The organism is Fibrobacter sp. UWR4 (assembly GCF_003149045.1).
In the GTDB taxonomy this organism is placed as follows: Bacteria; Fibrobacterota; Fibrobacteria; order Fibrobacterales; family Fibrobacteraceae; genus Fibrobacter.
The window spans coordinates 1-57,296 of sequence record NZ_QGDU01000007.1 but is presented as its reverse complement, the minus strand read 5'-3'; the positions used below and the strand labels follow the sequence as shown (position 1 = coordinate 57,296).

Below are 57,296 nucleotides of genomic sequence, written 5' to 3'. Positions count from 1 at the left end.
TTTTGTGTGTATATTTCACACGAAGTTTTACGATATCATGAATCAGTATCCGTCTTGGCATAGAAAGTCGCAGAAGGCCTACAAGGTCAACAGGGTGGTCATCATCCTGCAGATGCTTGCTTCCCTCGTGCTCAGCGGGGTGATTCTTTATGGTATCGCACGTCTTTATTAGTATCTAGAGGTTAGTGTATGCACTTTGCTTATCATTGTGGTCGCCGCCCCAAGAATGACGGCTTTGATAGCTCCGTTCCTTTTCCTAACGAGGAAGAAGAAGTAGAAGAAATCGAAGAAGAAGAAGAAGTGGACGAAGAAGTCGACTTCGACCACCAGTCTTTCAAAACAGGTGAGCGCCTCTGGTCCGACTATGCTGAGGACTTGGATTACGACCAGTGATCCTCGGTCGTAGCAAGTTTTTCCTGGCGCTAGCTCTCCTGGCGTCCTTATTTGTCGCATGTGCACCAAGGCAGAACGCCTTGGCGCATTCTTCGCATTCTCAGAGTTCCGAAACTGAACCCGCAGTAGTGGTTCAGCCTGTACTGGAAGATTCCGTAACTGTTTTGCAGGTAAAGGAATCCCCCGTAGATCCGGCCATCATTCTTGCGGAAGAGGATACCGCTTTCGTCCAGCCTTCCTGGAAGAGTTTCCGCTTTGCGGTCCAGGCCATGGAAGAAATGCAGTGGGTGGCCGCAAAACGTTACCTTGATCTAGCCCAACGTCAGATTGCGCAGGAAGCCAAGAAGGCTACCCCGGAGGATTCCCTCTATTTTGCGGAAATGCCCTTCATGCTGAAGTTGGCGGATGACGAAGTCCTGATCAACTGCCCCGAAGCCGCAAAGCTTGCTGCTGAATCCGCTTTGGAAGATGTGGAAACCATCGACGTGGACATGGCGGACGATACCGCACTCTTCCGTCTGGAAAAATTCCTGGATACGTTGGACGTCTCCCAGTTTACACTGCCGGTCGAATTCAATGATCGTGTGGTGCAAGAAATCTACTACCTGACGGGGAAGGCAAGAAACTTCATCGCCAGCTCCTTGAATCGCAAGACCGCCTTCGACTCCTTGATCTATGCAAAGATCGAAGAAGCCAAGATGCCTCGTGACCTGATCTATCTGTCCCTGGTGGAATCCGGCTTCAAGGTTCGTGCATACAGCCGCGCCAAGGCGTCCGGCCTGTGGCAGTTCATTCCGGAAACAGGTAAGCGTTATGGTGTGGATGTGGACTTCTGGCTGGACCAGCGCCGCAATCCCGAAATGGCCACGGAAGCTGCCCTCAAGTACCTGAAGGATCTGTATGGATACTTCGGCGACTGGCAGTTGGCTATGGCTGCCTACAACTGCGGCGAAGGACGCGTCCGTCGCTTGATTCGCGAACTGAAGGCTGACTCCACCCGCGACACGACTAAGGCCATTACTTACTGGGATCTGCAGCTCCCTTCCGAAACCATGCATTACGTGCCCCGTATCCTTGCGGCCATGGTCATCGGTCATTTCCCGGAACATTACGATATTGAAATCAAGCCCCAGAAGCTCTCTCCCTACGATACCGTAACGGTCTATGATTCCTTCGGTCTGGATGAAATCGCCAAGGCCATTAAGGTGAAGCCCGATACCCTGAGAAACTTGAATGCGGAACTGATCATGGGATTTACGCCGCCGAACCGAGAATCCTACGTCCTGCGAATTCCTGTAGGCAAGCGCGACCTGTTCGTCAAGAATTACGACAAGATCGAAAAGAACAACTTCTCCGGCTGGGTCCATCACAAGGTAAAGAAGGGCGAAAGCCTGGGTAAGATCGCTTCCCTCTATAAGGTGAAGGTGGCCGATATCCAGCAGGCAAACGACATGCGCAACATGAAGGTCCGCGCAGGTAAGACGTTGCTCATTCCTATTCGTATGGCTGGAGAGTCTTCCTCCGGCTCTAGCTCCAAGAAGGGCGGTAAGGCAAAGACTTACATTGTCAAGCTGGGGGACAACCTGGGTACTATCGCCCGCAAGTTCAATGTGGACCAGAACAACATCCGAATCTGGAACGATATGGATGCCGCTTCTGTCGTAGGCGTCGGGGATACCATCTATGTTTCCAAGCCTGACTTGAAGCCGTCTTCCGGAAAGGGCGAAAGACCTACGCCTCCTCTGAGCAAGAGCCGCAAGTATGTGGTTCAGTCCGGCGATAGCTACGGAACCATTTCCCAAATGTTCGGAGTCCCCGTGGGAACGATCCTCCTTGCAAACAAGGGCTTCACCAAGCGCCTTGCCGTAGGCGATTCCGTCTTTATTCCTAAGTACACCCGCAAGCTTCCGCAGGCTCCTGCACAGGCTGTAGTTGTACCCGAAGTTCCCCCTAAGTCCGAACCAGCCAAGCAGTCTTCCGGTAAGGTGGAGCCCGTTGCCAAGGGCGATTCCAAGGCTCCTGCCGTAAAGCCCGGGGAAAAGCTTTCCGTCTATACGGTGGAACCGGGGGACAACCTGGGTTACATCTCTATGTTGTTCGGAATGTCCGTTTCCCGCATTCAGGAATTGAATAATCTGGGCAAGTCTGTAGATATCCGTGTGGGCCAGAAGCTTTACGTGGTGGGAGACAAGAAGGATGTAAAGACCGATCCGAAGGCCGGTGCGAAGGCGGATCCCAAGAACGCGGACAAGAAGCCTGAACCGAAAAAGCCTGCAGAATCCTTCCGTCAGCACACGGTCAAGAGGGGCGAAAGCCTCTGGGATATTTCCAGGCAGTATCAGGTGACCATCGAGGAAATCGTCAAGTGGAATGAACTTCCCGATACGAAAATCCGCGAAGGCATGACCCTGAAAATCAAGAAATAGGAAATAAAAAAAATCCAGCTTCTGTAGCTGGATTTTTTTGTCCCGCGAGGAAGCGGAAACTTTAGCTAGAACAATGTGATACCAACGGAAATGAAGGGCTGGAAGTAGGTATCGAAGTCCAGCATGAATTCATCCCCATCCTTGGTCTCGGAAATCTTGCGTTCAAAGTAGGTGTGGAAGTATTCGTGGGAGTTACGTACACCGGCAGAAAGAGTTGCCTTGTGGAATGCCATGCGGATACCTGCGCCGTAGGCGTAGCCGTAAATGACAGGGGAGAGGAACTTGGTGTCGTCAGAGAGGAAGGTCTTTCCGAACAGGGCACCCGCAAATGCGTAAGGCTTCAGCATGAACTGGTAAGTGTAGCTGGTGACCAGGGGGAGTGCAAAGTCAAAGCCCAGCTGGAAAAGGGCTGTATGAACCTGGTGCCTGCCGTCAATATCCGTGGTATCCAGAGGGGAATCGAAGAAGTCTTCCTGGAATTCGGCCAGGTCGTCGTAGGCGGCGGTCCTGTTTCTGGGGTGATGGCTTACGCCGATGTACTGGTAGCCTGCCATGACGTAAAGATCGAACCATTCTGTTACGGGGAGGCTGCCGGATGCGCCGTAGATGTAGGAATTGTCGATGGATATCTTGTACTTCATGTCGTGAACTTTATAGCTGTAGTTCACGTTGCTCATCTTGATGTTGTTGAATTCCATGTAGGGACCGAAAGTGCCTCGGTCTTCGAATTCCTGAGAGCCATCATCGTGGGCGGCCATGGAATTGTCATACACGGCTCGATCGGCGAAGGAAAGGGCTGCGGTCATTAAAGTGATAAAAATGATACGTTTCATGAGCAAAAAGATAAATAATTCTATGTAAATCGTTTTTTTTCGTGAAAAAAAAGTAAAATTTGTGTATCTTTTGGTGCATAAAGCTTATTTCTCGCGGAGAAACTAAAATGAAGAAGAAATTTTTGACCCTTTTGGCTGCTGCTGGTTTGATGTTTTCTATGACCGCTTGTGATGACAAGCTGGACACCAGCGATCCGTCCTCTGTCCGTAAGTACCTGACCAAGCAGAAGATTGCCTTTACCCCGAACCAGTTTGTCGCATACGCAGCTGCAGGTGATACTGCCATGATGACCCTGTTCCTCCAGGGCACTTTTGAAATTGACGCACCCACCGAAAGCGGTAACAATGCGGTGGCAATTGCTGCAAACAAGGGCAACATGACTGTCCTGAACTACCTCTTTGACCACGGTGCAAAGGCCAACATCCGTAACAGCCGCGGCGAAGCCGTTCTTGATAACGCCGTTTCCATGGGCAACAAGGAAATTGTCGCCCGCATCATGGAACAGCTGAAGAAGGAAGGCGTTGATCCTCAGACTATGTCTACCGCAGTTCTTCTGGCTGCAAAGACTGGCAAGGCCGAAATGATCGAAGTCCTGGCAGACGGCGGTGCTCCTCTTGAAGTCCGCGCTGCAGATGGCTACATGCCGATCCACTGGGCTGCCAAGGAAGGTAACTACGATGCTCTCGTCGCCCTCATCAAGCGCGGTGTCGATGTTAACGTAAAGTGCGGCCAGGGCTACTCTGTTCTTGACTGGGCTACCAATGCCGGTTGGACCCGCTTGATCAAGGAAATCAAGAAGGCCGGCGGTAAGATTACCCCGAAATATTTGAAAGATTCCAAGGCAAAGTAGTTTCGTTTCGATACTCGTAAAAATTCAGGACGTCTCCCTTTGTGGAGACGTTTTTTTATTTCGTGAGAGGTCTTTTTGTTTATTGAAGTTTTTTTTTAAAAAAGCTCTTTTTTTGTGAAAAAAGCAAAGTTTTTGCGTTTGGTTCTTTGTATTTTTAGGTTATGAAATTCTCCCTATTGACGAAGATGTTCCTTTGCCTGTGCTTGACTGGCGTTTTTGCCAATGCACAGGAAACTGTGGAAAGTGTCCGTCGCCAGATCAAGGCGGTGGAGGCCGAAGCAGCCCGCGAAAAATCCATGCATGATACCGAAAAGAAGCGTCACGCTGAATTTATCGAAGTAGGCCGCAAGAAGGTTCAGGCATTGTCCTCCCAGAACAAGACCTTGAAGGCCGAAATCGACTCCTTGAAGGCGGAACTGAAGAATCTGGCTGATGCACGTCAGAAGGCTGCTGGCACGGTCCGCTACTTCGAAAACAGAAAGGCGAAGTATGGCGAGTCCCTGGCGAAGGTCATCGATTCTCTCGCTCCCATCTTTGAGTCCGACTTCCCGTATAGGAATGAGGAAGTGGTCAATAGCGTCAAGGAAATTGCCAACCAGCTTCATAAGAACCTGATTGAAGCTGACGACGGCTTGAACCGTACTCTCGAAATTTTCTATGACCGAATTCGTCTCGGTTACACCACCGAAGTGTGGAAGGGATTCCTCCAGGTGGGTAATCGCAATGTGGCAGGAACGTTCCTCCGTTACGGTGCTGTTGCTTCTATCTTCGTCAGCAACGACGGTAACGATGTTCTCTGGCTTTCCAAGAATGGCAACAGCTACACCTGGAACAATGTGTCCGACGACCTGGCCATGCGTACCGCCCTGAAGGACGTGATGAAGGTGGCCGAAGGAAAGACCGCTCCCAAGCTGGTGACCATTCCTGTGGTCGTTCTTCCCAAGGAGGCTAAGTAATGATGTTCCTTAACCTTCGTAAATTTATCGCCCCCATGGCTGTGGCAGCAGTTTTGTGTGCTGCTCCCTCTTTCGCGCAGAAGAATGGCGAAACCATCGATGCCGTCAAGAAGCGTGCCGAACTGAACAGCGCCAAGGCAGACCTGGAAGAAGCCCGCAAGAAACGTGACATGGCTGTTGCCGCCCGTTGGAAGGATCGCGAAACTGCAAATCAGGAACGCGAGATGTTCAACGAGAAGTACAATGAAAACAAGGAAAAGGTGGACGCCCTCATGAGTGAACGTGCCCGCCTTTTCGAGGACGTTCGTGTTGCCCGTGAAGACCTGGCGCAGGTAAAATTACAGGCGGAAAAGGCTCGTGCGGAATACTTGTCCTTGGCCGCAGGCCCGGAACGTCTGGAAACTCTGGCTAAGTTCCAGGAACAGGGCATTCCCTTCAAGGTTGCAGAACGTGTAGAATCCCAGAACCGAGTCAAGAAGGAAATGGGACTGTACCGCGATGACCCTGTCCGTATTGCGAAGTCCATCCTGAAAGTTGCCCAGGAGGAAATGGCCTTCACTCGTGAAATCCAGATGGAACGTGCGGAACTTGTCTTTGGCGATGTGGTTGCCGAAGGTTATCGCCTGCGTATGGGCGGCCTCTATGCCATGCAGATGGCTAACTCCGCCATGGATTCCCTGGGGAATCGTCCCAGCGCATTGATGCTTCCCGTATCTGGCGAAAAGAAGCGTGTCTTTAGCTGGCAGGAAAACTTGACTCCGGAAACCAAGACCGATGTTTCCAAGGTCTTTGACCATGCGGTGGATTCCGCCTATGTGAACGTCCCGGTGGATGTGCTCCTCAGTACGGAACTTTCCTCTGAACTTGCCAACCATCAGGAAACCACCTGGAAGGATGAACTGACCACCTTCTTCAAGAACGGTGGCATCCTCATGTATCCCATTGTGACCTTGTTTGGTCTGGGCCTTCTGATTGTGGTCTGGCGCCTGCTGTGGCTCCTGATCTTTGGCTTTGGCGGTTTCGGTGCACGCAGGACTTTGAAGGCTCTTGAAAAGGGTGACATCGAAAAGGCCCGTGTCGAAAGCAAGAAGGCTCATGGCAAGGTGGGGAAGGTCCTGAAGACGATCCTTACCAAGGAATATGGTGGCCGCGCCGCTGCTGAAAAGGCCCTGGAGGAAGTATTCTCTGCAGAAGTTCCCAAGATTGAATCCGGTCTGACCTGGGTTTCCGTCTTTGCGGCGACAGCTCCGCTTCTGGGCTTGCTGGGTACCGTGATGGGTATGATCGAGTTGTTCGACGTCATTACCATGCATGGCACTTCCGATCCCAAGCTCCTGGCCGGCGGTATTTCTATCGCTCTTGTGACTACGGAAGCGGGCCTTATTGTGGCTATTCCTCTCCAGCTGTTGCATACGTTCCTTGCAAACCGTGCGGATGCCCTTCGCGGTCGCATGGAAAAGGCTGGCCTTGCAGTTCTGAACGCATTGTGGATTAAGGAAAAGTAGCTTGATCGCTGGCGTGGATCAAAATTCCATTCTCGAAGCGGCCTTCGGCATCCTCTTTAGAGGCGGCTGGGTGCTTGCCCCGATCTTTGCATTGGGGTGGTTCGGCTGGTTTTTGATGATCGAACGTTATGGCTATTACTTTATGCTGCGTGGCAAGTCCGTATCCGGTTTCTGGAGTACCCTGAAAAAGAAGGGGGAGGACGAAGCCTTTAAGAAACTGTCCCGCCGTCGTTTCGGATATTTCTACGCGTTGGTCTGTGACGTTCGTAATTATAGGGATCAAGGTCCTGTTGCTGTGCGCAATGCCATGGAAGCCACTCGCCATCGTATTTCCTTAAATCTGTCCAGATCCTTAAAAACTATTTCCACTTGCGCCGCTCTTGCTCCCATGATGGGATTGCTGGGAACGGTTTCTGGCATGGTTCATACTTTCGAAACCATTCAGCTTTTTGGCTTTGGAAATCCTGTACTTTTGGCTGACGGTATTTCCGAAGCCTTGCTTACCACTCAGGCGGGCCTGTTGGTTGCTTTCCCCCTGATGCTGGCCTACAACTACCTGTCTAGCCGCGTGGAAATCGTGGAAGACGAGGCCTGGAGCGAAGCCCTGAAATTTGAATCTTATGTGTTTGATCCTGAACATCATTCAGAAACGTCTCTTCGTCATTCTGAACGAAGTGAAGAATCCAGTGAGGTAACAAAATGAGTTTTATCCGTAAACGTACTCGTGACGCCGGCGGCATCGACGTCTCTCCGATGCTGGACATGGTGTTCATCTTGCTGATCTTCTTTATCGTTACCTCCACCTTCACCCGCGAAACCGGTGTGGACGTGACGAAGCCCAAGGCTAGCTCCGCCAAGGAACTGGCCAAGGAAAGCATTCTGATTGGTGTGACCCGCCAGGGAACCATCCATATTAACGAAACCCAGGTGAACCTTTCCACCCTCAATACGGTGCTGCGCCAGATGATGGCCGAGGCTCCCGATCGTCCCGTGATTATTGTCAGCGATCGTGATGCTCCCAACGGTGTGGTGGTGGACATTCTGGATGAATGTAACATTGCAAAGGTCCGCAAGGTTTCCATCTCCGCAAACAAGGAAGAATAACCATTCATCGTCATCCTGAGCGAAGCGAAGGATCCAAGCAGTATTTAATTGAATATGAAGCACTTCTCTTTAACAGATTTCATCGCAAAGTACCTGCGCTATCCCATAGCGTTGGTGGTTTCCTTTGTGGTAAGTGCTGTATTCTTCCTGGCGATTCCGGTTCTGAACGTTCTGTTATTTGACAAGGGTGTAAAGACTGAAAAGGAACTGGAGGCGGTGACCGAAGTGGAAGTCCTTGTCAGCGAGAAAAAGCCCGAAGTCAAGCAGAAGGTGATTCGCACCATCGTGAACCCCAATCCCTTCAAGATTTCCTCCAACATGGGGGTGGGCCGTTCCCAGAATTTCCAGATGGACTTGTCCCTTGCCCGTGGTGCTGCTGGTGATGGCGTTGCCGTTGGTACAGGCGGTATGGAAAACGTGGTCTACGAAGCCGGTGAAGTGGATGAACAGGCTCAGGTTCTCCGTGAAATTCAGCCCAAGTTCCCGGAACGCGCAAAGCGTATGGGCATTAACGGCTACGTAAAGGTCCTGATTGTGATTGACGTTTATGGCGATGTGGCCCAGACTCAGATTCTGACACAGGAACCTGCTGGTTATGGCTTTGATACGGAAGTTCTGAATGCCGTACGTCAATGGAAGTTTAGTCCCGCTCAGCTGGGCGGATTCCCTGTAGCGCAGAAGGCTACAAAGGAGTTCCGCTTTGTTAAGTAGACTGCTTGCTGTTATTACTTTGGGTGCCGTCGCGTCCTTTGCAGCCGAAGATTATTTCTTCAAGGCCAACGAACTTTATGACCAGGGCAAGTTCAAGGAAGCGGTGCCCCTGTATCGTGCCGCCATTGACGAAGGTCGTTATGAACCTTTCGCCTGGTTCAATCTCGGGAATGCCATGGTCCAGCTGGATCGTAAACAGGTTGCCTTGGTGGCTTACAAGCGTACCGTGGAGCTGTTGCCGAATTTCGAGAAGGCCTGGATGCTTATGGGTGACATCTATTACCTGGCTGGGGATGCGGGGGAGGCCATTGCCGCCTACAACCGCGCCGTGGAACTGGGTGTAGAATCGGACCATGTCCATTTTGCTCTGGCGGAATGTTTCATGAAGGGTCGCGACTGGACTCTCGCACAGAAAAATTTTGAACGAGCCCTCCAGCTGAACCCGGACCGTATGGATGCCTGGTATGGCCTAGCCGAAGTCTACGAGAAGTTGGGCGATTATGAATACGCCATTAAGACTTTGCAGAACGCCTTGCAGATGACTGCGACAGCAGGCGCTGACGTTCACTTTACGCTGGCCTATTATTATCGCAGTATGGATTCCACCCGTCAGGCGCTGAACGAAATGGAAAACGGCCTGCTTATGGATCCCGAGAATGTTTCCGCCCGCCGCTACCTGGCTCAGATGTATGTCAAGCAGGAATCTCCCTGGATGGCGATTTTCACTCTGGAAGAAGGCTTGCGTCATCAGAAGGGTAAGGCTGATTTAAATCTTGATTTGGGTCAGATTTATTTTAACCAGAAACGTTACGACGAAGCCTTTGAATGCTACATGAAGGCCTGGCTTGCCGGAAATTCCCAGGGTCGCATCGGTGCCGAAAATGTAGGCCACGTCTTTACTAACGCGGGGGAGACCGAAAAGGCCGAAAGCCTTTACAAGCGCATCCGCGAGAAGAAATAGCCCCGTTGTGGATTTTCGATGCAAAACTGCCTAAAAACACAGCAAAAACTTACGAAATCTTTACAAAAACCCTTGTCCTTTGACAAGGATTTTCTAAATTTTTCAAAAAATTTTTTTTTCAGGGAATAAAAAATGAAAAAATTGCTTGGTTTGGCTCTCATCGGGCTGATGGCAGGAACTGCAGGCGCTGCAGATCGTGATACCACCATCGTTAAAGTTGTGAAGAAGGGAACTCCTGAACAAAAAACTTTGGATTATGGAGCAATCCAAGTTACCGGAAGCTTCTACCCAGCCGAGATTGATACTATTAAGAAAAGCTGTGATGTTACAGAAACTACTCGTTTGGGAAAAAAATATATTCCTGTGGTGGCGTAAATTCAACTGATGCTAATTATATTGACAAGTGGAGTTACAAAGACTCCATCCATGTGGAAATGGATATGGTGTCTGATGATGCTGTAGCAACCATTTATGCAGACTCCGCTTCTGCTGCAACTGATGGTGTGGATACCACAATTTATCGTGCCACAGTGAATATTCCCAATCCTGTTGTTGTTGCTGGTGTTGAGTATAAAAGAGCTAACAAGCGAGATAATAAGAGTATTGATAAACAGACGGTAGTTTTCCCGTTCGACATTCCGTCAACGTGCCTTGAAAACGGATCTTTGTATACTCTTGGTACTATTAAGCAGAATAATAATGGTTCCTGGGCTATTACTGCTGTGATGGACAATAGTTCTATTATTAAGGCTAATTCTCCTCGAATTCTTCTTTCTTCCAGTGGTGTTGTATCTTTTAAGACGGGTTCAGGCTGTTCTTACACCTTGCAGACTGGTGCATTTAACGTTGACTCCATTCAGGCTACAGGTTTTACAGGAAAGTGGTACCTTGGCGGTACTTATGAACTTAAGACCGGATTGGATAAAAAGAATATCTTCGGTTTTGCATCCAAGGCAAAAACCGTGCAGTACACGAATAAAGCTGGTGATATTCGAGACACTTCTGTAGCTTTGAGTCAGTTCGTTAAGGCCGGCTCTAAGGCTTCTGTTCCGCCTCTCCGTGCATTCTTGCAGTATAGTACCAGTGGCTTTACCGCAAAGGCTGCTGCCGGGGTAATTTCTTCTATTGGAGCAGAAGAACTTCCGTCTACCATTGACGTTATTTTCGAAGACGAAGATGGCAACACTCTGTCCATCGCACAGCTCAACACCCGCACTGGTGAAATCGTTGCCGATAAGGACGCTTGGTTCGACCTCAAGGGCCGCAAGCTGAACAAGAAGCCCACCGTCAAGGGTACCTACTACAACAACGGCCAGAAGGTCATCATCAAGTAAGGAGTATGAAAATGTTTAAGAAAGAATACGAAGCTCCGAAGATGGACATTGTTGATTTGAAGATGGAAGCTCCGCTGCTGGGCGGTTCCGGACCCGAAGGCGTTACCGAATACGATGACGAATTCGGCTGCAACTACAATCCCGATATGGACCGTAAGGCTTAATTCCCGATTGTCGAAACCTCGGAATTTTACAGAAAACACCGCCGAAAGCGGTGTTTTTTGCATACAATGTGATGAAGGACACTTTAATGAAAACTTATAAAAAACTATCTTTTACCCATAAAAATTTTACTAGGACTAGACAAAATATGAAAAAGATTTTTGCTCTTACCTTCGCCGCTGCAATGGGGTGTGCAACTCATGCTGTTGCTGCCTGTGAAACAGGTGATCATGGTGCAATCTCCATCAAGGTTATTGACGGTGTATGTACTGCTGTTATTTATGGTGATTCCGCCGCTTCTGAAGCTGCGAAGAAGAAGGGTGCATACAAAACATTGGAACCGTTCACTGCTACAGTTCAAAAGGTTGTTTATACAAGAACTAATGCAACAAAAAATAAGAACTGGACTATCGTGCTTCCGTTTGATGTTGGTACTAGTTGCTCTGTGTCTGGCGCAAACTTTTATGAGTTTGGAAATCCTGCGAGTAACAAGGATACTTACGTTGACTTAAGTTCTGGAGAATCTCCTGTTTGGACTGTTCGCGTTTCGAAAAACGCCTCTGTAAAGGACGGAGTGGTGAATAAGGCTCTGGTTGCAAATTCTCCTTATGCCTTTGAATTTGTGGGCGGACATTCCTTCACGATTTCTGGTTGCGATATTGCCATGGACGCAGCGAAGTTTTCTGCAAACGTTGTTACTGAAGACGCAAGCAATTGGCAAATTGTTGGTACCTACAGTCAAGTTGTGTGGAACGAAGGACATAAAGATCTGGGCTCTGTTTATGGCGTTGCCGCTAACGCTAAAGATGGTGTAAATGCGGGCTCTTTTGTGAAGGCTAAAGCTGGTGCAAGCATCGCTCCCATGCGAGCCTATTTGCAGTATAAACCTTCCATGGTAGCAGCTAAGGCTGCTGCTGGTGTAAAGTTTGCTTCTGCTGCAGATCTAGAATCTTTGCCAGAAACAATTTTGTTTGCCTTGGGTGAGGACGACGCTCCTACTGTAGAATTCCCGGAAGGCGAATGCTTTGATGGAAATACCGACATTATTGAATTCAAGACTGTGAACGGCAAGAAGACTGCTTGCATCGATGGCCAGTCTGAAGCTCGCTTGCAGACGCTCAGCATTCCTGAAGATGTTGTAGTTGATGATGTTGTGTATAACAGAAATTTTAAACTCCAAACAGCATCTACGATTATGCTTCCGTTCTCGATTCCCGTTAATAGCGTGAGTATAGCTGTATTTTACAAAATCATTGCGCTTGTAAAACATTGCGATCAATATTGTAATTGGATGTTGGATGTTGAAGGGATGAGAAATGCTGAAAATGGCTCAGAAACCGACTGGCTTATGGCAAATACCCCCTATATTATTTGGCCTGGTTCAGAACAATTGACTTTTAATACTCACTGGTGGGATGATGCCGCTGGAAAGCAAAACGAGTCTGTGACCCTTAATACGACTAATGGAAACAAGTCTACTGTTATTTCTGCAGTGATGAATAATAAGGGTGATCAAACAACGATGTTGTCTTCTTGGTCTTTTATGGGAACCTATGAAAGAATCGTATGGGATAACCCTTCTGGAATTTATGGTTTTGCTTCTGTTGCAAAGAAAGTTAATGATAAAGATGTTGCGGCGGGTGAGTTTGTAAAGGCAAAGAGCGGAGCAAACATCGCGCCAATGCGCGCATACTTGAAATACAATGGTATCAGTTCTTTAGCTAAGTCCATTGCTGGAACTTATCTTGAGGAAGATTTGCCGGAGACCATTACGATTCGATTCTTGGATGGTGATGGCAGTACCACAGCCATCGGCTCCATGAATACTCTCACTGGCGAAATCAAGATGGATGACAACGTTTGGTTCGACATGAAGGGCCGCAAGATGAACCACAAGCCCACCGTCAAGGGCACCTACTACAACAAGGGTCAAAAGGTTATTATTAAGTAAGGGGACTATGAAAATGATTAAGAAAGAATATGTCGCTCCGAAGATGGATATTGTTGATTTGAAGATGGAAGCCCCCCTGCTTGGCGCTTCTGACGGTCCCGAAGGCGTTACCGAATACGATGACGAATTCGGCTGCCTCTACAATCCTGAAATGGACCGCAAGGCTTAATTCCCGATTGTCGAAAATCTCGAATTTTACAGTAGTTTTACAGAATGACCCTTTACAGTTTTTCTGTAAAAGCTATTGTTCATCCCGAGCGTTACTAATAGTCTCCAGACACCTGAGTCAATCAGGTGTTTTTCTTTTTTTCAAAAAAATGGAGGCTACTATGTCCGAAGAGAAAATTGTATTCACTCCGCAAGAAGCGGAACTTGTGGAAAAACTTAAAAACAGGACCTACCTGGATCCCCGTTATGACGCCGCTTTTAAGGCTCTGCTTAATGATGAGGCTGCTCTTGTAAGCTTCTTGAACGGCGTCCTGCATCTGGCAGAAAAAGAACGGATTGTAAAAGTTGAAATTCGGAATCCGGAACTAAACATCCTGTTTCCGGAAACAAAGTCGTTTCGCTTTGATATTCGTGCCACCACGGAAAGCGGTTATGGCATCAATGTCGAAATGCAAAAGGTTTCGCCTACAAATTTTACGGAACGGATTTTGTTGCAGCATAGCGCGTTTGTGATTCAGTCAAAGTATGAATACGATAAAAAGTACAAGGAACTGTTCCCTTTGGAACCGACGGAGGAACAGAGGGCTGAACGCGAGGCTAGACGTTACGATTTCCCGCCGACCTACGCTATATGGGTCTGCGATTTCAAAATAGCGCGTCAAAAGGGATATCATGATGTATGGTCTATTTCTAATGGGGAAGGCTTGACAGTTACAGAGAAAATCAAGTATATTATGCTTGATTTATCGCAGTTCACAAAGTCAGAGGGTTCTCTTGAAAACGATGAGGACCGATGGCTTTACCTCATAAAGAATGCGGGGCAGGCGGAATCGTTGCCGAACTTTGACGATGAAGTCTTTGCGGACGCTTTACGAAGGATTTTTGTGGGTAACGCAAATAAGCAACTTCTAAAGGATCAGGTTAACAATATGATGACCGATGACGAACATTTGGATTTTATCGCTTATCATACCGTAGAAGCGAAGAGGAAAGGTCATGCGGAAGGCCATGCGGAAGGTCTTGCTGAGGGCCGCGCAGAAGGCCGTGCGGAAGGTCGTGCGGAAGGTCGTGCGGAAGGTCTTGCTGAGGGCTGCTCCTCTACGTTGGATGCTGTTCGAGAAGCGGGTGCTTCTGATGAACTCATGACTCGTATTAAAGAAATTCTAGCTGGAAAAGAAAAGTTGGTTTAGGCGTTATGTGTAGTTCCCTGTATAAAGTTGGTGGTCACGTTTTCTCTGTGATCTTTGAAGACGAGGCTTTGTCCGCGGAATTGCTTCCGCTGATGGGGAACTACATGCCGTTTCAGGTTGCCTCTGCTGGCAATTCTGAAAACATATTCGATTTGAAAGTTGTCGCAGATACTGCAGGTTCTGTAGGTGGCCTTTCCCTTTTGGATTACGAGATTGATATCCGTCAGGAAGAAGAAGGACAGTCCATCGATTGCGGGCATACTGTTGATGGTTGTTCTGTCTTTATATTCAAGTTTGGCGACAAACTGTCTGGGATGTTAATTTGTTCTGAAGACTATCGCCGGGCGGAACTGCGTCTCGCTCCTACATTCCGTAAGGCCGGCTTGGATAACGCCCTCATGGTGCTTTACGCCTTGGCTACGGCCCGCATGAATACGGTGCTGTTCCATGCCGCGGTGGTAAGCAAGGATGGCAAGGGCTATATGTTCCTGGGCAAGAGCGGCACTGGCAAGAGCACTCACGCTCGCCTGTGGCTCAAGAATATTGCCGAAACGGAACTGGTGAACGACGACAATCCCGTGGTCCGCATCCGTACCGATGGCGCCTGGGTCTACGGCTCACCCTGGAGTGGAAAGACTCCCTGCTACAAGAATTTGACGATGCCTCTGGGCGGTGTTGTCCTGCTGAGTCAGGCTCCTTACAATAAAATCGTGCGCTTGAGAGGCTTACAGGCTTATGCCGCCATCGTCCCCAGTATTTCCGGCAAACGCTGGGATACCTCTATTGCCGATGGTCTTCATGAAACGGAAAATAGGATGGCTCAGATCGTTCCTTCCTATTACCTGGAATGCCTGCCCGACGCCGCTGCCGCAGAACTCTGCTGCAAGACAATTAAGGTGTAAAGCCCGATAAAACTTTGCTACATTTGCATGCATGGCAAAGAAGAAAAATTCCTGGAAATCCCCGGCTCTGGCTCAGTCCAACCGCAGTAAAGAAGATCGTCTCCGCGAAACATTGACTCAGGTGGTAAACGGCCAAAGCCGCTTGCTGAATCGTCCTGATGATCTGTACGAGGCAATCGCCAACGGTATTGACGATATTGAAAAGTTGACCGACCCGAAATTGCAGCTGGAACTTTTGGCATGGACCCTCCGTACCGACTTTCTGACTTTCAAGGCGGAAGACGAGGAAGAACAGGAATATTGGTCCGGCCTCTATTATGACGCAGGTACTTTCTTCGTCGAAATTGCCAAGCAGTTTGAAGACAAGGATTACGTGGCCGACTTGATTCATGACCTGGCGGTGCGCCATGTGGGTGGGGATGGTCGATCCGTGGTGTTCCTGAGCGTCGAGGAGGTGATGCCGCAGGAACGTGCCGCCCGTTTGTTGAATGAACTTCTGGAAGAGGAAGACCAGTTCGCAGATGAAAACCGCGAAGATGTCCTGGATGCCATTTGCGATATGGCCGACGCCATCAACGACGGGAATAATTACGCCAAGGCCTCTCTCCTGAAGGATCCGGACAAGAGCAATACGACTCTCCTGGATATTGCCAACACCTATTTGACTTCTGGTAACTTAGCCCTCGCAAAGCAGTGGCTGAACGACGTGAAAAATCCTGGTTGTGAGGATGAGGAAGCTTACCTGGATTTGCAGGCTGCCATTGCTGACCGTGAAGGCCGCAAGATGGACTGCATGAAGATCGCTCGCGAACTTTACGAGAAGTTCCCCAAGGTCATGAACCTGGGGCGTCTCTGCTCCCTGCTGCCGGAATACGACGTGAACCTCCTGATGGAAGAACACGAAAAATTCCGCTGTGGCGCTTCCGCAGATCTGGAATTCATGCAGTTGCTTGCTGCCATGAAGCGTTACGAACAGCTGTCCGCTTACGTCAAACGTTTTGAAGAAGACCTTGCCGGTATGGACGCCGATGAACTTACGGAACTCGCTGACGCTGTTGAAAAGGACTGCCAGAAGGATCTTGCAAGCCACATCCGCGACTGGATCGTGGAAGAGCCGGAAGAAGCCGAACCCTTTGATGATAAGGACTAACGTCCTTCAATATTATTCTAAAAACATTTCCTGTGGAATGGCGCCTTCTATGACGAGGAGGCGTCTTTTCATTTCTAGACCAAGACCGAATCCCACCAGGTCGCCCGCCTTGCCAATCACGCGATGGCAGGGGAGGATAAAGGGAATGGGGTTGACGTGGAGTGCTCCGCCAACAGCACGGACTGCCTTGGGGTTTCCTACCATTTCGGCGATGTCCTTATAGGAGCGTGTTTCGCCAAAGGGAATTTCCTTAAGGGACTCCCAGACTTTTACCTGAAATTCTGTTCCGTATAGTTTGTATGGAATCTTGAATTCCTTGCGTTTTCCCAGGAGGTATTCGTTCAGCTGCTGGACCACTTTTTTATAAGCGCGATTTACTGATGGTTGCAGTTCTGCATCTAGGTCGGCGAAAGCGTAGGTGCAAGCCTGTAGCGAACTTGGCTTTATGGTTTTAGCCTCTTTTTCATTGGAGTAGTTCAGACTGCACAACTTGGATTTCTCGAATACAAAAGTCCATTCCCCCCAGAGGTTTCGGTGGCGAACGGTCGTAAACTTTTCATCTGTGAAATCCATGTCTTGAATATACATAAAAAAGGTGCGTTCACTCTAACATGGGGAAAATTGGCGGTGGAAATCTTTTGTTGAAAAAAGGCGACATATGTGCTTATTTTGCCTGGTTTTTACATGTAAATTAAAAGAAAGGCGGTGGAATGTGCGAGTATTTTCGCTTGTCCACCGCCTTTTTTCGTGCTGCTTAATTCAAAACTTTAGCGCAACGGAAATTCCTTGAAATCCCTCACGCCAAATTCCTGGCGGAGGTAGTCCCAGCGAACCAGGCGGTTCTTCCAGTAGTACTTGCGGTACAGGCGGCGAGCCACGCGGCTTGTGAGTTCGTAAGGAATGGTGTGGTGGTCGTCGGCTACGCTTTCCATGGAAATGCGGAAATCCAGTTCGCCGTTCACCACGTCAACAGTTTCGCCCACCTGAACGTCGGGAATATGGCTCACGTCCACCATGGTGGCGTCCATGCAGACGCGTCCCAGAATGGGGCAGAGCTGACCGCGGATAAAGACGAAGCCCTTGTTGTATTCGCCGCGGAGGTAACCGTCGCCGTAACCGATAGCGATGGTTGCAATGCGGGTGGGCTGCTGTGCCATCCAGTAGCCGCCGTAGCTAACGGTTTCGCCGGGCTTTACGTCGTGAATGTGGCGGATGGTGGACTTGATCTTCATGACAGGCTTGATGGGCCACGGAGATGGAATGGCTCCCATGGGGTTGTATCCATAGAGGGCGAGGCCCGGACGCACCATGTCGAAATGGCTTTCGGGATGGGTCAGGGTGCCTGCGGAACTGGAACAATGGCAGATTTCCGGACGGAGTCCTTCCGCTTCCAGCACGTCAACCAAACGTGCGAAACGCTGGATCTGGATTTCGGTCTTGGGATTGCCCGGCATGTCGGCGGTAGCCAAGTGAGTGAACATGCCTTCGAACTTCAAGTTCTTCAAGCTGAGTGCCGCGCGAATATTGTTGAAGTCTTCCGCATCAAAGCCGTAACGGTTCATGCCGGAATCGATCTTCAGGTGAGCCTTGCAAGTGCAGTTGTTGTCGCGGAGGAACTGGTCGAATGCCATTGCGGTGCGGATGTCGGTAATGGCTGCGGTCAGCTGGAATTCAACGAAGTAGGCGAAGTCTGCAGGAGTGCAGGGGCCGAGCACCAGGATGGGCAAGTCCATGCCATACTGCCGCAGGATCATGCCTTCGCTAATGTGGGCGACGCCCAGATAGTCTGCACCGCCGAACTTTGCGGCAAAGGAGCAGGCCAGGCTGCCGTGTCCGTAGGAGTCAGCCTTTACGGGCAAGAGAATCTTGGTATTGGCCGGAATCTGACTACGGATAAACTGAATGTTATTACAAAGGGCGTCGAGGTTGATTTCAATCCAGTTGGGGCGCGCAATTCTATTAAGATCGGGAGGGGTGTTTAAAAGCTTCATGATGCGTGAAATATAAAATCGTGGTTCATCCGTGGCAATTAAACAAGCCCGTTTTACTCTAATTTGGAATGGAATTTCGGGCTGTTTTGTAAATCGGATCCATTGATTATAAGCGGTAAACTGCCTGCGTCCCTAGTAACTACGGGCTTTGTCTAAAATGGACGGAGTTTACATTCCAACCGTTAAAGATTTGTTTACTTGTAATGACGATTTTTTTGGCTCTATTCGTTGTAGTTTATGGTTGTACAGGAACGTCATGCGAAGACGGAATAAGTTTGTTCGAAATGACGTGGGTGTTTGGTAGTCTCTTTTACATTGTTGTTTCCTTTTTTGTTGTAAGGCTTTCTCTGTAAAGTCCTGTCCAACGATTGTCCTTTAGCCATAGGCCTTAAAAGCCTTTGTGCTTAAACGCTCTTCTCTAGAGTGGTGTCTCCCTGTTGTCTAAAAATTTTTCCCCATAAACAAAACAACATCTTTCCGCAAGGAAAGGAGGATAAAATCATGAAAAACGTAAAGATCAAAATGGATCCGTTTGTGGCATCCCTACTTCCGGATTCCGATAAGAAAATGGGTGCAATTGCCAGTGCGTCCATGGTAGTGGCGTTGGCGCTGTGTCTTTTGGCGACAACGTATGAACAAATGGTGGATGATGTCATTTTCCTGGAACGAAAGGACGATGAACTGATTGCCACGATTAACGTCATTGAAAAGAAGGAGGAAAAGAAGGAACTTCCCAAGAAAGAAACGAAAACAAAAAAGGAAATCCAGCGTAAGCGCCAAGGCGGTGGCGGAAAACCCAAGGGACAGGGTAGGCCCAATGCCGTTGAGGCGCGTAGTGTGCTGAAGATGCTTACTGCAATGACGAAGAGCGCTTCTAATAGCTCCTATGATCTGATTAAGCAAAAGTTTGCGAAGGATATAGACAAAGTAATTAAAAGTAGCAGCGGTCTTCAACTTACGGGTAAAACACACTTTGGCGATCGCCGTGGAACTGTAACAGGTGGTATCAATGAAGGCTACGCCTCTGGCGGTAGCGGCGGAATTGATGGACTTTTTACAGGCCTGCAGGGCGGTTCTGTCGGGGCGCTATCAACCAAGTCCTTGAAGGGAAATTTGAGACCTCCTTCTGCAAAGGAAATCGATATGGGGGCAGGTACGTCTTCCCGTTCGGCTTCCGATGTGATGAAGGTCATCCGTAAACGAACTCCGGGCTTGCGCCATGTGTACAATAAGTATCTGAAGATGAAACCGGGCTTTGCGGGCAAGGTGACGTTCAAGTTCATCATTGCCCCGGGTGGTGAAATTATCGGAATCAATATCATTTCGTCCACCACCGGCTACAGCGAATTCGATAACGAAATCAAGAATTCCATTAGCCGCTGGACCTTTGGTACGGTGAAGTCCGGTAATACCACGGTAACGGTTCCCTTCACGTTCTCTGAATAGCGTGTATTTTACTTGGTATATGGTTTGATAATTTTTTAACCGGTAGTGGACGCACTATCGGTTTTTTATATTTATGGTCATGAAAGACCCTAGAATTACAAAGCTTGCTGAAAATTTGATCAATAACGCCATTGCCCTGAAGGCTGGCGAAAATATCCTGATTGAAACCACCGACACTCCCGATGAACTTTCCACGGAATTGGTGAAGGCTGTGGTGAAGGCTGGTGGTAACGCCTTCGTTCATAATTACAGCGGACGTATTCGTCGCGAAATGATCATGACCGCTTCTGAAGAACAGATGAAGCTGGCTGCAGACCTGGCTATGGATGAAATGCAGAAAATGCAGTGCTATATCTCCATCCGTGCCGCCGAAAACGCCATGGAAAACTGCGATATTCCTGGCCCCCAGATGAGAAAGTACCGCCTTGCGAACCAGGCCGTGCTGGATTACCGCGTAAATAAGACCCGCTGGTGCGTCCTTCGCTGGCCCAACCCGTCTATGGCTCAGGCCGCCAAGATGAGTACCGAAGCTTTTGAAGACTTCTATTTTGAAGCCTGCCTGGCTGATTATCCCCGAATGGCAAAGGCTGCCCAGAACCTGGTGGACATGATGAACCGTACGGATAAGGTGCGTCTGGTTTCCAAGGGCACGGATTTGACCTTCAGCATCAAGGATATTCCGGCAGTACCTTGCTGTGGCAACATGAATATTCCCGATGGGGAAGTCTATACTGCACCCGTCCGCAATAGCGTTAACGGCGTGATTCAGTATAATACACCCTCTCTCTATGACGGTAAGCAGTTCGGTAACGTCCGTCTGGAATTTAAGGACGGCGCCATCGTGAAGGCTTCCTGCGAAACAGGCGATAACGAAGCCTTGAATGCCCTGTTCAATACGGATGAAGGCGCCCGTTATGTGGGTGAATTCGCCATCGGCTTCAATCCTTACGTGAACTCCGCCATGTGCGATATCCTGTTCGACGAAAAGATCGCAGGCTCCATTCACTTCACTCCGGGCCGTTGCTACGAAGACGCTCCTAATGGTAACGTTAGTGCCATCCATTGGGACCTGGTTCTTATTATGCGTCCCGAATATGGTGGCGGCGAAATCTGGTTTGACGACAAGTTGATCCGTAAGGATGGCATTTTTGTGGTGGATGAACTGAAATGCCTGAACCCTGATCAATTGGCCTAGTTAATTTTTGTATTTTGACGAAGATGTTTAGATTTTTCCAGATATTCTTTTTTGCGCTCCTGGCCAGCATTTGGATGGTGGCCTGCTCCGACGATGCGGAAGGGGTGGAGTACAAGTTCGATCGTGAAACTTCCGAAATGAGTGTCCTCCGTCAGTGTGCGGATGGTGCCGACAGCGGGGCTTACTGCTTCCAGCTGCGTTTCCGCATTCCTATCGAAACCGAACATCTGGATTCCTTCTACATCTGGGTGGACTCCACGGTGGTGGGGGATACTGCCAAGGCTGTTTCCAACTCCAAGTTGTCTAAGGCGACGGCCGTCTTCCCCTATAAGGGCGGTGACGCTAAGTTCGATACCATCGACTTGACTTCCTACATCCAGGAATATGTGGAAGAAGGTCGTGATAGTCTGATGGTGGGTCTTTTCTGCGGATATTCCGATGATAAGGATCCGGGTTCTGTCCAGCGTGTCTATCTCCACTTTGGAGATGATATTGATCCGTCCCTGGTGAATTTCTCAGAAGATTCCACCTGGACCACCGGAGCCCAGTTCGAATGGTATCGTCCCTCGGATCAGACGGATTATTACAAGCCTAACATCCTGAATGGTCCCATTGCCGGTTATAACATCATCATTCGTGCGGAAAATGCCGACGAGGATATCCGTGACCTGAAGGTGACCGTCATTTCTTCTGCCGGTACGGATTCCACAGGCGATAAGCTGTACAAGCGTCATGCCCGTATCAATGCCAACTCCGATTCCATGTGGGTCGCTTCTTTTGAACATGGGGACAATCGTAAGAATGAACTTCGCCTTCTGATTTACGATGGTCTGGGTATCGATACCGCAGATAACGAGCAGAACCGTTTCCGCTTGATTATTGAAGGCCTTAAGGCGGAAAGTGCCTATACCAGAGGTCTGGTGGCTTATGACTCCGCCGGAAACTACTCTGGCGTGGAAGGTGCCGCATCTGACCTGTTTAATACTACGGACTCTATCGCGCCCTTGATGCCTACTGCCGTTTTCACCATGAAGGATACCTTGTATTCTGAAATGACCCGCCTGGATAGCAACAATCGTGTTCTGATCTACTGGAGCAGAAGTGTTGATCCTGTAGATGTAAAACATGGAATCAAGGAAGACTCCGTCCTGATTTTCCCGAATAACTGTTACTATCTGGGATGTTACGATACGGTTGCCAGCTATGTAATTGACTATTATGATGCCGCTAAAAAGGATTGGAAACCTTATTCCTATGCAGGTGGGGCCGGTCGTCATTCCACACTCTTTGCGATGGAAGGGGATTCCATGGTGGTGGATCCTGATGGCAAATTCGTAACGGACACGATCCGTTGGGTGGCTCCCGGTGATACCTTGATTATTCGAATTCGCTCCAAGGATCCCTCTGGCTATTACTCCAAGGCTCTTGTGGATACCATCGTGGTTTCTCCTGGTGAACTGGCCTCCCAGGTGGAATGTCCTGCTGGCTTTATTGCCGTAAAGACGGATTCCTCCGTATTCTGCATGGAAAAGTATGAACACCAGGACGAAGACGGAAACTTCGTGACGAATGTCCTGCATTCCGAGGCGAAAGCTGCCTGCGAGGCGATTTCCGCCAGCGGATTTACGGTGAGCCTTTGTGGCGAAAAGGACTGGCAGGATGTCTGCCTCTCTGGCGGCACCTATTCTTATGGTGTGGTGGTGGATGATTCCCTCAGTGCGGAAGAATATCTTTACTCCTATTGTAACGTAAGATCGGGCGTATCGACCATGGCTGAAGATCTTGCTCTCCGTAATCCCCGTTGTGTAAGCCCTATGGGTGTGCATGACTTCCCTGGCCAGTTGCAGGAATGGGTCTTGGGACGTTCCGAAGATACCCTTGCTGTTATTAGGGGCGGCAGTTATATGATCTTTGGTGGTCTGGATCGCGAAGCCCAGGCCCTGTGTACAACCCGCAGCTTCCCGTACTTTACAAGGCCGGCCTATACGCAGGATACGATCTACCTGTATCGCGAAGGTACCCGTGTGGATACGGTTTACTCTGCGGATACGTCCCGTACACTTTATGCCATGCTGACCCAAAAGGACTTTACCGATTCCTTGCAGTTCTTTGATGTCCAGGACTCTAACGGTAATTCCATCGGTACGGACTATGCCCTCTATTCTGAATACAAGAATGGCGGCGATGAATGGCTGGATACCTTGGCGGGTAACCTGAAGTATGTGCCGGACCATGTGGAAGTGGTTTTCCTGACAGGGGAGAAGGTGGCCTATCGTCATGCGGCCGCGTTCTATAAGTCTCCTGCCATCGGTTTCCGTTGCTGCGCTTATCCCGAGTAGTCCATGAACGAAGAAACGAAAGAATTCTTGAGAGTAGCCGAGGAATTGGCTAGAAAAGCAGGTGCGATCTGCTTGGATTTACAAAACAATCTGGGTGATGTAAAGTACAAGACTGCGAAAGACGTGGTGACTATCGCTGACGTCTCCAGCGAAAAACTGATTGTGGAAGGTCTTCGTGCTGCGTTCCCCACACATTCTATCCGTACGGAAGAAGCGGGTGTCATTGATGGTTCCGATTCCCGCTACCGCTGGATCATCGATCCGGTGGACGGCACCGTGAACTTCAGCCGCGGAATCCCCCTGTGGGGCATTTCCATTGCCCTTCATTTTGAAGGGAAGCCTCTTGTGGCTGTGGTGAACCTCCCGAAACTTGGGGAAATGTTTACCGCCATCAAGGGCCAGGGCGCTTTCATGAATGGCAAACCCATTCACGTCAGTCGCGAAGACAATCCTACTCACGCTATTGTCAGCAATGGGGATTTCAACGTTGGCGATGCCCAGAAAATCAACGCCCAGAACTCCAGGAATTTTGCTGCAGAGGCGGTCGCTTTCGAGCGTGTGAAGTGCTTCGGGTCGGCAGTCATTGAAGGTTGCTTTACCGCATGTGGCCGCCTGGATTGCTTTGTCATGACCATGAGCTATCCTTGGGATATTGCAGCCATTGCCCTTCTGGTGGAAGAAGCTGGCGGAAAGTCTACCCACATCGATGGATCTGAAATGCAGTTCGTGGATGCAGAACAGGTGGCTTTCTCCAATGGCATCCTGCATGATGTGCTTGTAAAGACAGTTAACTAGCTTCTGTTAACTTCAGTTTACACGACTTTGAAAGATACGCAAGATTTACACTTGCGTATCTTTTGTTTTTGACGGGAATATTTAAATTTAAGAGTGTATTTGGAATTGGGATTTGGCGTACAATCAGAGTATCTTCTGAGGAGAATTTATGTTCTTTAAAAAATCTTTGATGGCAGGTCTTGCCCTTTTCGGTCTCGCCGCTACCACTGCTTCCGCCGCTCTTGGCACGGATGACTTTGTGGAAGCCGCATGGATGACCACCCGTTTTTATGGTGCACAGCGTTCTGGCCAGGGTCCCAACTGGTTAGCTGACGGTACCAACTATACTACCAGCTTCATGAAGGATGCCTACCAGGGTAAGGATATGACTGGTGGTTGGTTTGACTGTGGTGACCATGTGATGTTCGGGCAGACTCAGGGTTATTCTGCCTACATTCTAGCTCTTGCCTATGCTGAATTTACCGAAGGTTTCTACGACCTCTATACAGGTGATTTCACTGACTATAAGGCTGCAAACGATTACACCCGTAAGGGTGGTAAGCCTAATAAGGTTCGTGACCTTCTGGAAGAACTTCGCTACGAAGCTGACTTCTGGGTAAAGGCCGCTCCCGATGAAAAGACCTTCATCTCCGTGAAGGGTGATGGCAACGCCGACCACATGAAGTGGGTGACTCCCGGTAAGATGAGTACCCTGGGTTCCGGCAATGGTGGCGACACCCGTTCCATGACTGCAAATGCGAATGACAGCTATTCTTCTGGTATGGCCGCCGCAATGCTTGCGGTGATGGCCCGTGTGGATCCCGATGAATCCAACCGTGCAAAGTACCTGAAGGGCGCAAAGAATGCCTATGCCTATGCCATGGCTCACAAGGGCGTGACCACTTCTGGCTCTTTCTACAATGCCAACTGGTGGAATGGCCGTGTGACTGATGGTCAGTTCCTGGCTGCCCTTGAACTTTACCGCACCACTAAGGATAGCAAGTACAAGAGCGCCGCAGAAGATGTCTTCTACGATCTTGACTTTAGCGGTGGCGCTTCCACTCCTATGAACTATGCGAATGCCATTCCTCTGTCCGTAATCGTTGGTCACTCCATCGGTATCGACAGTGATGACTATGGTGCTGCTACTCCCAAGATGTTCTTGGACAAGATGTACAAGAATAAGGCGCAAAACAGCATCTTTATCCCGGAAAAGAAGGGCTCCGGAGACTTCCCGGTTCGTTCTCCCTCCGGTGGCGCGTTCCTTTATGCTCTCTATGCGAAGTATTATGACGACGACAGCTACGATAGCATGATTGAAAAGAACATTGCTTACCTGTTGGGCGACAACAATAGCAAGAAGTCCTATGTGGTTGGCTTTACGGCTAATGGCGCTAACGCTCCTACCGCACCTCATCATCGTGGTTACTATGCTAACGAAGATGAAGGCCGTGAAGTGGATTCCGGCTTGCGTCCTCCCGAAAAGAACAAGCTTCTGGGTGGCATGATTGCTGGTGACTTCAATAGTGGAAGCCATAACGGTACTGTTTCCAACTACAGCACCAACGAAGTCTGCGTGGACCTGAACGCTCCGCTGGTGGGCGCTCTCGGTTATATCCTTTCCAAGAAGGCTCCTAAGTCCGATGCCGTTTTGGGTACCCAGAGTTCTCCGCTGGTGAAGGATACTACCACTCAGAATCCTTCTGTCCAGGATACTACGGCTAAGGATACTTCTGCGGTAAATCCGGGTGGCAACATTGCTATCGGCAATCAGGCTGTTGCAGCCCGTTCCTTCCGTTTGGTCAATGCCAATGGTGTGGTAAGTGTTGCTAGTGCAAATGCAGCTCCTTTCAAGGTCCAGGTATTTGACTTGAACGGCAATATGGTCCAGTCTATGGAAAGCAAGGGTCGTGAAGTCTTCTTCCTTCCCAAGGCTAAGGGCGTTCTCCAGGTTCGTGTGACCTCCCGGAACGCAAAGATGGCTTACACCATCAAGAGCCTCTAATTCTCAAATTTCGGTTTAGAGCTTATGGAAAACCTTCTCCCTGTGGGGGAGGTTTTCTTTGTTTTCGGGCGCTTGAATCCTGCTTTGGAGTACAAAAAATGGAAAACTTTCAATTTATGGATGTAAATCTTTGTTTACGTTTGTTTGTTGGGATGTCTAACTTACAAAAATGTGAGTTTTTTGGAAATAGACCCTTTAAATTTTGCGAAAAATAGCACTTTGAAAATATTCTAAAAAACTAACTTACAAAAATGTAAGAAATGAACGTTTTTTGTATAAAACCACTTGTTTTTTTTCATTATTTGTTATCTTTAAAACCGTAACAAAAACAAACAATAAACTCTCAATTGGAGAAATACATTATGGCAATCCAGAATGCTTACCTCAAGTCCGTCTATGAAAAGGTCGTCGCACGCGATCCGGATCAGGCTCTGTTCCACCAGGCTGTTCGTGAATTCCTCGAATCCCTGGACCCCGTTCTCGCTCAGGACAAGTCCTGGGAAACCAACGGCGTGATCGACCGCCTGGTCGAACCGGAACGCGTTATCACTTTCCGCGTACCTTGGTTGGATGACAAGGGCAACGTTCAGGTTAACCGCGGTTACCGCGTTCAGTTCAACTCCGCTATCGGTCCTTACAAGGGCGGTCTCCGTCTCCGTGGCGAAGTTACTCTCTCCATGCTGAAGTTCCTCGGCTTCGAACAGATCTTCAAGAACTCCCTCACTACTCTCCCCATGGGTGGCGGCAAGGGTGGTTCCGACTTCGAACCCAAGGGCAAGTCTGATAACGAAGTGATGCGCTTCTGCCAGTCTTTCATGACTGAACTCTGCAAGCACATCGGCGCTGACACCGACGTTCCGGCTGGTGACCAGGGTACTGGCGCTCGCGAAATCGGTTACATGTTCGGTCAGTACAAGCGTATCCGCAACGAATTCGTCGGCGTTCTCACTGGTAAGGGTCTCTCCTACGGTGGTTCTCTCGCACGTACCGAAGCTACCGGTTACGGCCTCTGCTACTTCACCCGCGAAATGCTCAAGGACCTCGCCAACACCTCTTTCGCTGGCAAGACTGTCGTGATCTCCGGTTCTGGTAACGTTGCTATCTACGCTACCCAGAAGGCTCAGGAACTCGGTGCAAAGGTTGTTACCGTTTCTGACTCCAACGGTTACATCTATGACCCGAACGGCATCAAGGTTGAAGTTGTTCAGCAGATCAAGGAAGTCGAACGAGGCCGTATCTCTGAATACGCAAAGCGCGTTCCGGGTTCTGAATACCACGAAGGTTCTAAGGGCGTTTGGACTGTCAAGTGCGACATCGCTCTTCCCTGCGCAACTCAGAACGAAATCGACGAAGAATCCGCAAAGGCTCTTATCGCTAACGGCGTGATGGCTGTTGCTGAAGGTGCTAACATGCCTTCTACTCCGGAAGCAATCGAAGCCTTCCTCAAGGCTGGCGTTCTCTTTGGACCTGCTAAGGCTGCAAACGCTGGTGGCGTTGCTACCTCCGGTCTCGAAATGTCTCAGAACTCCGAACGTCTCTCCTGGACCTTCCAGGAAGTCGACGCTAAGCTCGATGGCATCATGACCTCCATCTACAAGGCTGCTTCTTCCGCTGCTGAAAAGTACGGCGACAAGAAGAACCTCGTCATGGGTGCAAACATTGCTGGCTTCCTCAAGGTTGCTGACGCTATGAAGTGGCAGGGCGCATGCTAATAATTTTCGCGTAGCGAAAATTATTACTAGCTAACTAAAGCTTAAAAAGTTTTGAGCCGAATGTCGCGACCAAGCTTGCTTGGGCATGACTGAGGCGATAGACTTTCTGTAAAAAGATCCTCGGTGAATAACCGGGGGTCTTTTTTTGAATTTGCTTGTGTTTTTTTGAACAAAAGTTTGGATGATGTTGGAAATTGTATCTATATTGATGTTTGGAGTTAATGAATGTTTACAAAACGTCTTTTTAAGTTTGTTGGGTGTACAATCCTGCTTTTGGCTGTTTCGGCTTCTGCCTATGTGGAAAAGATGCCGGATTTCAAGGATAAGCGTGATGGTCGAGTTTATAAGACGGTGCAGATCGGTGAACAGCGCTGGTTTGCAGAAAACCTTCGTTTTAATGTGAAGGGCAGTTTTTGCTACGACAATAAGGACTATAACTGCGAGACTTATGGCCGCCTGTACAACTGGGCCCAGGCTCGTATGCTGGTGGATTTTTACAACAATACATCCATCAAGAAAATCAAGAAGATTAACAAGATTCATGATGTCTGCCCCATGGGATGGCATATTCCTTCCAATAAGGAATGGAAGATCATGAAAGCTTTCGTGGGGAAGAAGGGCATTTCCGATGGTGTTGGCATTAGCCTTAAGTCTTCCGAAAAATGGGAACGTGAAATGCGAATCCCCGAAGGAAAGGATGAATTCGGTTTTAATGCGCTTCCGGGGGGTGAACGTTATTTCATAGGCGAGTATATGGACATTGGAAATTCTGCTCAGTTCTGGGCATCCAATGAATACGATGCTAGCGGAGCTTATTTCTGGCGCTTGGTTTATGATTTACGCACTTTGGATCGTGTATTCGAGAGTAAGGAAAATGCAGTATCCGTCCGTTGCGTCGAAGACCGTCTATATGAAATCAAGGAACCGCCTTCTCCTGTTCCTCATATTGAAACAAAGGTGGTCGAGGTTCAGGGCCGTACGATCCAGACGGTCCATATCGGGGATCAGGTCTGGATGGCAAACAACCTGGACGTGAAGGTTCCGGGTAGTTTCTGCTACGAGAATAAGCCTGAAAATTGCGAAAAGTATGGCCGTCTTTATCCCTGGCATGTCGTGGTGAAACTTGGGGACGAATACGCCAGAAAGGTGGGTAGGGATTCCATTTCCAAGGTGAAGCCTAAGGGTGTTTGTCCCAATGGGTGGCATGTACCCACTGCTTTGGATTTCCATAGACTTGATTCCTACTTAAAGGATATTGACCCTTCTGTGGATGTAGGAACCAACCTTAAATCCCGTACGGGCTGGCAGGAAAACGAGGATGCCATGGCTGGTATCAATGGTTTTGGTTTCAATGCGGAACCACTCGGTTCAATTCAATATACCAAGCCTAGGATGATTTGTGAAACGGTTATCAAGCAGATTATCCCTCCTGCAAAGAAGGGGGGAGTGGCTGATACTGTCTTTACCGATTCCTGCGTTGTAGATTCTACCTGGAAACCGGAACTGGCATTTAGCGGCTTTGGAAGCTTTACAGGTTTCTGGTCTGGTTCCGAAGTGGATTCCATTACTGCTGTGGCCATGACTCTTTCCTATAACGACGATGAATTTGTTCGGGACACCGCTCGTAAGGATGAAGCCTACTATTTACGCTGCATGATGGATCCCCCGGACATAGACGAAATTTATGACAGTACTTCCATCTATGACGTCCGTGACGATAACCGCTACAAGACGGTGACTATCGGGAACGATACCTGGATGGCGGAAAACCTGCGTTTTGCGGCACCGGGCAGCTACTGCTACGAGGACAAGGATATCCGCTGTAAGTCCTACGGACGCCTGTACCCGTGGCATGTGGCCATGAGGCTTCCTGCGGATTATGTGGATAATTCCATGTCTGGCGGTATCATGGCGGAACATCAGGGGATTTGCCCCGAAGGATGGCATATGCCGACGAACGAGGAATGGATTGCTCTTGGTCAGAAGGCCTTGAATATGCGTAGGGGTGGAATCGGTTCCGCCTTGAAGAGCAAGGAAGGATGGGCCCGCGGTGGAGCTCCCATATCTGCTGTCAGTGGATTTAACGCATTGCCTTCGGGTAACCGATTTGCAGACGGGGAATATGCTGAACTAGGTACAAGCACGTATTTCTGGGCCGCTCATGGTGGTGACGGAATGGGTGCAGTCTACTGGAACATCATTTATTCCAAGGATGATTTTGCTTCCATGGAAGATTTCGAGAACTTCTCCTTCTCCGTGCGTTGCGTGAGGAATAAGATTGTACCGCAAAAGGCTACCATGGCGGAACAGCCTGCTGAATCTACGGTAGAAAAGCCTGCTGAAACACCGGCGCAATAATTTTCTTACGTCATTCTGGAGGACCCTTTGGGTCCGATAGAATCCGGGATGAAATTTCCTAGAACAGGCTCGTTTGGATAGGTTCGTCTTTGGATCCTATCGGTCGCGTTGCTCCCTCCAGGATGACGTCTTCAGATTCCGCAATCTGTTGCAGAAGCCATGCCTCGTCGTGGACGGGAACGCCCAACTCATTTGCCTTGGTCAGCTTGCTGCCTGCGGCTTCACCGGCCAGCACCCAGCTGGTCTTCTTGCTGACAGACCCGCTGACCTTGCCGCCGTTTTCTTCGATGAGCTTGCGGGCCTCGTCGCGGTCCATGGACGGTAACGTCCCGGTGATGACAGCGGTTTGGCCTGCGAAAAGCGTTTTTACGACGCCCTTGAATTCCGTAGGGCACCCGAGGGCAACCAACTCATCCACCTCATTGGTGTACATTTCCGTATGGAAGAAATCGTATACGGAATTTGCGATGACAAGACCTGCATCCTGAACTTTTAGGAGTTCCTCGATGGGGGCTGTACGGACTGCTTCCAAAGTACGGAAATGTTTTGCCAGGTTGCGGGCGCTGGTACGGCCTACAAAGCGGATTCCTAAACCGTGGAGCAGATTCTCCAGGCTGCGTTCCTTGCTGGCCTGGATAGCGTCAAAGACATTCTTGGCGCTTTTCTTCGCCATGCGTTCCTGGGATTCCAGGTCTTCCATAGTGAGGCGGTACAAGTCTGGAATACGCTTGATTTTGTCTGTGGCGATGAGGCTTGCAATGAGGCTGGGGCCCAGATTTTCAATGTTCATGGCCTCGCGGCTGACGAAGTGTTCGAAGAGGCATTGCACCTGGGCCTTGCAGTGGAGATTTTCGCAACGTAAAATGACTTCGCCATCCACATGGGTGAGGGGAGTGCCGCATTCGGGGCACACTTCCGGGGCGCGTACAGGTTCAGCCCCGATGGGGCGCAATTCCTTCTTGACGTCGGTAATCTTCGGGATGATTTCGCCACCCTTCTCAACGCCAACTGTATCGCCGAAATGCAAATCAAGGCGTGCCACTTCATCGAAGTTGTGGAGGGTGGCGCGCTTTACCGTGGTACCTGCAAGGCGCACGGGTGCAAGGTTCGCTACCGGCGTCACGGCACCGGTGCGGCCCACCTGGAATTCCACGGAGAGCAGGGGCGTGTAGGCGCGCTCCGCCTTGAACTTGTAGGCGATAGCCCAGCGGGGGCTCTTGCTGGTGGTGCCCAGGGCACGCTGCTGTTCCAAGTTGTTCAGCTTCACCACCATGCCGTCGATGTCGAAAGGCAGGTTGTCGCGGTCCGCACCGATCTTCTCGGAAATCTTCATGATTTCATCAACTGTATCGGCGGTCCAGAACTGGTTGGTGTTGAAACCCAGCTTTTTCAGCTGTTCCAAGTTCTGCTGATGAGTCTGGTTGGAACTCTGGGGAATGTGGTATGCAAAGAAGCGCATGGGGCGGGTCTTGCATTCGTTTACGCTCTTCAGCTTGAGGGAGCCGGAAACCGTGTTTCGGCAGTTCTGGAAAATCTTCTTGCCTTCAAGAATCAACTGCTCGTTAAGACGTTCAAAGGCCTCCCGCTCCATGTAGACTTCACCGCGGACTTCGAAAGTGCCCTGGGGAATTTCCGAGGGGTCGATCTTCAGCTTCTTTGCGTCAAAGTATTCAGGAATGTCGCTGATTGTCAGGGCGTTTAAGGTGACGTCGTCGCCCTGGGCGCCGTCGCCGCGGGTCACCGCCTGCTTCAGGCGACCGTTTTCGTACACGATGCTGAGGCTCACGCCGTCGATCTTGCGTTCGCAAATCCATTTGGAGGATGCATCAGCGGCAATGCCGATTTCTTCCAGACCTTTTTCTGCTGCGTCTACAAATTCTTGCATTTCTTCCGCGCTGTACACGTTGGAAATGCTGAGCATAGGAACCGCATGGGTCACCTTGGCGAAATCGTTGGTAAGGTCACTACCCACTCTCTTGGTTAAGGAATTCGAACCGCCCAGTTCCGGATACTTCTTTTCCAGGGCTTCCATCTCCTTGAGTCCAAAGTCGAAATCCTGGTCGCTCATGGGGGAGATGCCGTCCTTATAGTAAAGGCGGCTGGCTTCTTCCAGCTGTTTTTTTAATTCAAAATATCGGGTGCGGTCAAATTCTTTCTGGTCCATGTCAGTCTCTTTCCCAGCAAAATACTAAAAGAACATCTTGATCCCAATGCCAATCAGAATGATTCCTGCAATGATTTCGGGAATTTTCGTCTTGAACTGTTTTGCGGCGCGACGACCGATTTCGTAACCGATGACGCCCATGACAAAGCTTGCGATTGCGATGGCGGAAGTGGCGGTCACCATGTCTGCATTGATGAATGCGAAGGAAATTCCTACGGCAAAGGCGTCAATGCTTGTGGCGACGGACATCAAAAGGATGTTTGCGATGGAAAGGTTCCTGGTGCTGGTTTTTGCAGCTTCTTCATCGCCTCCACGGACGGCTCCCCAGATCATGCGGCCGCCCAAAATGCAGAGGATGGCGCAGGCGATGGGGGTGCCGATGGACTCGAACCACTGTTCTGCAAAGTTTCCAAGAAAATATCCAAGCAATGTCATTCCGCCTTGGAAAACGCCAAAGGACACCGATTGAAGCATTGCCCTGGAGTAGGGAATGTCGGACTTGCTAAGACCTGTTGCAATTGCCACGGCGAAACAGTCCATTGCTTCTACGATGGCGATAATGATGATTTCAATAATTCCCATAAGACAAAAGATAGAAAAATGGTATATTTCACTTTACGATGGGTATTCGGTTAAGGATTTTTTTGGCGGTTATGGCGTTGGCCAGTGCGTTGTTTGCGCTGGACATTTTTACGCTTCCTGCCGTTACTCCGGAACTGAAAACGGATGCCCAGGAATTTTTCCAGAATGAATGTAAGGGTTGCCATCGTTGGGCCCGAAAGTTTGCTGCTCCTCCCATGAGGGACAATGTCCAGCAGTATGTGGACCATCCGGAGGAAATGGTCAAGTACTTGATGCATCCGACGCCGAAGCATCCCGATGAATGGCCTGCCATGGATATTACTCCCCTGACGGAAACCCAGGCCAGGATGATGACGGCCTGGCTGCTTTTCATTCTTCAAAATCCAGAGGATCCGGGGAGGCCCAAGTGAAATTTCTTGTGGCGCTTTTCTCCCTGGTGTTTGCTTTTTTCCTGGCGGACTTTTTGGTGGGACGTGGGGCGGAACCTTTCCGTGCGGGTCTTTCTAATTCGGGCGGAAGTATTTCTGCGGGTGTCCCTTTCGACCATTCTCTCCATGGGGATTCTATCGGTCTGGATTGCGCGTCCTGCCATTCGGGAAGTCGTTCCCAGGCGAAAGCTTATTTTCCATCCAAGAAGGATTGCATGGATTGCCATCGTCTTCCTCTGACGGAAAATCCGGGAATTGAAACCTTGGATTCTGCATTGGCACGGGCTCCAGAAAAGCCTTGGTCCAGAAAATCCAATTTGCCGGACCATGTGGTGTTCCATCATGGGGTCCATGCCGCCGCCGGGGTAAATTGTTCGAGTTGCCATGGGGATGTTTCTAAAAACATCTATGGCGGTGAAAAGTTCGATATGAAGACCTGCCTTCAGTGTCATCGTGGCGAAACGAACGCAGATATGGGTTACAAGCCGGCGTCAACGAATTGCGCCTCCTGCCATCGCTAGGTATATTTATGGCAATGAATCGTCGTGATTTCATCAAGTCCTGTTCCCTGATGGCCGTAGCCGGTCTTCTTTTCGGTTGCCGCAAGAATGCATTGTCCGAATTGTCGGATGTATTAAGTGGCTCGCCGGATGTGAAAAAATTTGAAGATGAAGTCCGTCTGGCAATGTCCATGAGCCGTAAGGATCTGGATTTGGTTCCGGTGCCCTTCCCTAAGGAACTACCCGTGAGGGGGAAGATGGGCAGGAATCGTTTTGGCATGGTCATTGACTTGAACGCCTGCGATGGATGCGGCAAGTGTATCCTTGCCTGCAATAAGGAAAACAACGTCCCCCTGGTTCCCGATGAGGATGCTGCCCGGGGTCGATTTATGCACTGGATCGAAATGCGGGGGAACGCTCCTTTCATGTGTGCCCACTGCGGGAACGCGCCCTGCGAAAAAGTTTGCCCTACGGGGGCTGCAAGCCATAGTGAAGATGGTCTCAGCACCATGATGTACAAGCGTTGTACGGGGTCCAGATTTTGCGGTGCAAACTGTCCCGTGCAGGCTCGAAAGTTTAACTTCCACGACAGTAAGGCTTTGGGATTGAGTAGAGTTTTCAATTCCAAGGTTCCCACCCGTGACAAGGGCGTCATGGAAAAGTGTTCCCTCTGTCTCCACCGCCTACAGGATGACCGCCTGCGTTTCAAGACGGAACAGGCCGTTTCCCTGAAGGCAGAGGAATGGCGAGGTCGTGGGGTAAAAACCGCCTGTGCAGAAGCTTGCCCCAAGAAGGCGATTATATTCGGGAACTGGCTGGATAAGGAATCTCCCTTGGTCAAGGCAGTTGCTGGCCGTACCCTTTATGCGCCCAAGAGTCTTGCTGGCTTTGATCCTTCCGTTCTTTTCATTATGGAGCGTCGTTAATGCTGAAGGTTCTAAGACTGATCGGTTTGGCGCTGCTCCTGCCTGGCCTTGGTGCCTTGGGACTTTCCATTTACGAAGGTCCTGAAAGCTGGTATACGGATGGCCGTACCTTCTGGGGAACCCCCATTGCGCTTTTTGTTTTCTGGATTGGACTTGCCCATGCAGGAACTTTGCTTTCGGCCATTTTCCTTGCACTGAAGGTCCGCCTGGATCGACGCACGGCAATGCTTGCGGAACTTTCCACCTTATGCAGCCTTTGCCTTGCCATGACGTTCCCCTTGATTCATCTGGGGGTTCTTGAAAACTTCTACATGGTGGCTCCCTTTATGGATGGGCGAGGGATATTCCCCAATGCAGGTTCCCCGCTGGTATGGGATTTCTGCTGCATCGCTGTTTACGGCATTCTCTCGGTGCTCTTCTTCCAGAATCATCTTTCTTCCCAGAAAAAGCCCGCATTGGAAAAAATCCGTAAGCCTCTGGCCTGGTTGTTGCTGCCTCTGGTCTTGTGGGTTCATTCTGTTGTAAGCCTGGATTTTGCGACCACCTTCGTTCCTTCCTGGCAGGGGGCTTTCTTCCCTGTGTACTTTGTGGTGGGGGCAATCTATTCGGGACTTGCCCTGGTAAATGCGCTCCTGTGTGCAGAGGGTTTCCGTGTTCGCATGCTGGAACGTTTGATGATGGTTTCCTCCTGGATCATCTGCATTATCTGGCTTTGGGACTTCCTGGCGAAAGATGAGTTCTTTGCTTGGACTTTTGTCTGTGCGGGAGTGCTTCCTCAACTTTATTGGGTTGCCTTTGTTCGTGATACTCGTCGTGGTCGCCTGGCGGTCAGTCTCTCCATTTTGACGGGACTTTTCCTGGAGCGCCTTTATCTTGTTTCGCCTTCATTTGAAAATGTGGGTGCGCATCTTGGGTGGGTGGATTACGGCCTCATTTCCTTCTCCATCGGACTCTTCATGTTGCTGTTCTATGGGCTGCGCCATTATGTAGGGCGGTTCATGGAAGATTACAACACCTATTTTGGTGAAATGGATGGAAGTGAAATGGAAGCGGATGTGTCCCGTACGGAATCTGCAAATCATGTGAAGGAAGGCTATATTCTGCCGTTCTCATCGACTGAATTCCGGGTCCTTCGCTTGCCTGTTCTCTTTGGAGTTCTTTTGACTATCCTGTTCTGTATTTGGTGCTTGAGTCTTCCCGATAGCAACTTGGAACTGGTAAATTTGTTGCCTTTGACTTATCCCATGATTGCCCTGGTTGCAGGACTCTCTATTTGGATGGAAGTGTCTTTTGAACTTCGGGTTGGTTCCTGGAAGAAACTTCTTATGGTTGCAATCGGTGCCCTTCTTTTGGGTGGCGTCGTCGGGATCTTCTATGCTGGTATTCCAACAAAACCTTCGGAAGAGAAAGTTTCTGCGGTAAGGATTCAAGACTCCTTTATGCAGGGAAGTGTCACTCGGGAATCTTCCGCACTTCTATGGAATTCCCGCTGTTCCTCCTGCCATGGAACCGACGGTAGGCTGAATGAAAAGTTCGTCCGTGAGTTCTATCCGGTGCCTACTGCTTTGACTTTGGATCGTCTTGATTCTTTAGGAGAAGACTCTCTCTATCAGGTTGTTGCCAAGGGCCGTGCCAATATGAATCCTTACGGAGATCGTCTCACGGAAGATGAAATCCGAGGGCTAGTCCAGTATATGCGAAGCCTGGCGAAGGAGGTCTCGGAATGATTCCTCTGCTGAATGCACTTGGCTGTCTGCTGGCCCTGGGATGTGCCTATTACCTGTGGCGACCAGGTTCAGGTTTGTATCGCAATGGAATGGTCCTTGCGGTATCCCTCTTGCTGTTTGTAGCCTATTCTGCAGCCGCAGGAGATGTGGAGTACTATCCGTTCCGCCTGTTGGCACTCTGTCTTTGCTTCTCTACCACGGCGCTCCGGAAATCCCGCAGGGTCTATGTGGTTCTTGCCCAGATTTTCTGGCTGTGGATTGAATTGTTTGGAAATATCTCTCTGTATTACAGGGGTGAAGATTTTGCCTGGACACGACTGATTGCAATTTTGGGATTGGCTCTGGGCAGTTCGTTCCTTTCTAGAATTTCAAAGGAAATGGAATTCTGTCTGATGGTCTTCTGGATTGCCGTCTGGATTTTCTTTTAATAGCCATACTGACAATTTGCGGTCATGCTGATGCAGGTCAGCGGGCAGTTCAATTAGAATTACTTCTTCTTGACGGAAATGGCGTTTAGGTGTTTTTCCGAGAGCTTTGAAAGCAGCACTGCCTTATTTCTCTTTTCGTCAAGTTCCTGCGATGTTTTGATGAACATTCCCATGGTCGTGGGATGCCTCATGGTATACGAGAGCGTGGTGCCATGCTGCATATTCTTATACATGACTGGCCAGAGTTCCTTTGCCATGGAACCCTGGTTCAAGAAAGTCCCGTCCAGTTTGCACTGCAAGTTTTCGTCAATCTTTTCGTCAAAGGCCTTTGCCACCAGGTAAGGCACGCTGAACATCTTTCCTCCGGCATGAGCCATGCGCAAACTGTAATCCAGAAGTCTCAGGCTTTCAGGCAAATCCTGATCGAACAGTCCTGTGCGCTGGATAATCCTTCGGGAGAAAACTCCAATGAGCGGATTAGGTCCCGCCACGTAACGCAGTTCTTCCAGTTCGGAAATGGGGGAGAATCCTCTGGAGCCGTCAATGAGTAGTCCACCGTAAAAATGTCCGTTGGATTTCACGCGGGGGGCGAATGCGTCCACCATGGGGAAACTATCCGTTTCTATGGCAAGTTCGTTGAGAAATTCCCTGTCGATGTTGATGGACGGATGTGCAAAGACAATCCATTCTGCTTCCAGCTCGTTAAGGTCCTTGTTCCAGTCTTTGGTGTGGAACCATCCCAAGGCGGGATCTTCGAAAGTGGGCTGCCAGGAATCGAATTCGCTTGTGTTGTCAAAAACGAAAACGTCGAACTGTCTCATTAGAAGTTGAACCTAATGCCGAGGCGATGTTCCTGGCCTAGACCTTGTGCTAAGTAGGAGAAACTGTAATCCACAGAGAAAAGCGGGTGGATGTAACCTAGACCTGCGCTCAGCATGTGTGCCCGGTTGGTCTCATCCGGGCGGTTCTCGGATGCCATCAGTTCCAAAGCGTCGCGATACAAGTCCAGCCAGGTTCTAGAGAATCCGAGACGGACAAAGAAACTTTTGCCCAGGTTATATTCGCCAGCCAGGTTCAGGAACGGTTCTGCAAAGCGTGGGAATTCGGCGGCGGCAAAAAGAGTCAGACGAGGAATCGCCCTAGCACGCATATAACCGCTGAAAATAAAAGTCTGGGACATGGGATAATACTGGTTTTCGTCATCATCCACATAGTCGCGGAGCAAACAGCCGAAATCTCGGGCTGCCAGAGCAAGTCCGAACAACTTGCTTTCGGACTGCCAGGTAATACCCCAGTCAAAAGCGGCGCCCATGGCTGTTCTTGCACCTTCGTCATCCGCAAGATTGTCCGTTGCGAACTTGATGGTGGCACCGAAGCTAAAATGCTTCATGGGGAAGGCGATCGTTGCGGTAATCAACTGGCTGAACGGATTGTAGTCCTTGCCTGTAGCGTCGCCGTAATCGTCATAACCTTCAATAGTCCCGTAGTCCAACCAGTTGTAGCCTAACTGTAGAATGTACTTCTGGTAATGTCCGGTATAGGACAGGCTTCCCTGGTTGTCTGCAAAATCCCCTGTCTGCCAATGTGCTTCTGCCATATGATTCTTGCCCTCGGGCATTATCAAGCTAGCAGGGTTTACCAAGGCAATGGTGGGATCTGAAGTGAAAAGTGCGCCCGCAGCCTTTTCCAAAGCCGTGTTGCGGGGGCCGTCAAAAGTATTCATGAAGGAAAAAACTTCACGTCCAGCGTCGTTCTGTGTAAAATAGGCCATACCTGCAGTAGGCAACAGTAGACCTGCTAACAAAGCGCTCTTGGAAATCTTAAACGGCATAATCCAAATTTAAAAAATTTGTACGTCAAGAATGTACGTTTCGTATTTATAAAAACCACTATTTTGTGTAAAATCCCAGTTTTGCCTTTACAAAACAGGCGACCTTTAGTATATTTGGTCTCACTCGGGCTATTAGCTCAGTTGGTAGAGCAACGCCCTTTTAAGGCGTGGGTCGAAGGTTCGAGTCCTTCATAGCTCAGGAAAGGCCGGTTTCGAGTAATCGGAATCGGTCTTTTCTTTAAAAATCGGGGTGTAGCTCAGCCTGGTAGAGCGTCTGCTTTGGGAGCAGAATGTCGTCAGTTCGAATCTGGCTACCCCGATACAAATAAGGTCACCCCCATAAAGGGGGTGGCCTTATTTGTGTATTCAGGATGGGCCAGATCGAACTGAAAGTTCGACAATATTTTTCATATGCACGAATGAAATGAGTGCGTAAGGGAAAATATTGCGCTCCGGTCGTAGGCCGGAGCCCGCCAGGGCAAGCAAGGCTCGGCTTTGCCGTATTGCCTTGCGCAGCAATCTGGCAACCCCGCGAGCCGAAGGTTTGACAGAGACCCCCTTGTGGGGCCTCTTTTTGTATCCTAGGTAACGCCAGATCGAACTGCGAAGTCAGTTCGACAAAAATTACCAATGCACGAAACGAAGTGAGTGCGTATGGCAATTTTTGAGCTTGGGCATCAGCCCAAGCCCGAAGGGTTCGAGTCGCTCGTCGAAGACGAGTAGCGACGAGAACAATCTGGCTACCCCCGCATACGAGAAAGGCACCCCTTGTGGGGCCTCTTTTTGTATCCTAGGTAACGCCAGATCGAACTGCGAAGTCAGTTCGACAAAAAAAGAAATATTGTTTTTTTGAGAATTAGGTTACTAAATGGATGTTTTGGACTTGTTTAGTACCCTTGTTTTTGTACAAATTAACTGATTAGGCCTTGAAATAAGCTGCATTCGATAAAATCCTTATCATAAGAAACGAAAAATCAATGTATAAAGACTTCTTTTGTTTCACAGACAGGCTATTTATTACGGATAAATTAAAATGTGGGTTACTAAAAAGATGTTTTATGTGACTCTAGTACCCTATTTTTTGTTTTTTTTTCTTTTTATATCATTGAAACAATGCTTATTTGCTTGTTCTTTCTTATATTCTTTTTTGAGGTATCAAATGACTTATCAAGAAGTTCTTGAAAACGCAAAGAAGAACATTGGCCCCAACTGCAAAGTTTGCCCCGTCTGTAACGGCCTTGCCTGCGGCAACACCATGCCGGGCCCCGGTTCCAAGGCTCCGGGCAACGGTGCCAATGACAATTTCAAGGCTTGGCGCAACATCAAGCTGAATGTGGATACTTTCGTTCCCAACACTCCCATTGATACTAGCACTGAGCTGCTGGGCCTCAAGCTAAGTTTGCCTCTCATTACCGCTCCCATCGGGTCTATCGCCATGCAGTTTAACCCCACCGACGACGTGGCGGATTTTAATGAAAAGTGCATGGCCGCCTGTGAATCCCGCGGAATTTTCCACGCCTACGGCAATGGCCGCGACCAGCGAGTCTGGGACCGCGCCATCGAATCGGGCAAGGCACACGGCAACTGCGGCATTCCTGTTTTTAATCCCGGCACCAACGAAGGCATTGAGAGCCTGATGGACTTGTACAAGGATTGCTTGCCGCAGGCCATGTGTGTGGTGGTGGATAGCGCTGGCCTTCCGCATCTCAAGACTTTCAACGGCAAGGGTGGCGGTACCAAGACCGTCGAAGACCTGCGCGAACTGAAGGCTTATGCAAAAGTGCCCTTCATTGTCAAAGGCATCATGAGCGCCCGCACCGCCCTCAAGGCTGTTGAAGCCGGTGCCGACGCCATCATCGTTTCCAATCACGGTGGCCGCGTTCTCTCCGACACTCCCGCTACCGCAGAAGTGCTTCCGGAAATTGTTGCAGCCGTCAAGGGTACCGCTGGTTCCGCGGGGGCGGCTCCGAAAACCAAGATTCTCGTGGATGGCGGCATCCGTTCCGGCCTGGATGTGTTCAAGGCCCTGGCCATGGGCGCAGACGCTTGCCTCATTTGCCGTCCCGTCTTGATTTCTTATTACGGTGGCGGTCAGGAAGGCATCGAAATCTACCTGGATAAAATCAAGGCCGAACTTGAAGATACCATGTACATGTGCGGTGCCCGAAAGATTTCGGACATTAATCGTTCGATGATTCGTTTTTAGTTGTTATCACGGATTTTTCTTTTCTGGTGGACCGCAAATCCGATAGGATCGTGCAAACTGTAGTTTGCAAAATGTTTGGTGTACTTGCATTTTTGATAAACGATTTATAGATTTATCAATATGTCAGAAACCGCTTTTGCTGAATATACAGAGAATGTTTTGTCGCTTACAGCAGAACAGCAGGCTGAGTTGCTTGCTGTTTTACTTGATGCAATGAGCGCAAAAGAAAATTCTACAATGAAAGGCAATATTGCCCTGTTCAAGGAATTTTCCGGATGCATCGATGCGGAATCTTTAAATATTCGTGAATCAATGAATGAATATCTTGATGCCCGGTATGGCGTATGAGAATCTTTGTTGATACGAATGTTTTGATAGATTGGATTTTAAATAGAAGTGAATTTCATTTAGATGCAGAGCGCTTGATGTCTGCTATAGTGAATGGTGTTGTTGATGGATATGTTTCGTCGCATTCGCTAACAGATCTGTTTTATATAACGCGAAAAAACTTGACGTTAGAAAAACGAAGAATTCTAACGTTGTTTGTACTAGCAAATATGAAAGTTATTCCTGAAAGCCAGGTGATGTTTGATAACGTGTTGAATCAAACCCCTTTTCAGGATCTAGAAGATGGTTTACAGCAGCAATGCGCTTCTGTATCAAATCTTGATTTCGTTGTGACTCAGAACCTTAAGGATTTTCAAAACACCAAGGTCAAGGCTATTTCAATAAAAGATGCTTTACGCTTATTGAATTAAAAAAGCTCCCCTCGAGGGAGCCTTTTTTATAAGCTGAATTTTACGCCGGCAGAAAATGATCCGACTTGTCCAGCACCAAGTTCAAAGAAGAATGATGTGTCTAATCCGAATTCGAAGCCGATTAAAGAGATGTGGAATACAGCTTCAACATCAAATGTGTCACTGTCAAAAATTGTGGCGACCCCGAATGCCAACTGGGAGTAACAACGAAAATCTGTCTTGTTGACCCAATTGAACTTTGCCTTGGGCATGAGCGAAATGGTATGCATATTGATATCATTTGCGACGTATGCGTAAGTCAGGAAACCACCGGTTTCAAGAAGTTTTCCGACTTCAAATCCGTAGGCAATGTTGAATGAACTTGCCGTTATAAAGTCTACTTCTTCATCTTCGAAATCTTTATCGAAAGCATGTGATATTATGTTGCCAGACACAATAGCCATAGCATTGAGATTGAAATAACCATAGCTTATGCTGATATTCTGTTCATGGTCCGAACTAGCGAACGCCGATGCGTACGAAAGCAGTAAACCAAGTACGAAGATGATGGCTTTATTCAAAAGAATTAACCTTCGCAGTTTTCGTCTGCCTGCGGATTAACGAAGCGGGCGTTCCCGATGGTTCGTTCTGCGATCCACTGGCGAACGGCGCGTTCTGCTGCGGCTCCAAGAATTTCCTTCTTGTTCTTTTTTTTCAGGCCTTCGTGATGGGGGAGGAGGCCGAAGTTGAAATTCATGGGCTGGAAGTCTTCGTTTTCTTCCACCAGGCGGTTCATCAAGGCGCCGATGCAACTTTCATCCGGCAGCGGGTCGGCATGGCCGTGCAAAAGAGTCTGGGCCATATTCCAAGCGGAATACCAGCCGGTGGCCACCGCTTCGGTGTAGCCTTCGGAACCGGTAATCTGGCCTGCAAACCATGTGGGCGGAATGTCCTTGGCGCATTCCAGATCCGGGCGCAGGCGCAAAGTCTTGTCCAGGAATTTGGGGGAATCGATAAAGGTGTTGCGGTGCATGCAGCCCAGGCGTGCGAAGTTGGCATTCTTCAGAGCCGGTACCATGGTGAAGATTTCCTTCTGGGTTCCCCACTTGAGGCGGGTCTGGAAACCCACCATGTTGTACAAAGTCTTCTGCTTGTTTTCGGCGCGAAGCTGGATCACGGCGTACCAAAGCTTGCCGTTATTGCCAAGGCCCAGACCGATGGGGCGCATGGGGCCGTGACGCAAAGTTTCGTAACCGCGGCGGGCCAGTTCTTCTACCGGGAGGCAGCCTTCGAACAGCTCATGCTTTTCGTAGGGGCGGGGCTCCACGGATTCTGCGTCCACCAGGGCGGCCACGAACTTCTCGTAAGTTTCCCGGTCCAGGGGACAGTTGATAAAGTCTGCTGTTTCGCCCTTTTCCCAGCGGTTCATATAGAAGGCGTGGTCAAAGTCGATGGAATCCGTTTCCACTACGGGAGCGATGGCGTCGTAGAAATGCAGGCGGTCACTGCCCAGGCGCTTAAAGATGTCGTCGGCCAAAGTGTCGCTGGCCAAAGGACCTGCGGCAACCAGCGTGGGGCAGTCTCCGGCGAGACTGGTAACTTCTTCGCGGTGCAGCGTAATGTTGGGGCAGGCGTTGATGCGGGCCTCGACAAGGTCGCTGAAGATGTCGCGATTCACCGTGAGGGAATCGCCCGCAGGCACGGCGGCTTCGGCGGCGCATTCCATGAGGAAGCTTCCCAGCATTCTCAGTTCCTGCTTCAGAAGTCCGTGTGCGCTTGTGACCCCAAGAGCCTTGAAACTGTTGGAACAGACCAGCTGGGCCAAATGACCATCACGATGGGCGGGGGTAGGCTTTACCGGGCGCATTTCATAAAGATGAACATCGAAACCGCGGCTTGCCAACTGCAGTGCGGCTTCACAACCGGCGAGACCGCCACCAATTACACGAACTTTCTGTGCAGAAACATTTTGAGTCATGTACGCAAATTTAGAAAAACGAAAAATCGCGACCGGAGGGCCGCGACTTTCTAAACCTTTATCCTTTAGGCTTTAACCTAATTAACAATCATCTTCTTGTAGGTCTTGGCGTTGCCAATCCAGAGCTTTACAAGGAGTTCTTCAAGAGAAGCTGTAGTGACGCAATCAGGATCTGCGTCCTGTATTTCATCCGAGATCATGTTGGCCTGAGTCAGGTTCAGCATGCCGTAGTAGAGAGCTTCGATCAGCTGGGACAAAAATTCCGGGGAGACTCGGGCGATGCTTTCCATATCGTTCAGCGGTGGCAGCATGGTGTTGTCCGGCATGAACTGGTCCAGGTTGTCCATGGTCCACATGTCTGCGGCGCGACCCATGTCGGGCGAGAGTGCAATTCCCTTAATGTTGGAACGGTATTCCTTCCATTCCTTATCGGTGGTCTTGCCCGCCTTGCGGATCTTCTTCAAAAAAGAAAGTACGGTGTAGTACAAATCCTTTTCTTTCTGATTGATTTCCTTTTGGGAAGATTGAATCATGGATACCTATAAAAACTTAGATTGCCACGTCGCTTCGCTCCTCGCATTGACACATTTTTGTGCCTGCGAGGAACGAGAGCAATTTCGCGGCTGTTTATTGGTGTCGCCTAGGCGACGTTCCTCTTAGTGGCGGAAGTGACGCATTCCAGTGAAGACCATTGCCACGCCAAGCTTGTTGCAAGCTTCAATGGAAAGGTCGTCCTTCTTGGAGCCACCCGGCTGCACGATGTACTGCACGCCTGCAGCAGCTGCGGCTTCCACGTTGTCCGGGAACGGGAAGAATGCGTCGGAACCCATAACGACTTCGCTGAACACCTTAGCTTCGAGAGCCTTGAGGCCAGCCTTGTCGATGCACTTGCCCTTTTCGTTGAAGAACTTCTGGGCTGCCTTCATGCGGGCGACGTTGTCGCGAACGCGGGGCTGGCAGAGACGGAGGTTACTGTCGATGCGGTTGGGCTGGCCGGGGCCGAGACCCAGAACCTGGAAGTAGCCGCGGGCGTATTCGTAACCCATGACGATGGCGTTAGACTTGGTGTGCTTGGTGACGATCCAGGTGAAGCGGGCGAGGGCTTCCTTGTTCTTTGCAAACTTCTTCTTGGTGACGCATTCGAACTTTTCGTAAACGTCAACGTCGCGGTCCTGAACCAGCATACCGCCGATCACGTGCTTGTAGACCTTCATCTTGGTGGCCTTCTTGATTTCGCCAACTTCAAGGAGACGAATGTCCTTGGACTTGTTCTTGAGGAATTCAAGAGCGTCGGCTTCGAAAGCCGGAGCAAGAAGGATTTCAACGAACTTGCCCTTCAGGAATTCTGCAGTCTTCAGGTCGACCTTCTTGGTTACTGCGATAACAGAACCGAAAGCGGACACCGGGTCACCTTCCCATGCTGCTTCCATGGCAGTGCGGAGGGTCTTACCGGTAGCGAGGCCACAGGGGTTCATGTGCTTCACGATGACAACTGCATTTTCACCAGCGAATTCGCGAGCCATTTCGAGAGCTGCGTCGGCGTCAACAATGTTGTTGTAGGAGAGTTCCTTGCCGTGGAGCTGCTTTGCGGTAGCGAGGCTTGCTTCGGTGCAAGTGGGGTCGCGGTAGAAAACAGCTGCCTGGTGAGAGTTTTCACCGTAGCGCATGGGCTGCGGGTCAACGAACTTGAGTTTCAGTTCTTTCGGTTCTTTAGCCATATTATCCTCGTTGGTAGTAAGTTATTGGTAGACAGTAGTCAGTGAATGTTAGGCGCTACGCGCATCATTAATTATTGTCTAAATAACCTCTACGTTTGTTGGTTTAATTTAAAATTCTTTTGAAATAGAAATCCTAGAAAACTTCCTACAGTCTACCGTCTACTTCCTACTAATTTAGGTTTCGCTGGGCTCACCGCCGAATACGGAGGGTTCCTGGTTGATACTGTCCAGCGGATCTTCCGGATCAACAATCAAGTTATAGTAGACGTTGTTCTGCAGTTCGTCCTCGATGTAGAAGAGCGTTCCGCCCATGGCACTGCCACAGCCAGCACAGGCTCCCTGGAAACGAATCTTCAAGTGGTTGTCCTCGGTAAGGTCTAAAATTTCCAAGTCACCGCCGTCGCCCTGCAGGGTTCCGCGGACAGACTTGTGGAGCCATTCCTCGATCTTCTCGATCTTCTGCACCTTGGTGAGTGCGTTCCATTCGGCATCAGCCTCGGCACGGCCTTCTGCGGTCTGGGTGCGGTACTTGATACGTTCCATCTTCTCGCGAACGATAATGGCGGTTGCCTTCTTTTCGGGATATTCTTCCAGGACCTTAGCGATTAGCTTGTTCATCTGGCTGATTTCAGGAGCGGTTTCCGGAATGGCGCGTACTTCGGGGATGTCTCGCAGTTCTTCTTCGATAGATTCTGCAGTAATCTTGCAGGCATCGTCGATGGTTGCCATCTGAATCTTTTTGCAGAAAGTATCAGCAAGAGCGGTAAAGATGGGGCCACCGTAGGTAAAGAAACGTGTTTCGAGAATCTTGTCGCAGTCCGGGTCGATCATCAAGTAGACCTTGAGACTTGCTTCCTTCACATCCACCAGGGCGAGACCATTTTCGTCGGCCTCGATCTGGAAGATTGCCCCGCGGTATTTGGGGGACTTTGCAATATCTTGCACCTTTTGAGAAAGTGTGCTTGTTACATCTTCACTCATACAGCTAAAAGTTAGAAATTTTTCCGTAGGGAATTCCTTTTTCAAACGAATAAAGCCCCGCGAATGCGGGGCTTCCTTTAATCTTTAACTTTGGCGCGGCTATCGCATCACTCGCTTTGTTTCACCTTGATCAGTGAGCAAAAAGGACCGGTTTAAACCGGTCCTTTTTAGCGAGAGAGTTCGCACATCGTAGGTTCTTCGCCGGATGTACTGCGAACTCGGTCTATCAAGGCCTTAGGCTTTGATGATGGTATCCTTGGCGAGAACGACGATGCCAGATTCTGTCACATGGAACAGCTTGCGATCGCGTTCCAGGTCGTAGCCAATCTGGAAGCCTGCAGGAATATGCAAGCCCTTTTCGATAATGGCTCTACGTACCTTGGCGCCCGGTCCAATGGTCACGTTGGGGAAGAGGATGGATTCTTCCACCATGGCATCCTTCTGGATGGTAACACCAGGAGAAAGAATGCTCTTTACGACGGTGCCGCCACCGATAACGCAACCGGCAGACACGATAGAATCGATGGCTGCTCCCTGATGGGCTTCGCCTTCGCCAGCAAAGAATCGTGCAGGCGGCTGGTTCCAGTTGAAAGTACGGATGGGCCAGTAGTTGTTGTAAAGGTCGAACGGCGGATTTTCGGAGCAGAGGTCCATATTTGCTTCGTAAAAGGCGTCAAGAGTTCCTACGTCGCGCCAGTAGCCCTTGGTGCTTGCCTGTTCACCACGAACGATGTTTGTATTGAAGTCGTAGACGTAAACTGGATAATCGTGATACAGGGCGGGAATAATGTGCTTGCCGAAGTCGGTAGCTCCATTCTCAGCTCCTTTCATCAGCTCGCGGACCAGGAACTTGCTGGTGAACAGGTAGTTGCCCATGGAAGCGAGGCACCAACCCGGACGACCCGGCATTTCCTTAGGGTTCTTGGGCTTTTCTTCGAAGCCGATCATGCGGTTGTCCTGATCCACTTCGATAATGCCGAACTCGCTAGCTTCCTTCACCGGCACGGGAATGGCGGCGATGGTGAGAAGTGCTGCACGGGACAGGTGAAAATCAATCATCTGGTTGATGTCCATCTTGTAGATATGGTCTCCACCGAAGATTGCCACCAGGTCCGGACGTTCGTCGGTAATCAAGTTGATGTTCTGGAAAATGGCGTCGGCGGTACCGCGGTACCATTCGTCGCCTGTACGCATCTGGGCGGGAACCAGGTCCACATACTGGTCCAGGCTTGCATTCAGGTTCCAGGCAGCAGAAATGTGCTTGTTCAAAGAGTCGGACTTGAACTGGGTCAACACCTTGATCTTGAAAATGCCGGAGTTGATGAAGTTGTTCAGTACGAAGTCGATAATGCGGTAAGTTCCGCCGAAGTGAACGGCGGGTTTTGCTCGGTCGCGGGTGAGGGGCTGCAGACGGCTGCCCTGACCACCGGCCATAATCATGCAGAGAATATTCTTTTGATGTTCTCTAGAGTAAGACCAACTCATATTTCCTCAAAAAAGTAAAGAAAAAAATTACAATGCATAAAATATCAAATTTTTAAGAAAAAATGGTGGAAAAACGCAAATTTTACTGAAAAATATTTAGAGACTGTCAACGGGACTAGGCGAGGTCGTCTGCCATGGGTGGTTTGATTTGCCGTACTTTGTTCGTTCAGTGTGATTTTGAACGATTTTTCAAACTCGATAGTGTCTATTCGCTTCAAATTTTTATACATTTTCAGCGTTCGAAAATTCTCGAAAGGGCGAATTGCGCACGGACCACGTGTTCAGGTCGCCTTAACATTAACCAAATAGGAGCTCATAATGTCTCTTACTCTGAACGACATCAAGCACCCGAAGATCAAGGCTTGGGTTGAAGAAGTCATCGCAATGTGCGAACCGGACAACGTTGTTGTTGCTGACGGTTCCGTTGAAGAATACAACACTCTTATGCAGAAGTGCGTTGACGCAGGTCTCGCTACTAAGCTCGCTAAGAAGGAAAACTGCTACCTGTTCCGTTCTCTCCCGTCTGACGTGGCTCGTGTTGAATCCCGTACCTTCATCTCTTCCGTTAAGGAAGAAGACGCAGGTCCGACCAACCACTGGATCGACCCGGTTGAACTGAAGAAGACCATGTCCGGTCTCTACAAGGGTTGTATGCACGGCCGTACCATGTACGTGATTCCGTTCTGCATGGGCCCCCTCGGTTCCGCAATCTCCAAGAACGGTATCGAAATCACTGACTCCGAATACGTCGTTCTCAACATGGACATCATGACTCGCGCCGGCAAGAAGGTTCTCGACATCTTCAACGCTGACCCGAACGCTGACTTCGTTCCTTGCCTCCACTCTGTTGGTAAGCCGCTCAACAACGGCGAAACCGACGGCGGCATCTGGCCCTGCGCTGACGTTGAATTCAAGTACATCTCCCAGTTCCCGGAAGAACACCTCGTGTGGTCCTACGGTTCCGGCTACGGTGGAAACGCCCTGCTCGGCAAGAAGTGCTTCGCTCTCCGTATCGCTACCGTTCTCGCTCGCGACGAAGGCTGGCTGGCTGAACACATGCTCATCCTCAAGCTCACCAACCCGGAAGGCAAGGTCAAGTATGTAACTGGCGCATTCCCGTCTGCTTGCGGTAAGACCAACCTCGCTATGCTCATCCCGACTATCCCGGGCTGGAAGGTCGAAACCATCGGTGACGACATTGCATGGATGAAGTTTGGTGCTGATGGCCGTCTCTACGCCATCAACCCTGAAGCTGGCTTCTTCGGCGTTGCTCCGGGCACCTCCGCAGAATCCAACAAGAACGCTCTTATCTCTGCTGAAAAGAACACCATCTACACCAACTGCGCTCTCACTGAAGATGGCGACGTATGGTGGGAAGGCATTGGCTATCCTGCAACTGGCAAGCTGGTTGACTGGAAGGGCAATACCCGTGACGCTCTCCCCAAGGACAAGGCTCCTAAGGGCGAAGAAATGGCTCACCCCAATGCTCGCTTCACTGCTCCGGCATATCAGTGCCCCTGCATTGCTGCTGAATGGGAAGATCCTGCAGGCGTTCCTATCTCCGCAATCCTCTTCGGTGGCCGTCGTCCGTCCACCATTCCTCTGGTTCACCAGTCCCTGAGCTGGAACCACGGCGTGTTCCTCGGCTCCATCGTTGGTTCCGAAATCACCGCTGCTTCCACCATTAACGCTGCTGAAGTCGGTAAGATCCGTCGCGACCCGTTCGCAATCCTCCCGTTCTGCGGCTACAACATGGGTGACTACTTCAAGCACTGGATCGAAATCGGTAAGAAGTCTACCGAAGACAAGCTCCCCAAGATCTTCTACGTCAACTGGTTCCGTAAGGACGCTGACAATGCAGAACTTCCGGGTGGCTTCATGTGGCCGGGTTACGGCGACAACAGCCGCGTCCTCGCTTGGATCTTCGACCGTTGCGACGGCAAGGACAATGCTAAGGAAACCCCGATTGGTCTGATGCCGGCAGACGGCGCCCTCAACACTGAAGGCCTCGCTGAATGCTACAAGAAGACTCTCCCCGCAATCACCTCCGTTGATGTTGAAGGCTGGAAGAAGGAACTCGCTGACGTTAAGGAAAATCACTATCCGAAGTTCGGCGCTCACCTCCCGAAGGAACTCTCTGACATCATCGACATGATTCAGGATCGCCTCAATAAGGCTTAATAAGGCGAGTGAAGCGAAAACAAACTAGTTTGTTTTCATTTCCGAGCCGATAAGCTAGCACTGCGTAGCAGTGCCAGGCATAAGCTTAAAAACGGTTCGCAGCTTAACAGTTGCGAGCCGTTTTTTATTTATATTGTGTACATGCGGTTAGGTGTTATAGCTTTATTTTCTTGTATTGCCCTGTTGTCGGGCTGCAGCAGTCAATACGGAAATTTTTTCCGAATTGTTGTGAACGAAACTGTTCAGGACGAATCCCGAAATGACGAAATTGTATTTTCCGGTAGCAGATTTGATGTGGCTACACCGGAAGTTTCTGGGGATTCTCTGAAACAGTCTGTGCGCCGGATAGAAATCACCCGCCCGTCGTACGCTCTTGAAGAATCTGAATACGACGATGACATGATTCTGTGGTATAGAGACGGCGTCCCGTATCAGGGGCTTTCTATCGTTTATAACAGGAGTGACAAAAAATATACGGCAATCCTTTATAGCGATGTTAGCGAATCAAAAATTTTATTCAAGAAGTCAATGGAAATCCCTGTTGTAAAGGATGTTGTTGATTCACATCTTGTCTTTCGGGTTGATCTGGAAAGCAGAAATCCATAAGAGGTTTGTTGGGTGATGAAAAAATGTGCTTTCCTTTTATTGGTTTCTTTTGCGCTTGTTTTTTTTACGGGGTGTGGCGGATCTTCCAGGAAGTTTGCTGATCCCGCTTGGTTTGCTCCTCCCAGCTCTATTACGATTCTTGCGACGGAACCTTTTGTGGATAACGAGAGCGATGTTCTGGATGATTTTGGCTCGTTTAAAAGCTTTAGGCTATGGTACGTGTCTTATCTGGAAAGGGCTTTTAATCAGTATTTTGCTGCGACTCCTTATGTTAGGTCTATTTCTGATGAGGATGTGGAGCCGAAACTTGTAAATTGGGACGGCAAGGATATGAAAATCCCATATTTTAAGCGGGACAAGTTAGATAGTCTTTCTGGACTTGTTGTCACTATTGATTCCCTACGTTTTTGGAGGGATGTTGAGCCCAACGCCAGGCAAAACTGCGCGGGTAAGCCAAGATTGAACGCAACTCTGTTCTATAGCATTTTCTCGATAGAGGATGATCGTTTGTTGGCTTATGGCAATGCTAGAGTTGACGATACGTTTGCCTTTGCGATGGATAGGGAGAACTGGGAAAATGTTTTAGATAGAGTTGTTCAGCGAGTTGTAGATTTTACGCCTCTAGATAACGGTCGAAAAACTGAGAAATTAGGGGTGAATTCTCGTGTTGTAGAAGGGCATTATAACTGAGTTTGTGATGAGCGCTGCGCAATCCCCTTGAACGAACTTCTGAAAATTTCTATCGTTGGCCCGCGAAATCAACGAGAAACCGATGTTTGGTGTAAGACTCCAGTTGATTTTATAAGGATTGTTTCGTGAGTTCCAAGTCCAAATTCACGTTCTTGATGTTCCTCCTGGGAATGCTTTCTGCCTTCGGGCCCTTCGTTACTGACCTCTACCTGCCGGCTTTGCCAAATCTTGCTGATTACTTCAAGGCTACGCCATCGGCCTCCCAGCTGAGTTTGACTATGAGCATGCTGGGACTTTCTATTGGCCAGTTGTTTATTGGCCCGCTAAGTGACAAGTATGGTCGTAAGCGCCTGCTGGTGATTTGCCTCATCCTATTTGTGGCGGGTACCTGCGCTTGTATTTATGCCCCGGATATCACTCTCTTTAACATCTTCCGTCTGATTCAAGGTCTTGCAGCATCTGGCGGTATCGTGATTGCACGCTCCGTTTCCGCAGATTCTTACCGCGGCCCTGTGCTTACCAAGTTCCTGGCTATGGTAAGCGCCGTGAATGGGGTTGCCCCCATTGTGGCTCCTGTGTTGGGCGGCTTCCTGCTGAACTTCATGAGCTGGAAGGGAACTTTCGCAGTTCTGCTTCTCTATGGTTTTGTGCTGCTGTTTATGGCGGGCAAGTTCCAGGAATCCCTGCCGGTTCATCGCCGTAGCCAGAAGTCCATTTTGGCAAGCTTTACGCTGTACGGTGAAGTTTTCCGTAATGGGGAATTCGTCCGCTACTTCCTGGTTTGTTCCGCTTCCATGATTGTGCTGTTCGGCTATATCGCCGCATCGCCCTTCATTTTCCAGAAGCTTTATGGACTGAGCCCCATCGGTTTTAGTCTTTGCTTTGCTTTGATCGCCCTGTGTACTGCTATTGGATGCGCCACTTCCGGCAAGATCCGTAGTGACCGTACGGCCATTAAAATCGCAGGCTTTGGTATTTTTGTGGCATCCCTTGCCGTGGCCGCCTGTTTGCAGACCCACGCACCGCTGCCCTTGCTCCAGGTGTCCTTTATGGCAACCACATTCATGTTCGGTCTGATGCAGCCGCCGGCCAGCGCATTGGCCCTAAATGCGGAACGCAAGAATGCAGGAACCGCTTCTGCCGCCATGGGTGCCGCAGGCTTCCTCATGGGTGGTATTGCAAGTCCCATTGTGGGCATGGGGAATATTGCAGTCAGCGCCTCCGCCATGCTGGTAACCGGCGGTTTTTTGACCATGCTTTTCATGATCATCGCCAAGTCCAAGATGCCCAAGAAGCGATAACTCAGATTCTCCAGAAGAAGTTCAAAACCTCGTTCTACTCAGAGCGAGGCTTTTTTGTTCAGAAGATTTATTTCCGTTATTACTTTTTTCAATTTTTTTTAAGAAAATGTTCCACTTTGTAAAATTTTAGGTATATTCCAAGTTGGAATAATGCTAAATTTTATTATCACAGAACGATGAATTCCCGAATTTGGCAAAAATAGAAGAGGAATGGGCAAATGAATCGATATGACTTGGTACTGTTGGGTCTTATTCTTGAACACGAACGCAGTGGTTACGACATTATTACCGAAGTCCGCGAACGTGAATTGGACCGCTGGGCCAACTTGAGCACTTCTACCGTCTACAATCGATTGACTACCCTTGAAAAGAACGGCTGCATTGTGGGCCGTACCGAACGCGACGGCAACCGTCCGGAACGCGTGGTGTTCAATATTACTGACAAGGGTCGTGACGTGCTGAAGAAGGAAGTCCTGAGACACCTGACCGGCTTTAACGACGATCCTCGTACCTTGGGTTTTGCGTTCCTGTTTGGCGCTGACAACAAGGAACTGATCCGTACTCTGGAAGCTCATGAACGCCGACTGGTGGCCGAAATTGAAAATCTTGAAAAGATGATTGCAGAAGAACCGAAGCCCACTCTCTATCCGGAAGGTCCGTTCCTGAACTGCATGTCCCGCGATCATATTCTGGTGGAATTGAAGTATGTCCGCGCCGCTATCGGCATTTTGCGTGACCCTGTCCGCAACAAGAAGCTGGATGGCTACTTCTACATCAACTTCGGTAACCGCCCCTTCGAAAACTTTAACCAGAAGCCCGAAGGTGAGGGTTCCGCTGAAAAGTAAAACAAATGTATACGCAACGGGGGAGATTTGTTTCTCCCGCTGCACTTTTTATTTCTAGATTTTAACCATAAGAGGAATTTAGTTGCATAAGGATTATGGAAACGTTCTTAACCAGCGCCCCTAACCCCTAGCCCCTAAATCCTAACCCCTTTTATACACAACCCCTCTCTAACGGAGATACAATGGCTACAACAAAGACAAAGAAGCCCGCTGCAAAGAAGGTGTCCGCTAAGGCCGCCGCCAAGTACGGTTACTTCGATGACGCTGCTAAAGAATACGTTCTCACCAACCCGGCAACCCCGATCAAGTGGTGCAACTACGTTGGTACCCTGAACTTCGGTGGTATTGTTGATACTACCGGTGGTACCCTGGTTTGCAAGGGCGACCCCGCTCTGAACCGTATTACCAAGTACATCGCTCAGATGCCCTGCTCTGACTTCAAGGCAAGCACTGTTTACATCCGCGTTAAGGATGCTAAGGGCGGCTACAGCGTGTTCTCTCCGTTCGTGGTTCCGACCCTCACCAAGATGGACAAGTGGGAATGCCACGTGGGTCTGTCCTACATGCGTTGGATTGCTGAATGCCAGGGCGTTCGCACTCAGGTCACTATCTTCGTTCCGACCGGATCCAACACCCTCCTCCAGGACATCCAGGTTACCAATATCTCTAAGGCCGCTAAGGAAATTGATATTGTTCCCGTTTACGAATTCAGCCACTTCGAAGCTGAAAAGCAGCTCACCAACGCTGACTGGGTTCCCCAGACCATGACCCTCAAGGCTCATCCGGAAAAGGATGGCTGCCTGGTTCTCGAACAGTACGCTTACATGAAGCGTGACTTCGCCGTGAACTACGTTACCGCCAACGGTAAGGTTTCCTCCTTCGATGGCGACCGCCGCGTATTCCTCGGCTCCAACGAAATGGGCTCCTGGGCTGCTCCGCTGTCCCTCGGCAACAAGGAACTTTCCAACTCTGAATGCGACCGTGGCGACAACATCGCTGCTCTCATGATTCACGCTGGCAAGGTTGCTGCCGGCAAGACTTTCCGTACCTGCACTCAGCTCGGTCAGGAACAGTCTCTCAAGGTTGCTAACAAGGCTATCAAGAAGTACCGCGACCTCAAGAACGTCGACAAGGCTTTCGCAGAACTGGCTCAGTTCTGGGTCAAGTACCTCTCTACCATCCAGGTGGAAACCCCGGATGCAGCATTCAACTCCATGGTGAACGTGCACAACCCCCGTCAGTGCCACACCACCAAGAACTGGTCTCGCTACCTGTCCCTGTACCAGCTGGGCTACGGCACCAGCCGCGGTATCGGTTACCGTGACTCCAGCCAGGACCTCATGGGCGTTATGAGCCACATGCCGGAAGAAGCTCTGGAACTGGCCAAGAACCTTCTCTCCGTACAGCGCCCCGAAGGTAACGCAATGCACCAGTACGCTCCGCTCGCTCTTGCTGAAGACAACGGCAACGAAGCTAACGCCGGTGACTCCCGCGAAAAGGCTGGCGTCAAGGACGAAAAGGGCAATCCGATGTATGCCGACTGGTACGGTGACGACCATCTGTGGATCGTTCTCACTGTTGCCAACTACCTCAAGGAAACTGGCAAGCTCGCTCTCCTCGACGAAGAAATTCCGTTCTACGTTGCTGGCAAGAAGCGCGCAGACCGTCCGAAGGGCACTGTCCTCGAACACCTCAAGCGTTCTCTCGAATTCACCCATTCTCACATGGGTAAGCATGGTCTTCCGCTCCTCGGCTTCGCTGACTGGAACGACTGCATGAACCTCCCGCTGGGTGCAGAATCCAACTTCAACTCCGGCTTGTACGCAAAGGCCCTTCTGGAAATGATGGACATCTGCGAAGCTCTCGGCGACAAGAAGTCCCTGGACATGTACAAGAAGTGGTACGAAGAAATCAAGAAGGCCTTCAACGACAGTTCTTGGGACGGCAAGTGGTGGATCCGCTGGTTCGGCAAGGACGGCACCGCTTACGGTACCAACAAGGCTAAGTACGGCAAGATCTATTGCAACAGCCAGTCTTGGTCTGTGATTTCTGGCATCGCTTACGGCGATCGCGCAGTACAGGGCATGGACAGCCTGAACAAGCTCCTGAACACTGCTAACGGTGTGAAGAGCTCTACTCCGGGTTACCGCGGCTTCGATCCGACCGTTGGTGGCATCTCCACCTATCCTCCTGGAGCAAAGGAAAACGGCGGTATCTTCCTCCACACCAACCCGTGGGTGATGATCGCTGAAACCATCCTTGGCCGTGGCGACAAGGCATTCCAGTACTACAACCAGATCAACCCCGCTGCAAAGAACGTCAAGCTGGACGAATTCGAATCCGAACCGTACTGCTATCCGCAGAACATCCTCGGTGACGAACACAAGCAGTTCGGTATGGGCCGTAACGCATGGCTCTCCGGTACCTCTTCCTGGACCTACCAGGCTGCTACCCAGTTCATCATCGGTGTTCGCGCTAGCTTCAAGGGCCTGATCATCAATCCTTGCATTCCTTCCGCATGGGGCGAATTCAAGGTGACCCGTAAGTTCCGTGGCGCTACCTACGAAATCTCCGTGAAGAACCCGAAGCACGTCTGCAAGGGCGTTGCCAAGATGGTTGTCGACGGCAAGGAAATCGATTCCAACGTCGCACCGGTGTTCACTTCTGGCGTTCACAAGGTTGAGGTTGTTCTGGGTTAATTCCAGAAACAAATCTTTGAATCTGGATATTTTTTGTTCTATCTCAAATTATTCAGATTCTCAAAATCAGATCGATTTGAAGAAAGAAGTTCCGAAAGGGACTTCTTTCTTTTTTTTGTATGGAGATTGTCCCCGAAAAGTTGACTTTATATTAAACATTTTGTATTTTACATTTTGTAAAATGCATTTTGTAAAATGGAGCCGCTATGGAAAATCCGTTTGTAGTAAAGCCTTATAAGTCTAGTGAATTATTCTGTGACCGAGTGAGCGAAACTGCTCACGTGTCTAGTCTATTGTTGTCGGGAGACAACGTGACCTTGATTTCTCCCCGCAGGTATGGCAAAACGGGTTTAATCTATCGAGTCTTTGATGAGATAAAATCAAAGCATCGTAAGATTGTCACCTGTTATGTGGATATTTATTCGGCAAACAATCTAGAGGACTTTGTAAAACTGTTCTCTGAGGCTGTAGTGGCGAGTGCTCAGGAAAATTCCCTGGTAAAAAAGTTTTTTTCGGCTATGGGTGGTGTTCGCCCTTTGCTGAGCTTTGATTCCATTACGGGGGCGCCTCAAGTGAGTATAGCCTATCAAAATGAAAATCAGAAGGTGGCTACTCTTAAGTCCATCTTTGACTTCTTGGAAACTCAAAAGAATAAGGTTATCGTTGCTATAGATGAATTTCAACAGATAAGAGCTTTCCCGAATGTAAAAATGGAGGCTTTGTTACGAACCTATATCCAGCCTCTGAAGAATATCTCTTTTGTTTTTTGTGGGCGAATTTAAGTCGCCAAGTAAATTTGTTTAACTTGCCTAGAAATATACTCTAATGGGGTGAGAAATCCAAGTCGTTTTCTCGGCCGATTGTTC

53 protein-coding genes, 2 tRNA genes and 1 pseudogene are annotated in these 57,296 nt (G+C 49.6%); 42 read left to right on the top strand and 14 right to left on the bottom strand.

Features of this window, described 5'->3' with window-relative positions; translation table 11 throughout:
- Window positions 1-37: 37 nt before the first annotated feature.
- From BGX12_RS15920 to BGX12_RS04215, 3 genes are read left to right on the top strand one after another with little or no spacing between them, the layout of a single operon-like run.
- Window positions 38-172 carry a hypothetical protein gene (locus BGX12_RS15920; RefSeq protein WP_255416861.1) on the top strand — a complete coding sequence of 45 codons (135 nt, stop codon included), beginning with the start codon at window positions 38-40 and terminating at the stop codon, window positions 170-172.
- A gap of 17 nt (window positions 173-189) precedes the next feature.
- Window positions 190-393 carry a hypothetical protein gene (locus tag BGX12_RS04220; RefSeq protein WP_109734841.1) on the top strand — a complete coding sequence of 68 codons (204 nt, stop codon included), beginning with the start codon at window positions 190-192 and terminating at the stop codon, window positions 391-393.
- Complete coding sequence (locus tag BGX12_RS04215; RefSeq protein WP_233246249.1) at window positions 390-2,819, top strand: LysM peptidoglycan-binding domain-containing protein; 2,430 nt, start codon at window positions 390-392, stop codon at window positions 2,817-2,819. Before BGX12_RS04220 ends, BGX12_RS04215 begins: the two co-directional genes overlap by 4 nt.
- A 65-nt stretch (window positions 2,820-2,884) precedes the next feature.
- On the opposite strand, the gene BGX12_RS04210 is transcribed toward BGX12_RS04215, so the two are convergent.
- The gene (locus BGX12_RS04210; protein ID WP_109734840.1) at window positions 2,885-3,652 is read right to left on the bottom strand and encodes a hypothetical protein; all 768 of its coding nucleotides are present in this window, start codon (window positions 3,650-3,652) and stop codon (window positions 2,885-2,887) included.
- A 107-nt stretch (window positions 3,653-3,759) separates the two neighbouring features.
- Between BGX12_RS04210 and BGX12_RS04205 the strand changes: the two genes are divergently transcribed.
- The 13 genes and pseudogenes from BGX12_RS04205 to BGX12_RS04155 all read left to right on the top strand — a co-directional run.
- The gene (locus BGX12_RS04205) at window positions 3,760-4,503 is read left to right on the top strand and encodes an ankyrin repeat domain-containing protein (protein WP_109734839.1); all 744 of its coding nucleotides are present in this window, start codon (window positions 3,760-3,762) and stop codon (window positions 4,501-4,503) included.
- A 161-nt stretch (window positions 4,504-4,664) separates the two neighbouring features.
- Window positions 4,665-5,459: a DUF3450 family protein gene (locus BGX12_RS04200; protein WP_109734838.1), complete on the top strand. Its 795-nt coding sequence runs from the start codon at window positions 4,665-4,667 to the stop codon at window positions 5,457-5,459.
- The gene (locus BGX12_RS04195; protein WP_109734837.1) at window positions 5,459-6,964 is read left to right on the top strand and encodes a MotA/TolQ/ExbB proton channel family protein; all 1,506 of its coding nucleotides are present in this window, start codon (window positions 5,459-5,461) and stop codon (window positions 6,962-6,964) included. Before BGX12_RS04200 ends, BGX12_RS04195 begins: the two co-directional genes overlap by 1 nt.
- A 13-nt stretch (window positions 6,965-6,977) precedes the next feature.
- Complete coding sequence (locus tag BGX12_RS04190; RefSeq protein WP_233246248.1) at window positions 6,978-7,667, top strand: MotA/TolQ/ExbB proton channel family protein; 690 nt, start codon at window positions 6,978-6,980, stop codon at window positions 7,665-7,667.
- Entirely contained in the window at window positions 7,664-8,068 is a 405-nt protein-coding gene (locus BGX12_RS04185) for a biopolymer transporter ExbD (protein ID WP_109734836.1), read from the top strand. Before BGX12_RS04190 ends, BGX12_RS04185 begins: the two co-directional genes overlap by 4 nt.
- Window positions 8,069-8,122: 54 nt before the next feature.
- Window positions 8,123-8,779 carry an energy transducer TonB gene (locus BGX12_RS04180; protein WP_109734835.1) on the top strand — a complete coding sequence of 219 codons (657 nt, stop codon included), beginning with the start codon at window positions 8,123-8,125 and terminating at the stop codon, window positions 8,777-8,779.
- Entirely contained in the window at window positions 8,769-9,740 is a 972-nt protein-coding gene (locus tag BGX12_RS04175) for a lipopolysaccharide assembly protein LapB (RefSeq protein WP_109734834.1), read from the top strand. Before BGX12_RS04180 ends, BGX12_RS04175 begins: the two co-directional genes overlap by 11 nt.
- A 132-nt stretch (window positions 9,741-9,872) precedes the next feature.
- A complete protein-coding gene (locus BGX12_RS04170; protein WP_109734833.1) occupies window positions 9,873-10,115 on the top strand; it encodes a hypothetical protein in 243 nt (80 codons plus the stop codon).
- Window positions 10,116-10,174: 59 nt separating this feature from the next.
- A complete protein-coding gene (locus tag BGX12_RS04165; RefSeq protein WP_109734832.1) occupies window positions 10,175-11,074 on the top strand; it encodes a hypothetical protein in 900 nt (299 codons plus the stop codon).
- Window positions 11,075-11,085: 11 nt separating this feature from the next.
- The gene (locus BGX12_RS15455) at window positions 11,086-11,238 is read left to right on the top strand and encodes a hypothetical protein (protein ID WP_158278163.1); all 153 of its coding nucleotides are present in this window, start codon (window positions 11,086-11,088) and stop codon (window positions 11,236-11,238) included.
- 146 nt (window positions 11,239-11,384) lie between these two features.
- Window positions 11,385-13,187, top strand: coding sequence for a hypothetical protein (locus BGX12_RS04160; protein ID WP_109734831.1), 1,803 nt, complete (start codon window positions 11,385-11,387; stop codon window positions 13,185-13,187).
- 13 nt (window positions 13,188-13,200) lie between these two features.
- Window positions 13,201-13,356: a hypothetical protein gene (locus BGX12_RS15450; RefSeq protein WP_158278162.1), complete on the top strand. Its 156-nt coding sequence runs from the start codon at window positions 13,201-13,203 to the stop codon at window positions 13,354-13,356.
- Window positions 13,307-14,413 (top strand): annotated as a pseudogene (locus BGX12_RS04155) (Rpn family recombination-promoting nuclease/putative transposase); the annotation flags it as partial. The gene BGX12_RS15450 and the pseudogene BGX12_RS04155, both read left to right, overlap by 50 nt.
- On the opposite strand, the gene BGX12_RS16070 reads toward BGX12_RS04155, so the two are convergent.
- Entirely contained in the window at window positions 14,350-14,499 is a 150-nt protein-coding gene (locus BGX12_RS16070) for a PT domain-containing protein (protein ID WP_370245404.1), read from the bottom strand. The pseudogene BGX12_RS04155 and the gene BGX12_RS16070 sit on opposite strands and share 64 nt — an antisense overlap.
- 51 nt (window positions 14,500-14,550) lie before the next feature.
- Between BGX12_RS16070 and BGX12_RS04150 the strand changes: the two genes are divergently transcribed.
- A complete protein-coding gene (locus BGX12_RS04150) occupies window positions 14,551-15,447 on the top strand; it encodes a hypothetical protein (protein ID WP_109734829.1) in 897 nt (298 codons plus the stop codon).
- Between the two features lie 31 nt (window positions 15,448-15,478).
- Window positions 15,479-16,597, top strand: coding sequence for a hypothetical protein (locus BGX12_RS04145; protein WP_109734828.1), 1,119 nt, complete (start codon window positions 15,479-15,481; stop codon window positions 16,595-16,597).
- A 12-nt stretch (window positions 16,598-16,609) separates the two neighbouring features.
- Here the strand turns inward: BGX12_RS04145 and BGX12_RS04140 are convergent, their stop codons facing one another.
- Window positions 16,610-17,170, bottom strand: a complete 561-nt coding sequence (locus BGX12_RS04140) for a methylated-DNA--[protein]-cysteine S-methyltransferase (protein ID WP_109734890.1) — start codon at window positions 17,168-17,170, stop codon at window positions 16,610-16,612.
- A 194-nt stretch (window positions 17,171-17,364) separates the two neighbouring features.
- Window positions 17,365-18,588: an alanine racemase gene (gene alr / locus BGX12_RS04135; protein ID WP_109734827.1), complete on the bottom strand. Its 1,224-nt coding sequence runs from the start codon at window positions 18,586-18,588 to the stop codon at window positions 17,365-17,367.
- A gap of 501 nt (window positions 18,589-19,089) precedes the next feature.
- Here alr and BGX12_RS04130 point away from each other — a divergent pair.
- The 7 genes from BGX12_RS04130 to BGX12_RS04100 all read left to right on the top strand — a co-directional run bounded on the left by BGX12_RS04130 (window position 19,090) and on the right by BGX12_RS04100 (window position 30,417).
- On the top strand, window positions 19,090-20,034 hold the full coding sequence (locus tag BGX12_RS04130) for an AgmX/PglI C-terminal domain-containing protein (protein ID WP_109734826.1): 945 nt from the start codon (window positions 19,090-19,092) through the stop codon (window positions 20,032-20,034).
- A gap of 79 nt (window positions 20,035-20,113) precedes the next feature.
- Window positions 20,114-21,229 carry an aminopeptidase gene (locus tag BGX12_RS04125; protein WP_109734889.1) on the top strand — a complete coding sequence of 372 codons (1,116 nt, stop codon included), beginning with the start codon at window positions 20,114-20,116 and terminating at the stop codon, window positions 21,227-21,229.
- Between the two features lie 23 nt (window positions 21,230-21,252).
- Window positions 21,253-23,568, top strand: a complete 2,316-nt coding sequence (locus BGX12_RS04120; RefSeq protein ID WP_109734825.1) for a hypothetical protein — start codon at window positions 21,253-21,255, stop codon at window positions 23,566-23,568.
- 3 nt (window positions 23,569-23,571) lie between these two features.
- Window positions 23,572-24,363, top strand: a complete 792-nt coding sequence (locus tag BGX12_RS04115; RefSeq protein ID WP_109734824.1) for an inositol monophosphatase family protein — start codon at window positions 23,572-23,574, stop codon at window positions 24,361-24,363.
- Window positions 24,364-24,511: 148 nt separating this feature from the next.
- The gene (locus BGX12_RS04110; RefSeq protein WP_109734823.1) at window positions 24,512-26,347 is read left to right on the top strand and encodes a glycoside hydrolase family 9 protein; all 1,836 of its coding nucleotides are present in this window, start codon (window positions 24,512-24,514) and stop codon (window positions 26,345-26,347) included.
- A gap of 362 nt (window positions 26,348-26,709) precedes the next feature.
- Complete coding sequence (gene gdhA, locus BGX12_RS04105; RefSeq protein ID WP_109734822.1) at window positions 26,710-28,059, top strand: NADP-specific glutamate dehydrogenase; 1,350 nt, start codon at window positions 26,710-26,712, stop codon at window positions 28,057-28,059.
- Between the two features lie 225 nt (window positions 28,060-28,284).
- Entirely contained in the window at window positions 28,285-30,417 is a 2,133-nt protein-coding gene (locus tag BGX12_RS04100) for an FISUMP domain-containing protein (RefSeq protein WP_109734821.1), read from the top strand.
- Between the two features lie 58 nt (window positions 30,418-30,475).
- On the opposite strand, the gene ligA is transcribed toward BGX12_RS04100, so the two are convergent.
- The gene (gene ligA, locus BGX12_RS04095) at window positions 30,476-32,581 is read right to left on the bottom strand and encodes an NAD-dependent DNA ligase LigA (protein ID WP_109734820.1); all 2,106 of its coding nucleotides are present in this window, start codon (window positions 32,579-32,581) and stop codon (window positions 30,476-30,478) included.
- Window positions 32,582-32,605: 24 nt separating this feature from the next.
- The gene (locus BGX12_RS04090) at window positions 32,606-33,163 is read right to left on the bottom strand and encodes a manganese efflux pump (protein WP_109734819.1); all 558 of its coding nucleotides are present in this window, start codon (window positions 33,161-33,163) and stop codon (window positions 32,606-32,608) included.
- Between the two features lie 71 nt (window positions 33,164-33,234).
- Between BGX12_RS04090 and BGX12_RS15285 the strand changes: the two genes are divergently transcribed.
- The 5 genes from BGX12_RS15285 to BGX12_RS04070 are packed head-to-tail and all read left to right on the top strand — an operon-like array spanning window position 33,235 to window position 37,172.
- Window positions 33,235-33,573 carry a c-type cytochrome gene (locus tag BGX12_RS15285; RefSeq protein ID WP_146196243.1) on the top strand — a complete coding sequence of 113 codons (339 nt, stop codon included), beginning with the start codon at window positions 33,235-33,237 and terminating at the stop codon, window positions 33,571-33,573.
- Window positions 33,570-34,112 (top strand): cytochrome c3 family protein, encoded by a 543-nt coding sequence (locus tag BGX12_RS04085; RefSeq protein WP_158278160.1) that lies wholly within the window; start codon window positions 33,570-33,572, stop codon window positions 34,110-34,112. Before BGX12_RS15285 ends, BGX12_RS04085 begins: the two co-directional genes overlap by 4 nt.
- Window positions 34,113-34,126: 14 nt before the next feature.
- Window positions 34,127-35,017, top strand: a complete 891-nt coding sequence (locus tag BGX12_RS04080; protein WP_158278159.1) for a 4Fe-4S dicluster domain-containing protein — start codon at window positions 34,127-34,129, stop codon at window positions 35,015-35,017.
- Window positions 35,017-36,744: a c-type cytochrome gene (locus BGX12_RS04075; RefSeq protein WP_109734816.1), complete on the top strand. Its 1,728-nt coding sequence runs from the start codon at window positions 35,017-35,019 to the stop codon at window positions 36,742-36,744. The genes BGX12_RS04080 and BGX12_RS04075 overlap by 1 nt, the downstream gene beginning before the upstream one ends.
- The gene (locus tag BGX12_RS04070) at window positions 36,741-37,172 is read left to right on the top strand and encodes a hypothetical protein (protein WP_109734815.1); all 432 of its coding nucleotides are present in this window, start codon (window positions 36,741-36,743) and stop codon (window positions 37,170-37,172) included. Before BGX12_RS04075 ends, BGX12_RS04070 begins: the two co-directional genes overlap by 4 nt.
- Before the next feature lie 59 nt (window positions 37,173-37,231).
- Here the strand turns inward: BGX12_RS04070 and BGX12_RS04065 are convergent, their stop codons facing one another.
- Together BGX12_RS04065 and BGX12_RS04060 are read right to left on the bottom strand one after the other, a co-directional pair.
- Window positions 37,232-37,993 carry a hypothetical protein gene (locus tag BGX12_RS04065; RefSeq protein ID WP_109734814.1) on the bottom strand — a complete coding sequence of 254 codons (762 nt, stop codon included), beginning with the start codon at window positions 37,991-37,993 and terminating at the stop codon, window positions 37,232-37,234.
- Window positions 37,993-39,003: a hypothetical protein gene (locus BGX12_RS04060; protein ID WP_109734813.1), complete on the bottom strand. Its 1,011-nt coding sequence runs from the start codon at window positions 39,001-39,003 to the stop codon at window positions 37,993-37,995. The genes BGX12_RS04065 and BGX12_RS04060 overlap by 1 nt, the downstream gene beginning before the upstream one ends.
- Before the next feature lie 126 nt (window positions 39,004-39,129).
- Here BGX12_RS04060 and BGX12_RS04055 point away from each other — a divergent pair.
- The 5 genes from BGX12_RS04055 (at window position 39,130) to BGX12_RS04035 (ending at window position 41,967) form a co-directional block, all read left to right on the top strand.
- Window positions 39,130-39,202: transfer RNA gene (locus BGX12_RS04055), tRNA-Lys, on the top strand.
- A gap of 47 nt (window positions 39,203-39,249) precedes the next feature.
- A tRNA-Pro gene (locus BGX12_RS04050) sits at window positions 39,250-39,323 on the top strand.
- An 839-nt stretch (window positions 39,324-40,162) separates the two neighbouring features.
- Window positions 40,163-41,209: an alpha-hydroxy-acid oxidizing protein gene (locus BGX12_RS04045; protein ID WP_109734812.1), complete on the top strand. Its 1,047-nt coding sequence runs from the start codon at window positions 40,163-40,165 to the stop codon at window positions 41,207-41,209.
- Window positions 41,210-41,329: 120 nt separating this feature from the next.
- A complete protein-coding gene (locus BGX12_RS04040; RefSeq protein WP_109734811.1) occupies window positions 41,330-41,557 on the top strand; it encodes a hypothetical protein in 228 nt (75 codons plus the stop codon).
- A complete protein-coding gene (locus BGX12_RS04035; protein ID WP_109734810.1) occupies window positions 41,554-41,967 on the top strand; it encodes a PIN domain-containing protein in 414 nt (137 codons plus the stop codon). The genes BGX12_RS04040 and BGX12_RS04035 overlap by 4 nt, the downstream gene beginning before the upstream one ends.
- Before the next feature lie 26 nt (window positions 41,968-41,993).
- Here the strand turns inward: BGX12_RS04035 and BGX12_RS04030 are convergent, their stop codons facing one another.
- The 6 genes from BGX12_RS04030 to glgC form a co-directional block, all read right to left on the bottom strand.
- Complete coding sequence (locus BGX12_RS04030) at window positions 41,994-42,527, bottom strand: hypothetical protein (RefSeq protein WP_088658775.1); 534 nt, start codon at window positions 42,525-42,527, stop codon at window positions 41,994-41,996.
- A gap of 5 nt (window positions 42,528-42,532) precedes the next feature.
- Window positions 42,533-43,924, bottom strand: a complete 1,392-nt coding sequence (trmFO, locus tag BGX12_RS04025) for a methylenetetrahydrofolate--tRNA-(uracil(54)-C(5))-methyltransferase (FADH(2)-oxidizing) TrmFO (RefSeq protein ID WP_109734809.1) — start codon at window positions 43,922-43,924, stop codon at window positions 42,533-42,535.
- A gap of 77 nt (window positions 43,925-44,001) precedes the next feature.
- Window positions 44,002-44,457, bottom strand: a complete 456-nt coding sequence (locus BGX12_RS04020; RefSeq protein ID WP_109734808.1) for a hypothetical protein — start codon at window positions 44,455-44,457, stop codon at window positions 44,002-44,004.
- Between the two features lie 123 nt (window positions 44,458-44,580).
- Entirely contained in the window at window positions 44,581-45,642 is a 1,062-nt protein-coding gene (locus BGX12_RS04015; RefSeq protein WP_109734807.1) for an IMP cyclohydrolase, read from the bottom strand.
- A 174-nt stretch (window positions 45,643-45,816) separates the two neighbouring features.
- The gene (locus BGX12_RS04010; protein WP_109734806.1) at window positions 45,817-46,623 is read right to left on the bottom strand and encodes a NifU family protein; all 807 of its coding nucleotides are present in this window, start codon (window positions 46,621-46,623) and stop codon (window positions 45,817-45,819) included.
- A 234-nt stretch (window positions 46,624-46,857) separates the two neighbouring features.
- Entirely contained in the window at window positions 46,858-48,108 is a 1,251-nt protein-coding gene (glgC, locus tag BGX12_RS04005; protein WP_109734805.1) for a glucose-1-phosphate adenylyltransferase, read from the bottom strand.
- 318 nt (window positions 48,109-48,426) lie between these two features.
- Between glgC and BGX12_RS04000 the strand changes: the two genes are divergently transcribed.
- The 7 genes from BGX12_RS04000 to BGX12_RS03970 all read left to right on the top strand — a co-directional run bounded on the left by BGX12_RS04000 (window position 48,427) and on the right by BGX12_RS03970 (window position 57,212).
- Window positions 48,427-50,289 carry a phosphoenolpyruvate carboxykinase (GTP) gene (locus tag BGX12_RS04000; protein ID WP_109734804.1) on the top strand — a complete coding sequence of 621 codons (1,863 nt, stop codon included), beginning with the start codon at window positions 48,427-48,429 and terminating at the stop codon, window positions 50,287-50,289.
- A 228-nt stretch (window positions 50,290-50,517) separates the two neighbouring features.
- Window positions 50,518-50,895 (top strand): hypothetical protein, encoded by a 378-nt coding sequence (locus BGX12_RS03995; protein ID WP_109734803.1) that lies wholly within the window; start codon window positions 50,518-50,520, stop codon window positions 50,893-50,895.
- A 15-nt stretch (window positions 50,896-50,910) separates the two neighbouring features.
- Window positions 50,911-51,585, top strand: a complete 675-nt coding sequence (locus BGX12_RS03990; protein WP_109734802.1) for a hypothetical protein — start codon at window positions 50,911-50,913, stop codon at window positions 51,583-51,585.
- 125 nt (window positions 51,586-51,710) lie between these two features.
- The gene (locus BGX12_RS03985) at window positions 51,711-52,886 is read left to right on the top strand and encodes a multidrug effflux MFS transporter (protein ID WP_109734801.1); all 1,176 of its coding nucleotides are present in this window, start codon (window positions 51,711-51,713) and stop codon (window positions 52,884-52,886) included.
- A 218-nt stretch (window positions 52,887-53,104) separates the two neighbouring features.
- Entirely contained in the window at window positions 53,105-53,731 is a 627-nt protein-coding gene (locus BGX12_RS03980) for a PadR family transcriptional regulator (protein WP_109734800.1), read from the top strand.
- A gap of 182 nt (window positions 53,732-53,913) precedes the next feature.
- On the top strand, window positions 53,914-56,430 hold the full coding sequence (locus BGX12_RS03975; RefSeq protein ID WP_109734799.1) for a GH36-type glycosyl hydrolase domain-containing protein: 2,517 nt from the start codon (window positions 53,914-53,916) through the stop codon (window positions 56,428-56,430).
- Window positions 56,431-56,636: 206 nt separating this feature from the next.
- The gene (locus BGX12_RS03970) at window positions 56,637-57,212 is read left to right on the top strand and encodes a P-loop NTPase fold protein (RefSeq protein ID WP_109734798.1); all 576 of its coding nucleotides are present in this window, start codon (window positions 56,637-56,639) and stop codon (window positions 57,210-57,212) included.
- Window positions 57,213-57,296 lie beyond the last annotated feature (84 nt).

Excerpts from the sequence above, each read along its gene's own strand:
- BGX12_RS03990 (WP_109734802.1), top strand. The coding sequence starts at position 50,911 with ATGAAAAAATGTGCTTTCCTTTTATTGGTTTCTTTTGCGCTTGTTTTT.
- BGX12_RS04115 (WP_109734824.1), top strand. The coding sequence starts at position 23,572 with ATGAACGAAGAAACGAAAGAATTCTTGAGAGTAGCCGAGGAATTGGCT.
- BGX12_RS04125 (WP_109734889.1), top strand. The coding sequence starts at position 20,114 with ATGAAAGACCCTAGAATTACAAAGCTTGCTGAAAATTTGATCAATAAC.
- BGX12_RS04220 (WP_109734841.1), top strand. The coding sequence starts at position 190 with ATGCACTTTGCTTATCATTGTGGTCGCCGCCCCAAGAATGACGGCTTT.
- BGX12_RS03980 (WP_109734800.1), top strand. The coding sequence starts at position 53,105 with ATGAATCGATATGACTTGGTACTGTTGGGTCTTATTCTTGAACACGAA.
- BGX12_RS04090 (WP_109734819.1), bottom strand. The coding sequence starts at position 33,163 with ATGGGAATTATTGAAATCATCATTATCGCCATCGTAGAAGCAATGGAC.
- BGX12_RS04015 (WP_109734807.1), bottom strand. The coding sequence starts at position 45,642 with ATGGCTAAAGAACCGAAAGAACTGAAACTCAAGTTCGTTGACCCGCAG.
- BGX12_RS16070 (WP_370245404.1), bottom strand. The coding sequence starts at position 14,499 with ATGAGTTCATCAGAAGCACCCGCTTCTCGAACAGCATCCAACGTAGAG.
- BGX12_RS03975 (WP_109734799.1), top strand. The coding sequence starts at position 53,914 with ATGGCTACAACAAAGACAAAGAAGCCCGCTGCAAAGAAGGTGTCCGCT.
- BGX12_RS15455 (WP_158278163.1), top strand. The coding sequence starts at position 11,086 with ATGTTTAAGAAAGAATACGAAGCTCCGAAGATGGACATTGTTGATTTG.
- BGX12_RS04065 (WP_109734814.1), bottom strand. The coding sequence starts at position 37,993 with ATGAGACAGTTCGACGTTTTCGTTTTTGACAACACAAGCGAATTCGAT.
- BGX12_RS04145 (WP_109734828.1), top strand. The coding sequence starts at position 15,479 with ATGGCAAAGAAGAAAAATTCCTGGAAATCCCCGGCTCTGGCTCAGTCC.
- BGX12_RS04165 (WP_109734832.1), top strand. The coding sequence starts at position 10,175 with ATGGATATGGTGTCTGATGATGCTGTAGCAACCATTTATGCAGACTCC.
- BGX12_RS04035 (WP_109734810.1), top strand. The coding sequence starts at position 41,554 with ATGAGAATCTTTGTTGATACGAATGTTTTGATAGATTGGATTTTAAAT.
- BGX12_RS04045 (WP_109734812.1), top strand. The coding sequence starts at position 40,163 with ATGACTTATCAAGAAGTTCTTGAAAACGCAAAGAAGAACATTGGCCCC.
- BGX12_RS04205 (WP_109734839.1), top strand. The coding sequence starts at position 3,760 with ATGAAGAAGAAATTTTTGACCCTTTTGGCTGCTGCTGGTTTGATGTTT.
- BGX12_RS03970 (WP_109734798.1), top strand. The coding sequence starts at position 56,637 with ATGGAAAATCCGTTTGTAGTAAAGCCTTATAAGTCTAGTGAATTATTC.
- ligA (WP_109734820.1), bottom strand. The coding sequence starts at position 32,581 with ATGGACCAGAAAGAATTTGACCGCACCCGATATTTTGAATTAAAAAAA.
- BGX12_RS04130 (WP_109734826.1), top strand. The coding sequence starts at position 19,090 with ATGAAAAACGTAAAGATCAAAATGGATCCGTTTGTGGCATCCCTACTT.
- BGX12_RS04070 (WP_109734815.1), top strand. The coding sequence starts at position 36,741 with ATGATTCCTCTGCTGAATGCACTTGGCTGTCTGCTGGCCCTGGGATGT.
- BGX12_RS04075 (WP_109734816.1), top strand. The coding sequence starts at position 35,017 with ATGCTGAAGGTTCTAAGACTGATCGGTTTGGCGCTGCTCCTGCCTGGC.
- BGX12_RS04100 (WP_109734821.1), top strand. The coding sequence starts at position 28,285 with ATGTTTACAAAACGTCTTTTTAAGTTTGTTGGGTGTACAATCCTGCTT.
- trmFO (WP_109734809.1), bottom strand. The coding sequence starts at position 43,924 with ATGACTCAAAATGTTTCTGCACAGAAAGTTCGTGTAATTGGTGGCGGT.
- BGX12_RS04195 (WP_109734837.1), top strand. The coding sequence starts at position 5,459 with ATGATGTTCCTTAACCTTCGTAAATTTATCGCCCCCATGGCTGTGGCA.
- BGX12_RS04200 (WP_109734838.1), top strand. The coding sequence starts at position 4,665 with ATGAAATTCTCCCTATTGACGAAGATGTTCCTTTGCCTGTGCTTGACT.
- alr (WP_109734827.1), bottom strand. The coding sequence starts at position 18,588 with ATGAAGCTTTTAAACACCCCTCCCGATCTTAATAGAATTGCGCGCCCC.
- BGX12_RS04185 (WP_109734836.1), top strand. The coding sequence starts at position 7,664 with ATGAGTTTTATCCGTAAACGTACTCGTGACGCCGGCGGCATCGACGTC.
- BGX12_RS15285 (WP_146196243.1), top strand. The coding sequence starts at position 33,235 with ATGGCGTTGGCCAGTGCGTTGTTTGCGCTGGACATTTTTACGCTTCCT.
- BGX12_RS04060 (WP_109734813.1), bottom strand. The coding sequence starts at position 39,003 with ATGCCGTTTAAGATTTCCAAGAGCGCTTTGTTAGCAGGTCTACTGTTG.
- BGX12_RS04120 (WP_109734825.1), top strand. The coding sequence starts at position 21,253 with ATGTTTAGATTTTTCCAGATATTCTTTTTTGCGCTCCTGGCCAGCATT.
- BGX12_RS04080 (WP_158278159.1), top strand. The coding sequence starts at position 34,127 with ATGAATCGTCGTGATTTCATCAAGTCCTGTTCCCTGATGGCCGTAGCC.
- BGX12_RS04110 (WP_109734823.1), top strand. The coding sequence starts at position 24,512 with ATGTTCTTTAAAAAATCTTTGATGGCAGGTCTTGCCCTTTTCGGTCTC.
- BGX12_RS04180 (WP_109734835.1), top strand. The coding sequence starts at position 8,123 with ATGAAGCACTTCTCTTTAACAGATTTCATCGCAAAGTACCTGCGCTAT.
- BGX12_RS04020 (WP_109734808.1), bottom strand. The coding sequence starts at position 44,457 with ATGATTCAATCTTCCCAAAAGGAAATCAATCAGAAAGAAAAGGATTTG.
- BGX12_RS04170 (WP_109734833.1), top strand. The coding sequence starts at position 9,873 with ATGAAAAAATTGCTTGGTTTGGCTCTCATCGGGCTGATGGCAGGAACT.
- BGX12_RS04140 (WP_109734890.1), bottom strand. The coding sequence starts at position 17,170 with ATGGATTTCACAGATGAAAAGTTTACGACCGTTCGCCACCGAAACCTC.
- BGX12_RS04010 (WP_109734806.1), bottom strand. The coding sequence starts at position 46,623 with ATGAGTGAAGATGTAACAAGCACACTTTCTCAAAAGGTGCAAGATATT.
- BGX12_RS15450 (WP_158278162.1), top strand. The coding sequence starts at position 13,201 with ATGATTAAGAAAGAATATGTCGCTCCGAAGATGGATATTGTTGATTTG.
- BGX12_RS04210 (WP_109734840.1), bottom strand. The coding sequence starts at position 3,652 with ATGAAACGTATCATTTTTATCACTTTAATGACCGCAGCCCTTTCCTTC.
- BGX12_RS04150 (WP_109734829.1), top strand. The coding sequence starts at position 14,551 with ATGTGTAGTTCCCTGTATAAAGTTGGTGGTCACGTTTTCTCTGTGATC.
- gdhA (WP_109734822.1), top strand. The coding sequence starts at position 26,710 with ATGGCAATCCAGAATGCTTACCTCAAGTCCGTCTATGAAAAGGTCGTC.
- BGX12_RS04160 (WP_109734831.1), top strand. The coding sequence starts at position 11,385 with ATGAAAAAGATTTTTGCTCTTACCTTCGCCGCTGCAATGGGGTGTGCA.
- glgC (WP_109734805.1), bottom strand. The coding sequence starts at position 48,108 with ATGAGTTGGTCTTACTCTAGAGAACATCAAAAGAATATTCTCTGCATG.
- BGX12_RS04040 (WP_109734811.1), top strand. The coding sequence starts at position 41,330 with ATGTCAGAAACCGCTTTTGCTGAATATACAGAGAATGTTTTGTCGCTT.
- BGX12_RS04000 (WP_109734804.1), top strand. The coding sequence starts at position 48,427 with ATGTCTCTTACTCTGAACGACATCAAGCACCCGAAGATCAAGGCTTGG.
- BGX12_RS15920 (WP_255416861.1), top strand. The coding sequence starts at position 38 with ATGAATCAGTATCCGTCTTGGCATAGAAAGTCGCAGAAGGCCTACAAG.